Raw genomic sequence first — 53,992 nt, 5'->3', positions numbered from 1 at the left:
CCTCGTACCTGGCATGGATCTTCAGGCGGCGTTCTTGACGCGTCCGCGAACACGTCGGCGGCCGTCGCCGCTTGCTCATGGATGACGTGTCCTTTCCCTTCCAGTTCTCGCCGAGCTTGAGCTTGTCGGCGTCCTGGCGGACTCGATGGGCAGACACGAGTGAAGCCCCTTGCTAATTCATGGCGTCGCACCTCCTCGTGAACCGCGGTCAGAATGTGGCGATCGGGTTGACCGGGCTGCCGGACGTACCGGCGAAGCGGACCGGCGCGACTGCGAGGTGGAAGTCCCACTGGCCGAGCTCGGCAGCCGTCGTCGCGCACGCCTCCAGGTCGCAGTTGTCGAGCATCCACAGACCCATGGCGACGAGGCTCACGGCGTGAACCGGCATCAACACGCCTTCGTACCCCGATGGCTGAACGTCCTGGGGGGTGTCAGCGCCGATCAGCGCGACCTCCCGTTCATGCAGCCACGGCAGGCAGGACGCGTGCCACCCGGCCTGCGTGAAACCGCTGACCGCACCGGTCTCGTGCCGGACGCGGCCATAGCCGGTCCGCAGGAGTACCGCATCGCCGGATCGCACCCGCACACCCTGGCGACGCTCGGCCTCCTCGAGATCGTCGGGAAACACACCCTGCCCCGGTTCCAACCACGGCACATCCCGCACGCTCGCAATGTCCAGCAGGACACCACGCGTGATGATCCCGTTCGCCGCCGCCGTGACGGACGCCCACGCCGATCCCGTTGCGGCGTCGACCAGCGAGTGCGACCGCCCGTTGTACATCGTGCCGTCCCAGAAGATGTGGCACGGCGAGTCGAGGTGGGTGAGGGTGTTGCCGTGGAACGTGACGCCGAGCCGCTCGGACGAAAAGCCCCAGCGCCGGTCGTTGCGGAATCCGGGCACCGGCATGTCCTCGGCACCCGGCATGTCGGCGGCGCACGGGCACGTCGTCGTCGACCGCTCCATGTCTTCCGGTACGGCAACCTCCCATGCGCACGACACGCTCCTGCCGTGGCGCACGGCTCGCGCCGCCGCCAGCCGGACGTCGTCGGTGATGTGGTTCAGAGTGCCGAGCTCGTCGTCGTCGCCCCACCGTCCCCAGTTCGACAGCGTGTTGAAGTACCCGAGCACGTCGTCCTGTGTGGGCATCGGTCGCCCTGCCGTCATCCCAGCATCGACTCCTCCGGTCACGTGGTTCGAGGCACCGCAGGCAGGGTATCCCGCCCTCTCCTTGGATATGACCGTGAAAACAGCGTGCCGCTGCCGGCGTCCTACGCTGGGCGGTCGCTGACCGCGCTGCGGATCTTCGGCCGGTCGCGGCCGGCACCGCCCGCGCGCTGACCACCAAAGGCCGTCTCGCCACGAGGTGCCGGGGGGTTGTCGTTGCTTACTGACGGTGGCGCCAGAGATAACTTGCTACCTGCGCGTTGACCAGTTCGCTGGGTGGGATTCGCCCCATTTGGTCATGGAATGGCGAGATATTGGCCCTACGTGGACTTCGTGAGCGGCTGCTCCATTGATCTGATCTCCATTCCGTCCCCGAAGGCGAGGAATGCAGGCCGGCACTCCTCGGCGCCCTTCTCCCCGGAGCGCTCCAGGGTGCGATGCTCGGGATCGCGGTCCCCGTTCAGTCGCTCGTGGAAATCGTCCACCGTGATCTCTCCGTTGAGGGGTTGGACGGCGATCCAGTAGAGCGCGCTCTCCAGCCACTGGTGCCACTCGAAGAGCTGCGGTAGTGCTCCTTGGTGCGGAGGTAGCCGCGGATGCAACGCTCACCCTTGATCGCGTCCACGATCATTCTTCGGCGCGAATCCGGGCGCTCCTCACAGCCATGGTCCGCGTCCGATTCGTTGGGGTCGCCTGGAGCTCCTGGATCCCTGACAAAGATTTCCCGATATGCCAGTATCTGTCGGGTGACACTGGGGGATCTTCGGGACCACATTCCCGGTTACCGGCTCATCGAACCTGTGGGCCAGGGTGGTTTCGCGGTGGTTTACCGCGCCCTGCACGAGCGGGTCGGCCGCGTCGTCGCCGTGAAGATTCTTTCGGTGGCGGACCTGGACGAGCGTGCGCTGCGCAACTTCCGGCGGGAACTGGAGGTCATGGGTCGGCTGAGCGACCACCCCAACATCGTGGCGGCGCTGGACACCGGCACGACCACCAACGGCCGGCCGTACATCGTCATGGACTTTCAGGAAGGTGGGAGTCTCTACACCCAGCTGCGCGCGGCAGGAGCGCTCCCAGCGAACGAGGCGCTGCGGATCGGCGTGAAGGTCGCCGCCGCGCTGGCGGCCGTGCATGATGCCGGTGTCTTCCACGGCGACATCAAGCCGCAGAACATCCTCGTGTCCAAGTACGGCGAGCCGGCGCTGGCCGACTTCGGCGTGGCACGCATGCTGGACGTCGGACAGTTGTCGTCCAACACGCTCATCTTCACTCCGCATCACGCCGCTCCTGAGGTGCTCAACGGCTTACCCCAGAACGTCGTCTCCGACGTCTACGCGCTCGGGTCGACTCTCTACCAGCTGCTGACCGGGCGTCCCGCCTACTATGACGCCGCCGATGTCGGGGTCGCCCCGTTGCTGCTCAGGGTGCTCAGGCAGCCGCTGCCCCCGCTGCCGGAGCACAGCGTCCCCGCTCCGCTGCGCGCCCTCGTTGAGCGGGCGATGTCCAAGGAGCCGGACGCGCGGCCACAGAACGCCTGGGCCTTCGTCGAAGAGTTACAGAAGGTGCAGCGGGCTCTCGGGCTCCCGGTGACCGAACCGGCGACCGCCGTTCCGGCACCACTTCCCGCCGCCGTCCCACCCCCGGCACCGGCAGCGGTCCCTCCCCTTCGCACTGGGCCTGCCGTGACGGCGCCCACCGGCGCACGTCGCACGTCCCGCCGATGGATTCTCGCGACGGCTGCGGCGCTCACCGCGGTGGTCGCCACCGTTGCCGCGGTCAACCTGACCGGCGGACCCGCCGCGAAGGCGGTGCTCGCCACCACCACTTCCCCGCAGCCCGTGGCCACCGAGCGCGAGCCTGTCACCCCCTCGACGAGTTCGGCTGAACCCTCGGCGCCGTCCAAGAAGCCCACCCTCACCAAGGTGTTCGTGACAACGGACGCCAAAGCCCAGACTCCGGGTCAGACTCTCCAGCTGAAGGTGACCGGCCGTCTGTCCAACGGGCGCGCGGCCAGCCTGTCGAAAGCCGCCTTCGACTTTCACAGCGCCGATCCCCGCGTGGCCACCGTCAGCCCCGACGGCCAGGTCACCGTGCTTGCCGCCGGTCGGGTCCGCATCACCGTCAAGGTGACCATGAACGGCGCGTCGCGGGTCGCCGCCCTCCCCCTCAGCATCGCGGCCTCGGCGACACCCACCCCTTCCCCCTCGCCGAAGGCGGGTCCCCGGAGGCTGCGCGTGCCCGCCACGATGACCAATATGGTCCGGGCAGGCGGCTACTCCGGCGACGCGTTCCCCGCCTGCATGAAATGCAAGGTCAAGACCGGTAACCCGGGCTACTACCGCGAGACCTACTTCCGCTTCGACCTCGGCGCCGTCAAGGTCAAGCCTGCCCGGATCGCCTCCATCGTGCTGCACGCCCACATGCACGTCAACGACAGCGGAGACGTCCAGGGGAGGGCTATCGCGTACGCCATGGGGAACGACTGGACCTCCAGGGTCACCTTCGACACCCGCCCGCCGCTGAGCAACAAACTCGGCGAGTTCCCGCCGGTGGATGAGGCCGGCAGTTGGGTGAAGCTGGATCTCACCAGCTACCTCAAGCCGAAGCTGGGCGGACCGGCCAGCGTGGGGTTGGCCGAGAGCGCTGGAGTAGGCGTGGCCGTCGGCGGCCTCTCCTCCGAGACCGTCCCCTATCTCGAGATCACTACTCGCTGACGCCTCCGTGCAGGTCAGGCGGGTTGCGCGCGTGTCACGGCCGGCCCGCCGCCTGAGCCTGGTGCGCTCCTGTTGTGGCGACGGTGGGGAGGTACTGTGCGGGTCGCGTGCAAACGGTCGCCTGGGTGCGGCATCGCTCCTATCGTCGCAGGATATGCAGACAGTGGATGTACTGGTCGTGGGTGCGGGCCTGGCCGGTCTGCGCACAGCCCGCCTGCTGGCGCGACGGCATCTGAAGGTGATGGTGGTCGACCGCCGCAGGTCGCTGTCGGCGGGCATCCGCACGACCGGGATCTTCGTGCGTCGCACCCTGGACGACTTCGACCTGCCGGACCATCTGCTCGGGCCTGGTGTGCGGGACGTGCTGCTGTATCCGCCGTCGCGGCGGGCGCCGATCCGGCTCACCAGCGACCGGGACGAGTACCGCGTGGCCGACATGGCGGCCGTTTACGAGCACGCGCACCGCGCGGCGGAGTCGGCCGGGGCGCAGGTCCTCCTGGGCGTACGGTACGTCGGCGCGTCGAAGGGTCTTGTACGGTTCGCGGGTGCGGAACCGGTGAGGGCCCGGTTCGTCGTCGGCGCGGACGGCGCCCGCTCCAGGGTGGCCCGCGATCTCGGTCTTGATGTCAACCGGCGCTTCCTCGTCGGTGCCGAGATCGTCCATCCCATCGCGTCGGGCACGACCACCCCGGCGTTCCACTGCGTGCTGGACCCCCGGGTCGCTCCTGGGTACCTGGGGTGGGTCATCGACGACGGCCGGCATGCGCACGTCGGCGTCGCAGGCTATCCGGACGCGATGCGCAGCGGCATCCGTCACCTGCTGGACGATTTCGCCGCGGACGCGCCCGGCCGCGCGGCGCCGGCAGGTCCGGTCGAGCGTCGAGGTGGTCCGATCCCGGTCGGCGGTGTGCTGCGACGGTTGGCCTGCCCCGCCGGGCTGCTCGTCGGAGACGCGGCGGGCGCGGTGTCGCCGCTGACGGCCGGTGGGTTGGACCCCTGCTTCCGCATGTCCGATTGGGCCGCGGCGGTCGCCGCCGGCTACCTGCGTACCGGCGATCCGCGGATGTTGCGCCAGTACGACGGGAACGCGTTGCGGACCCGGTTCCGAGGCCGGCTGTTGCTGCGCCGCGTGTTCGCCGGCATTCGATCACCCGCCTTGGCAGAGGCGGCGGTGACCATGCTGCGCAGCCGTGCCGGTCGTGCCCTGGCGGCGCGGATCCTGTTCGGTGACGGCTCGTTCCCGGCTGTCCATCCACAGCTCGCGGACCCGGCGATCGACCGCCTACGCCAGTGACGTCGGGGGCCAGCGGCGGCTCATGGGTGGTGAGACAGCCGTTCGGCCAGGATCCGAGCGCGGGCGAGCTGGACCTTGCGCGCCTGGCCTGCGGCGAACCCGGCCAGGAGCCACGGTGCCGTCAGGTCGAGCCTGTCGCTCACCCGTGTGCCGGCGCCTTCAGGCTCGAGGTCGAAGCGGTAGGCCATGCGGATGCGTCCAGGGCTTCGCACCTCGCCGTGGACGGACAGACCGTCGGTGTGGAGGGCCACGTTGATCGGGTTGTCGTGCGTGAAGATCCAGAGGAATCGGAAGCGTTCGACGGCTGTGTACCGGATCACGCCAGGCTCCGAGCGGTCCACCTCTCTGACGGCGACCACGAGAGGAGACAGGCCGATGTAACTCTCCGGAGCGGTGAGGTGCTCGAACACCTTCTCCGGGGCGACGTCCACGTGGAACGCGTGGGTCAGCACCCTGTTCGACACCCCGGCCTCCCGTACCCGCGCGTTCTGTCGCGGAATTGTCGCAAGGTTCCTTGTCTCCGGGAAGCGCAGACTGATCACGAAAGTGAAGGGCTCGGATGACTGTGTCGTTGACGCCAGGTTTGGTTGAGGGTGGGTCCCGTGAGCTGAAATGATCACATTTGTCCCTGTCACCCCTCTGTATCGCAGGAGCACTCTTGTTCAAGCGCCGTGCTTTCACCTTGTCCGCAGCCCTCACCGCCCTGTTGGTCTGCGTCGCCGTTCCCGGTGCGGCGGCGGGCGAGGAGGTGGATGATCCGACAGCCCCTGGGCCGGTCTACCGCACGGTGACGGACAAGAGCGGGCTGCTGTCATTGCAGACCAACGGGCGTCCTGACGGGCGGGACATGGTCTTCAGGATCTCGGGAGCCGTCTACGCCAACATCGAGGGCAACGCTCACGACCCGCAGCTGCGCCATGGCCAGAAGCTGTTCAACATCGAGGGCTACAACATCCGGCGGCTGTACCGGGTACCCGGCACCACGCAGCTCTACCAGCTCTCCCGCGAGATCGTCTTCTACACCGACCCCGCCGACCCCACGAAGATCGTGCGGGAGTGGAAGAACCCGATCGACCTCCGGACCTATCCCGTGGTGCCCATCAACAACGACACGGTGAACTTCGGCCCGTTCAACGTCACGCCCTCCTACGCGGGCCCGCCCCTGCGGCAGATGCATGACGAGACCGTGTGGACCAGCGACATCCCGGTTCGCACCAACTTCGGGCTCACGCTGGGCGAGTCGTTCGGCCTGGTGAACGGCGTCTACGCGGCCCAGGAGATGTTCGACTTCTACGTCGACGACCGCGAGGTCGCGGCCCGCACGATCGCGGGCACCGTCCCCAGGGGCGCGATGAAGACCAAGATCAGCTGGTCCAGGACGAGCCCGTGGGCGCCGTTCATGTGCCTGCCGGAGACCGGCGTGCGCGGGCAGCTCACCTACCACGCCCGCAGCTGGTCGCTGCCGTCCTACCTTGACATCGAGCCGTGGCTGCGCGCGGAGGTCGACGCCGCCCACCCGCTCTACAAGGCCGCTCCCACCGCGCCTGGCCCGAGCGAGAACTCCTGGACCTCCTTCTACAACAAGCAGCTGGGCAAGGGCACCACCACGTGGGCCGACTGGTGCGCCGCCAACGGCACGGCATGACGACCTGCTCCCCGAAGGGACGCGGGGACTGCTAGGCCTCGACGCGGTAGCCGCTGGCCTGGGTTTCGAACAGCCGGGCGTAGCCGCTGCGCGCCGCGATGAGGTCGTCGTGGGTACCCTGCTCGGCGATCCTCCCTTCGCCGAGCACCACGATGAGGTCGGCGTCCCTGACCGCGCCGAGCCGGTGCGAGACGAGCAGGCTGGTGCGTCCCGCCCGGTGCTCGCGCAGCCGCCTGTGCACCTCGTACTCGGCCTCCGCGTCGAGCCCCGAGCTGGGTTCGTCGAGGATGAGCAGGTCGCGTTGCCCGCGCACCAGCGCGCGGGCCAGGGCCAGCCGCTGCCACTGGCCGCCGGAGAGCACCACTCCCGCGTCGTCCTCCGGTCCGAAGAAGATCCGGCTCAGCATCGTGTCGTACCCCTGGGGCAGGGCCCGCACGATCTGGTCGGCGCCGGACATCTCGGCGGCGGCCTGGATCCTGGTCCGGTCGGACATCGCCTCGAGTTCGCCGACGCCGATGTTCTCCGCCGCGGTGAGGTCGTAGCTCATGTAGTCCTGGAAGAGCACGCCCATCCTGGCGCGCAGCTCGGCCGGCGGTACGTCGCGGATGTCCACGCCGTCCCAGAGGATCGTCCCGCGGGACGGATCGTAGAAGCGGCACAGCAGTTTGATCAGCGTGCTCTTGCCGGCTCCGTTGAGCCCCACGAGCGCGACCGACGCGCCGTGGGGGATCGTCAGGTCGACGCCGCGCAGCACCCAGGGATGGCTCTCGTCGTACCGGAACCACACGTCGCGCAGTTCGATGCCGCGCCGCAGGGCCGGCAGCAGGGACGGCCTGCGCGGTGGTGAGAGGTCGTCGGAGAGCGACATCACCCGCTCGTGGTGGTCGAACAGGAGCAGCGCGTGGCTCGCGTTGGCCGCGTTCTCCACGGTCGCGATCAGGGCGGCCTGGGTGCCTGCCACGGCGGCGGCGAAGGCCGTGACGTCGCCCAGCGTCAGCCGCCCTGCCAGGGCGGAGTACACCGCCCAGACCAACCCCGCGCCGCTGACCACGGCGGACAGGCCGGCCAGCGCCGACTGAGTGAGCGCCTCCCGCCGGTCCAGCCGCCGCTCGGCCGCCTGCATCGTGCTGAGCTCGCCGATGACCCTGCGCCTGAGGAAGTCGCCGAGCCCGAAGAGCCGTACCTCCTTGGCGGCCTCCACGTCGGTGATCAGCGAGGAGTAGAAGATCTGCCGCCTGGCCGCCGCCGACTGCCCGGCGATCATCCTGGTCCGCCGCTTCTCCAGGGACATCCTGGCGGCGAGGGTGGGCAGCGCCGCGACGGCCACCAGCCCTGCCATCAGAGGGCTCAGTACGGCCAGCGCGCCGAGGAGCCCGGCCAGGGTGATGACGTTGCGGCAGAGGTCGAACAGGCCCGAGGTGATCGGGCCCATCGCGCCGCCCGTGGCCTGCGTGGCCATCCGCAGCTCGTCGAGGAAGGCCGGGTCCTCGAACCGTGACAGCCCCTGGAACCCGTTCACCCTCGTGTAGAGGCGGTCCTGCAGCAGCAGGTCAAGCCTGCGATCCGACTCGGCCCGCAGGTATCCCGTGACGTGGGGCAGCACCCCGGCGGCAAGCCCGAGCGCGACGAGGCCGACGACCGGCCCCAGCACCCGGTCCACGAGACCCGCCGCCAGCCCGTCGATGAGCAGCTTCGTCACCCACACGGTGCCCGTGGGCAGCAGCCCGGCCACGACGGTGACCACCAGTTGGGACACCGCCAGCACAGGTCCCGCCTGCCAGCACAGGAGCCCCAGGGTGGCGGCCCGTCGCAGGCGGCCCGAGGTCATCTGGCCGTCGCCACGACGGGCAGTTCGGACAGCTCCGTGTGCGCGGCGGCGACCGTGCCCTCCTGGTCGGCCCAGAGGAAGGTGGGGAAGGCCTCCACGCCGAGGTCGTGCGTGAGGCGTGCCGCCTCCTCGCCCGTGATCACGCTCGACACGCCGCCGACCATGGCGACGAGGTCGTCGACCTTCGCGCCGTCGCCGGTGATGACCGCCAGGGCAGGCTGCTTCCCTGCCGCCTCGGCGAACTGCGGTGCGCGCTCGTGACACGTGCTGCAGCCGACGTCGAAGAAGCCCACCAGCCGCGCGCCCGCCGCGGCCTCGGGCAGCGCGCGACCGACCAGCACGGCGGGGTCGTACGGCATGAACATCGAGCGTTCGTTGAGGCGCGCGAGCTCAGCGGTGTGCTCGCGCAGCCGGCGCAGCACCCCCAGACTGAGCACCAGGTTGAACAGGCACAGGAGGCCGACGAACACGACAGCGGCAACCAGGAAGGGCATCAGGCAACCTCACTTCAGACGGTGAACAGCTCCATCAGGTCGTCGAGGCGCACCACGAGCAGGGCGCCCACGCCGGCCGCGACGAGTGCGAGGACGACACCGGCCGGATGTGGCGTGGACGCGCCGGCGGTGACCCAGGCGATGAGCCCGACGCCGCCGAGGGTGACCAGGACGAGGTTGCGCACCACGTGCACCCGGCCGAGCGGTGTGACGGAAGCGCCGAAGCACCGGCACGGCGCCTGCCGTCCTCGGCGCAGGGCGGCCAGGATGCCGCCGGTCAGGACGGCGAGCGTCCCCACAGCTGCCACGAACCCCAGCGGTACGGTCCACGGCAGCGCCAGCAGCAGGACCGCCGCGGCCTCGGCGGCCAGCAGCGCGTGCGCGGCCGCCACGGACACGCGTCGGGGGAGGACCTCGAGAACCACGATGGAGGCCACGAACTCGTCGAACGCCGCGCGGCCACGGACCTTCCCCGCGAACGCGATCGCGAAGACGGCGGCCAGCAGGACTCGACACGCGATCATGAGATACAGCACAGTCTTCACCTCGCGCCGGGTCTGGCGGCGGGCACCGCCGCCAGACCTGCGTGCCTACCTAGCCCCCGCAGATTCTGAACGCGTAGCAGGACCCACAGCGGGTCACGCCACCTGCGGTGGTGCAGATCTTGCGGTAGTCGGAGCGCTCCCTGCAGTAGCAGTGGACGTACCACTCGGCGGCCGCCTTCGCGGACGCCTTGGGCACCAGCTTGTCGAGAATCCGGTCGCCGAGCCTGCCAAGAACAGCAGTCATGGATTCGCTCCTTTCATTGCGATGCGGTCAGCCGAAACCTATGCGGGGGGCATACAGCGCCTGATACAGCCGCGCTACAGCCGGGCGGTGAGCAGCCTTTCCAGCACCGGATCGCGCCGCGTCGCGAGATCGGCGAAGAGTCGCTCGGCCTTGCCTGCGTCAGCCGCGGCGCGCGGATCGCCGAGGGCCGCCCTTGCCCTGGCGAGCTGGCGGATGCCGGCGGCGTGGCCGTACGCATCGCCGATCTTGGCCGTCAGCTCCAGGACGCGGGCCAGGTCGGCCGCGGCCGCGGCCGGATCACCCTGCCGCAGACGGATTTCGGACCTGCTGAGCAGAACCTCCCACTGGTCCTCCCTGTTGCCGGTCTCCTCGCAGCGGGCCAGCGCCTCCGCCAGCACCACCAGAGCCTTCTCCCGCTGGTCGAGCAGGCAGTGGGAGCGGCCGAGCGCGGCCAGCGTGATGCTCTCGCCGTAGAGGTCGCGATCGGCCCGCCGGATGGACAGGCACCGTTCGAAGCGGTCCACCGCCTCGGTGTACCGGCCCAGCCGGAGCAGGACTTCACCCAGGTTGTGCGCGACCAGCCCGACGCGGTTCGACCCGTGCGCCTCGAGCAGCAGCAGGCCCTCGCTGATGTGGTCGAGGGCCGCGTCGAGATCTCCTGACTGCATGCACAACCAGCCGAGGTTGTGCAGCGCCAGCCCTTCCTCCCCGCGATCGCCCACGTCACGCCAGAGATCGAGCGCCCTGCGCAGGAGGTCGTGCGCCGCCTCGGCCTGCCCGGACTTCCACTCCACCAGCCCCAGCGTCGCCAGCGTGGACGCCTCCACGGTGCGGTCGCCGTCGCGCCGCGCGACCTCGATGGCGAGCCGCGCGATGGTCTCGAGCTCCCGCCAGTAGCCGTTCTTCATCGCGATGGCCTTGATCAGGGCCATCAGCTCGATGGCGAAGCCGCCCTGCCTCCCTTTCGCCGCCTGTACGGCTGCCGCCACCAGGCACGGCAGTTCCGTGTCCAGCCACCGCACCGCCGTGGGGAGATCGCTCAGGTCCACACCGGTTGCGCGGGCGCCCCCGCTGACGGGCACCAGGTGCGGTTGCAACAGCGCCTGCAGCCGGCGGCAGTGGTCCAGGTACCAGTCCAGGGCCCGTCCGACCGCCCGCGTGCGCTCCTCCGGCGCATGATGGGTGACGGCCAGCTCAGCGGCGAAGAGCCGCAGCAGGTCGTGCATGCGGAACCGGCCGTCGCCGACCGGCTCGAGCAGCCGTGCCTCGGTCAGCTCGTCGAGCGCGGCCTCCGCCGTCGCCGGGTCGAGGTCGGCCAGCTCGGCGGCGAGCTCGACGCCGACCTCGGGCACCTCCAGCACGCCGAACGCGCGGAAGGCCGCCTTCGCGGTGCTCGTCAGCGTCCCGTACCCGACCTCGAAGCAGGTGCGCACCCGCAGGTCGGCCGCCTGAAGCTCGTCCAGCCGCCGCTGCTGGTCGCCCAGCCGCCGGCCGAACCGGGCGAGCGACCAGTCAGGCCGGCCCGCCAGCCGAGCCCCGGCGATGCGCAGCGCCAGCGGATGGTAGCCGCACCAGCGCGCGATCTCCGCGGCCGCCTCCGCCTCGGCGCTCACCCGCTCCTGACTGGCCAGCAACGCCAGCAGGCGCACTGACTCCGCCTCGTCGAGCATGCCGACGGCGATGGGCACGGCGTCCACGGTGGTCAGCGCGGCGCGGCTGGTGACCAGCGCCGCGCAGCCGCCTCCCGCCGGCAGCAACGGCCCTACCTGGGCGGCGCCGACGGCGTTGTCGAGGACGATCAGGACTCGCCGGTCGGCCAGCAGCGACTGGTAGTGGGTGGCCGCCTCCGCCGGTGCCGCAGGGACGTCGCCGGGCGGAACCCCCAGCGCGCGCAGGAACCGGCCGAGTACCTCGGCCGGTTGCAACGGCGGCAGGCCGGGCGTGGATCCCTGGAGATCGACGTAGAGCTGACCGTCGGGATAGCGGTCGGCCACGCCGTGTGCCGCCTTCAGGGCGAGCGCCGACTTGCCCGCACCACCGGGGCCGTGCAGCGCGACCACCGAGGGGCCCGTCCCGCCGTACAGGACGGTGTGCAGGTGGGCGAGCTCGGCGGACCGGCCCACGAACACCATGGGAGCCCGCGGAAGCAGACGCGGACGCGGACGCCCGTCATCGACAGGTACGGCGGGGACGTCACGGTCGGGAGCCAGCAGAGCGGTGTCCCTGCGCAGGATCGCCTGCTGCAGCCGGCGCAGGTCAGGCCCGGGGTCGATGCCCAGTTCGTCGGCCAGGATCCGGCGGGCGGCCCCGAACGCGTCCAGTGCGCCGACCACGTCGCCACTGCGGTACAGGGCCACCATGAGCTGAGCGTGCAGCCGCTCACGCAGCGGGTACTGCCCGATCACCTCGCGCAACCGCGTGGCCGCCGTCGCGTTCTTGCCGAGAGCGAGTTGGACGTCCGCGTGCTCCTCCACCACGCCCAGATAGTGCTCGGTGAGGCGGGCGACCACCTCGCGCAGGGTGGGCCCCAGCGGCACGTCCTCCGCCGCGGTCCCGTCCCACAGCGCCAGGGCCCTGGTGAAGGCCTCCTCGGCGGCACCCAGGTCCCGCCTGGCCAGCGCCTGGCGGCCGCGCGCGGACAGCGCCTCGAACTCGAAGAGGTCGAACTCCTCAGGCCCGACCCTCAGCAGGTAGCCGACGTCCGAGGTGACCAGCCACTCCTCGTCCGGCAGCAGCTTGCGCAGCTGCATGAGGTAGGTGCGCAGGTTCGCCACCGCGGAGCGGGGTGGCCGCTCGTCCCACACCTCCGCCACCAACGACCTGATCGGGACGACGTGGCCGGCCCGGGCCAGCAGCATGGCCAGGACGGTCCGTTGCTTGGGTGCTGTGATCTTGACCGGCGACCCGTTGACCTGGATCCGCATCGGGCCGAGAAGTCGGAAACGCACGATATACCGGCTTACAGCGGTGGTCCGCCCAACCGGCGCAGGGCGACGCCGAGCAGGCGGTCGGCGTCGAAGAACCCGCGCTGCCGGGAGTCGACGCTGTCGGTGTTGTCACCCAGGACGACCAGTGCGCCGGGGGGCACCCGGGTCACGCTGTCGTGGATGCCGGGCGGCACCGGGTCTCCGGGTAACGCGACGGCGCGCTTGATGTTCCACTGCCGGCCGTCCGGGCCGGGCGGTCCGATCTCCGCGGGAGTGAGCGGCGGCTCGAGCACGACCACATCGCCCGTGCTGACCTGGTCGATGCGGCGCCTGCGCACCAGGACCCGATCGCCGTCGGACAGCGTCGGGGCCATGCTGGTCCCCTCGACCGTGACCACCACGTAGCGCCTTCGCGCCCACAGCGCGCCCGCCATCGCAGCCAGTACGAACCCACCGAAGATCAGCTTCATGGCGCTCTTCCCCGTCGATCCCCTGGAGGGGGGAGTCCTCCGCGAAACGATCTCCGCTGGGACGCGACCCTGTCAAGGCACCGCTCTGCCGTACGGCTGGGCGCAGCAGGGCGGCCGGGGCCCGCTCAGGCGGAGCGCCGGACCTCCGGGCTGAGGGCGTCCAGGCCGGCCGGTGCGGCCGGCCTGGACGTCATGATCAGACGAGGTCGAACCGGTCGAGGTTCATGACCTTGTCCCACGCCGCGACGAAGTCGTTCACGAACTTCTCCTTCGCGTCATCGCTCGCGTAGACCTCCGCGAGGGCACGCAGCTCGGAGTTCGACCCGAAGACGAGGTCGGCCCGGCTGCCGGTCCACTTGACCGCGCCCGTGGCGCTGTCGCGACCCTCGAAGGTGTTCGCGTCCTCGGACGTCGCCTTCCACGTCGTGCCCATGTCGAGCAGGTTGACGAAGAAGTCGTTGGTCAGAGAACCGGGGGTCGTCGTGAGGACGCCGAGCGACGACTGCTGGTGGTTCGCGCCCAGGACGCGGAGACCGCCGACGAGGACCGTCAGCTCGGGGGCGCTCAGGGTCAGCAGGTTCGCCCGGTCGAGCAGCAGGTACTCGGCCGGCAGCCGGTGGCCCTTGCCGAGGTAGTTGCGGAACCCGTCGGCGGTCGGCTCGAGCGCGGCGAACGACTCGACGTCGGTCTGCTCCTGCGACGCGTCCACACGGCCCGGCGTGAAGGGGACCTCGACGTCGAAGCCGGAGTCCTTGGCGGCCCGCTCGACCGCCGCACCGCCTGCGAGCACGATCAGGTCGGCGAGCGAGACCTGCTTGCCGCCGGTCTGGGCGGCGTTGAAGGACTGCTGGATGCCCTCAAGGGTGCGCAGCACCGTCGCCAGCTGGTCGGGGTCGTTGACCTCCCACCCGCTCTGCGGCTCGAGGCGGATGCGCGCCCCGTTGGCGCCACCGCGCTTGTCGCTGCCGCGGAAGGACGAGGCCGACGCCCACGCGGTGGACACGAGCTGGGACACCGACAGGCCCGAGGCGAGAACCTGGCCCTTGAGCACGGCGACGTCGGCGGCGTCGATGAGCTCGTGCGTCACCGCGGGCAGGGGGTCCTGCCACAGCAGCGTCTCTGCCGGGACCTCAGGGCCGAGGTAGCGCACGACCGGGCCCATGTCGCGGTGGGTCAGCTTGAACCACGCCTTGGCGAAGGCGTCCGCGAGCTCGTCGGGGTTCTCGAGCCAGCGTCGCGTGATCTGCTCGTAGATCGGGTCGACGCGGAGCGCGAGGTCGGTCGTCAGCATCGTCGGAGCGTGGCTCTTCGACGGGTCGTGGGCGTCGGGCACGGTGCCCGCCCCCGCGCCGTCCTTCGGCCGCCACTGGTGCGCGCCCGCGGGGCTCTTGAACAGCTCCCACTCGTAGCCATAAAGGATTTCGAGGAAGCTGTTGTCCCAGGTGATCGGGGTGTTCGTCCAGATACCCTCGAGACCGCTGGTGATCGTGTCGCCGCCCTTGCCGGTGCCGAAGGAGTTCCTCCAGCCGAGGCCCTGATCCTCGATCGAGGCGGCCTCGGGGTCGGCGCCGACGTGGTCGGCCGGGCCCGCGCCGTGGGTCTTGCCGAAGGTGTGACCGCCAACGATCAGGGCGGCCGTCTCCTCGTCGTTCATCGCCATCCGGCGGAACGTCTCACGGATGTCGCGGGCCGCGGCGAGCGGGTCCGGGTTGCCGTTCGGGCCCTCGGGGTTGACGTAGATGAGGCCCATCTGAACCGCGGCGAGAGGGGTCTCGAGCTCCCTGTCGCCGCTGTAGCGCTCGTCGCCGAGCCAGGTGGACTCGGGGCCCCAGTAGACGTCCTCGTCAGGCTCCCAGACGTCCGCGCGACCGCCGCCGAAGCCGAAGGTCTTGAAGCCCATCGACTCCAGGGCGACGTTGCCGGTGAGGATCATGAGGTCGGCCCAGGAGAGCTTCTGGCCGTACTTCTTCTTGACCGGCCACAGCAGGCGGCGTGCCTTGTCGAGGTTGCCGTTGTCCGGCCAGCTGTTGAGGGGGGCGAAGCGCTGCTGCCCGGCTCCCGCGCCGCCGCGGCCGTCGCTGATCCGGTAGGTGCCCGCGCTGTGCCAGGCCATCCGGATCATGAACGGGCCGTAGTGGCCGAAGTCGGCAGGCCACCAGTCCTGCGAGGTGGTCAGCACCTCCAGGATGTCCTGCTTCACGGCCGCGAGGTCGAGGGTCTTGAACGCCTCGGCGTAGTCGAACTCCTCGCCGAGAGGGTTGGCCACGGCGGGGTTCTTGGCGAGGATCCTCAGGTTGAGCCGATCCGGCCACCACCGGTGGTTTCCGCCACCCTGAGTCGGGTGGGAGGCGCGCTCGTGCGCGACCGGGCAGCCACCTCCACCCTCCGTCTTCGGGTCTGTGACGATTGCGTCGTGGTTCTCGGACATGGGAATCCTTCCGGACTGGCAGATCACGGTGCTCAGGAACTGCGGGTGGTGGAACAGCCGGGGCACAGGCCCCAGTAGATGACCTCGGCCTCGTCGATCGAGAAGCCGTGGTCGTCGGAGGCGGTCAGGCAGGGCGCATGGCCGACCGCGCAGTCGACGTCAGCGACGGCACCGCACGACCGGCACACGAGGTGGTGATGGTTGTCCCCGACGCGCCCCTCGAACAGGGCGGGGCTGCCGGGTGGCTCGATGCGGCGTACGAGCCCCGCGGCGTTGAGCGCGTGGAGGGCCTCGTACACGGCTTGCAGAGAGATATGACCTACGCGATCACGCACCCCGGAGGCGATCGCCTCGACGCCGAGATGGTCACCGTCCCGGACGGTCTCGAGCAGCGCGACGCGGGCGGCCGTCACCCGCAGGCCGGCACCGCGCAGCTCCTCGGCGATGGTCGGAGTCCTGGATGCGGTCATGTCGCAAACCTACCGTTATAAACACGAATGATACAAGAGAACGAATAATCCAAGTTTAGCCTCGTCCTCCGGGAGCGCACCATACGGAATGGTATGGTGCGCCTTGTCGAGCAGCGCCGAAGCGTGCCGTTTCAGCGTTCCCGGTGATCGGATACCTCTGAGGAGGCGAGCATGGCGCCGGAACCGGTACCACTCGAATACGACTGGCCAGGACTGGACGCGGAACGAGACGGCGTCGTCTACAACGACAGAGCGATCGCGGGATCGGCTCAGGCGCTGAGAGACGTGCTGGGCCGCCTGACCGGCGAAGGCGGGAGCGGCGAGGGGAGCGGCCTGACCGCCGGCCAGGGCTCCATCGACGATCTGACCCGCTACACCACGCTCGCGCAGCTCAAGACGCAGTTGCAGAGCATCGGCAGGTGGGAGGGCGGTCTCACCTTCGCCCAGATGCTGGAGACCAGCCACCAGGAGTTCGTCACGGTCTACCGGGAGGTCCAGAAGACATTGGACGCCGCCATCGCGCTCGTCGACGCCGGGGCCGGCAACTACAAGGCCGCGAGCGGCGCGAACCTGGGCGGTGTGTAGGGCCATGGCCGAGGAGAGCATCAAGAAGACTCATTGGCTCAAGCCCTCCCGCGGCGAGTGGACGGTCGACCACGACGATCGGAGCGTGGAGGAGGTCAAGGGCCTCATCGCGGGCATCAGGCGTGCCCTTCGGCAAACCGGCGTTCCCCGGTATCTCGAGCCCCTCCGCCTCCGACGCGGGCCCTGCCCCCACCGGCCTCTCGGGTGGCAGCCCTGCCGGTGAGGGGCCGACCTTCCCCGGCCCCCCGCATCACGAACGCCCCCCACCTTCCTGGTCATCCGGACGGCCGGAGCGGGCCGGATCCCGGTCGAGAGCCGGGCACCCCATCGCCCGACGCCGACCCGGACACCAAGGAGCCGGACGGTGACGCCCCGTCGCCGAGCCACTCCGCCCGCGGCCCGGACGATCCCGCACGTGCCTTCGGACGGCCCGCTGCCCCGCCAACCGAGCTCGCGGACTTCCAGCGCCCCATCGACCCGCCCGGCACCACGCTCCACTCGACCCCGGCGAGCCCGCTCTCGACCCCGGCGATTCTGAACCACTCCACCCCGGCGAGTCCGAACCACTCCCCGGCCACCGCCTTCGGCGTTCCCGGTGCCGGCACGAGCCTCGGACCGGGTCCGGTCAACGGCCGGGCCACCGCCTCGCACGGCATGGGCTCGCCCTTCATGCCAATGAGCGGGACGGGCGGTGCGAGCGGTCAGGAGGAGCAGGATCACGAATCCGGCACCTGGCTTCACGAGGACGACGACGTCTGGAGCGGCGACGTGGGCGGTGTGGTCGACAGCAGGATCGGCTGACCCGGGCGCGGGCCGTTCACGGCGGCGGTTCCCGCAGGACGCCGGCGATGACCGTGGTCACGACCTTGTGCACGGCCTCGGCCTCCGGCGGGGTGGCCTCGCGGTCGGCGAAGAGCAGGTGCCCGGCCCCGATCAGTGTGGGAGCGAGCGTGTCGACGTCGGCGTCGGCGGCGATGCGGCCCAGGTCGCGCTCGCCTGCGAGGTAGGAGGCGATCATGGCCGTGGCTTCGGTGAGTACCGGGACGCCGGTCGGGGTGGCCTGGCGAAGCCGGGCGCGCAGGTCGTCCCTGAAGGTGATGAGGCCGACGATCGCCACGGCGACCGACCCGAACAGCTCCATCAGCGCGCCGGTGAGGTGGTCGGCGACGGTGCCGGTGCCTGCGGACTCGCGCAGGGAGATGGCCTGGCTGCCGATCCGGCTGATGCGGTCCTGTACGAGTTCGGCGAGGAAGGCGTCGAAGTCGGCGAAGTGCCGGTGCAGGACGCCCTTGGCGCAGCCCGCCTCCGTGGTGACCGCCCGGCTGGTCAGCGCGTTCGGCCCGTCCCTGAGCAGGATGCGCTCGGCGGCGTCGAAGAGTTGGGCGCGCGCGTCGTGGATGGCCACCCCTGTCGGCACCGTGCTTCGCTCCTTCGCTCGCGAGGCCCGCCCGGTTGACGAGTGGGCGAGCGCCCATTCATAGTGGGCGCATGCCCACTATACCGCCGGAGCGAGTACGTCAGGCCGAGAGCGAGCCTCATTTGGAGCGAGCGCGTCTCGCCGAGAACGAACCTCATCGACACCGACAGGCAGCGGAGTCGTTCGGATCGGACGCCGAACGCTACGACCGCACCAGGCCCCGCTACCCCGAAGCCATGGTGGACCGGATCGTGGCCGCCGGCCCAGGGCCTGACGTCCTCGACGTCGGCATCGGCACCGGCATAGAGGCCCGGCAGTTCCAGGCCGCCGGCTGCAAGGTGCTCGGGGTCGAGCCCGACGCGCGGATGGCTGACTTCGCGCGGCGCGGCGGGGTCGAGGTCGAGGTGGCGACGTTCGAGGACTGGGATCCCGCCGGCCGGAACTTCGATGCGGTCATCGCCGGGCAGGCCTGGCACTGGGTCGACCCGGTCGTGGGAGCGGCGAAGGCGGCGCGGGTGCTGCGGCCAGGCGGACGGCTGGCGGCGTTCTGGAACGTGGGCCAGCCCCCGCCCGAAGCGACGGAGGCCTTCGCCGCGGTCTACGACCGGGTGGTGCCCGACTCGCTGGTGGCGCGGGGCCACCGGCAGGCGATGTCCGCCCTGGACGGGTACGCGGTGCTGTTCGGCAAGGCGGCCGACGGGATGGGGCGGGCGGGCGCGTTCGGCGACCCGGAGCAGTGGCGATTCGACTGGGAGCAGTCCTACACCACGGACGAGTGGCTGGACCAGCTGCCCACCCAAGGCGGCCTCAGCCAGGTCCCGCCGGCGAAGCTGGCGGAGGTGCTGGCGGGCATCGGGGCCGCTGTCGACGCCATGGGAGGCCGCTTCACGATGCGCTACACGGCTGTCGTGGTCACCGCGGCGCGAACCGGCCCCTCCTGAGCCGATTCACCTACATGCTGTTCGGCGCCGCCGCCGCGTTGATCGGACTCGCGATCGCCATCGGCTACAGCGATATGACCGAGCTCGAGCTCTACAGGGACCACCTGAGAATCCTCGGCAACGTGGCGTTCGTGGCCGCACTTCTCCTCAAGGGGGTGCACATCCCCGTGGTGCGGCGCAGCGGCAGGGCGGGAAGCGCACCGGGTTCGTAGGAGCCGTCGTCCGATCTCGCCCCGGCTCCTGACGGTGCGCGCTCCCATGCGCGGGGGCGGCTGTGGGTACATACGTGGTGGTGCGCTGTTCATCGCGACGGGTTCGAGGAGGGCGGGATGAAGGATGTGGCGGTGACCCTCTTCGATCTGAGTGAGCCTTTCGTGCGCGAACACGTGGTGCGGTGTGAAGCGTGCAAGCACACCCTTCGTACCCCCGAGTCGAGGGCCGCGGGGATCGGGCCCGAGTGCGCGGCCAGGTTGGGGCTGGCGCCTCGGAAGCCGCTGAGGATCACCGGGGTGCCGCGAGGCTGGAACTGCGAAGGGCAGATCGACCTACTGGAGGAGGAATGGTGACGCGGCGGCGGGTCGGGTTCGAGCGGATGGCGTGAGGAGCGCGCCTGCGCGCCATGGCCTTCCTCGAGCGAGAAGACGCGAAGACGGCTCGCGTAGCGTCCTGACGTGGGACAGTAGACGTACTGTGATCTCATCCCCCTCGCTACCACTTGACCTGGTCGCCCTTCCGAACGGCGACGTCCTCGTGCTGCCTGCGGTGTGGCCGGTACGGCTCACGCCGGAGCAGAGGCGACAGCTCGGCGAGCTCCTCCTCGACTCGGACACCCGAGGTCTGAGCGTGCAGATCGCGGAGACGTCCTCCGACACGCAGCAATAGGGCGGCGTCCTCGGCTCCCGAGGAACGCCGGATCGACCGAGGAGCCCGGGTGCCCGCCTCTCGCCGAGGTCTTCGGCGCGCCTGCTGAGGCCAGGCATCGGCGGACCTGACGACAAAAGCGAGGCCGTGTCCCCGCCGGCGAAGCTGGCGGAGGTGCTGGCCGGCATCTGGGCCGGCCCGCATGACGTCTGTCTGCGGACGTCACGCGGGCAGTCGATGAATGGGTGCTCGGCCCGGGCACGATGAGCACGGGGGCGATGAGCCGGGATCCGGAGAGGAACCCCGTGACCAGCTGTGGTTACGCGGGTCGACATCCCGTCAGGCGGCGTCGAGGGCTTCGGTGATCTTGCGGATCATGTCGGCCATGGTGGGGCTGGGCTGGCCCTTGTGGGTCTGGGCGGCTGCTTCGATGGCGACGATGACGGTGCGGCGGAAGTTGTCGGCCTCTGCCGGAGTCTGCTTCTTGAGCAGGCTCATGGCTGCCGTCAGGGCCGGCAGCACCTGGTCGGCGAGTTCGGCCACGGACTTGCCGTACTTCACGCCCTTGGGTGCCTTGGTGAGCACGTGCCCGGCCAGGCCGGTCGCGGAGGTCAGGGCGATGGAGCCGTGGGTGGCGGCCCTGTGGGGTGAGCCGGCGGCGCCGGCGGCGGCCATCAGCGAGATGGCGCCCCACGCGGCGAGGCGGAGGGTGGTCTTGTCCTGGTCGGTGAGGGTGATGGACATGGTGGTGTGCTCCTTCGGATCCGAGATTCAGGTGAACGGACGGCTCGCGGATGCGGTCCTGTGTGTGCCCGGGGTCTGGATCACTCAGGTCGGGTCGCCCGAGTGGATCTCGCCCGGTCTTGAGGCCGCGGTCGCTGAACCGTTCATGGCGTTAACTTTCGCCGACCGCTCTGATACCGGGCCGTTGCCGTCCTGACACGACCGCTGACGCGACACCGCATGGTCGACGGCCAGCGCGAGCGCTGGCCTGCTGGGTCGAGGACGTCCGTGAGGGGTTCGGTGGCAGGCGGTCGACGAAAGGCGCGCGCGTCTCCGGCCTTGCGTACGCCATGGCATTGTGCGTACAGTGTTCGCATGAAGGGAACGCCGTACGCAGGACGTGAAGGAGAGACCATGTCGACCACCGCCACCTGGGACACGCAGGGCAACTGGGCGATGAAGGACAACAACAGGGGGCTGTCGGAGGCGGGGCTGCGCCGGATGCGTGAGGTGCTGGCCCGGCACATGGAGTCCGGCAGGATCCCCGGACTGGTCGCCCTGGTCGGCAGGGGCGAGGACACGCACGTCGAGACGATGGGCACGCTGCACGCAGGCGGTGGCGCGCCGATGCGCAGGGACACGATCTTCCGGTTGGCGTCGCTGAGCAAGCCGATCACCGCCGCCGCCGTGATGCTCCTGGTCGAGGAGTGCCGCCTGCGGCTGGACGACCCGGTCGACGAGTGGCTGCCCGAGCTGGCCGACCGCCAGGTGCTCAGGAGCATCGACTCCCCGCTGGAGGACACGGTGCCGGCGCTGCGGCCGATCACCGTACGGGACCTGCTGACCTTCACCTTCGGCTTCGGGGCGGTGCTGGCGGCTCCTGACACCTACCCGATCCAGGTCGCCATGCGCGAGCTGGGCCTGGACGGCTCCGCGCCGGAGGCGGGGCCCGACGAATGGCTCGGCCGGCTGGGCCGGCTTCCGCTGATGCACCAGCCGGGGACGTTGTGGCAGTACCACACGGGATCCGACGTGCTCGGCGTGCTCGTCCAGCGGGTGGCGGGGCAGTCGTTCGAGGCGTTCCTGCGTGAGCGGCTCTTCGGCCCGCTCGGGATGAAGGACTCCGGGTTCCACGTGCCCGCCGAGAAGATCGACAGGCTGCCGGCCAGCTACGCCCACGACCCGCAGACCGGCGGGCTGGTCGTGTGGGACGAGGCGGCAGGCGGCAAGTACAGCTCGCCGCCGGTCTTCGAGAGGGGCGGTGACGGGCTGGTCTCGACCGTGGACGACTACCACGCCTTCTACCGGATGCTGCTGAACAAGGGCACGCATCACGGCGAGCGCATCCTGTCCCGTGCGGCGGTCGAGCTGATGACGACGGACCACCTGACTCCGGAGCAGAAGGTCGAGAAGGACGCCTTCGGCGACCACTTCGGCAGGCACGGCGGTTACGGCTTCGGGATGGCCGTCCGTACGCACCGACGCGACCTGGCGTCGGTGGGTCAGTTCGGCTGGGACGGCGGACTGGGGACCACGGCCTACGCCGATCCGGCCGAGGGGCTGACCGGGATCCTGTTCACCCAGGCGGCGATGGACTCCCTGGACACGCCCCGCCTCCACAAGGACTTCTGGACCACCGCCTACCAGGCCATCGCCGACTGACCCTCAGGGCGCAGGCCCGTCGCGGTCACTCTCGTTCCAGGCGCTCTTTCGCCCCGCGGATCTCCCTCTCCACGTCCGCGGGAAGGTGGCGGCGCAGGATCGGTTCGAGGAGCCAGCCGATCCAGGGGGCGAAGTCGATCGAGATCGTCCTGGTCACCTTGGTGCCCTCGGCGGCGGGCTCGGCGACGAAGCTGGCCGCGAACTTCGACAGCCGGTGGTTGAGCCGGTTCTGCGGCAGGGGCGCGTACCTGACGTCGACGCGCTCGCCCGGAGTGAGCCGCATCTGGGATACCAGCTTGGGTGCGGGCCCGGGGATGCCAGGGAGGGCAGGGCGGAACCTGAACTCGGTGACGTCGCCGGTGCGGCGCACCCAGTCGATGGCTCCGATCTTGTCGTCGATGTCCGCGTACCTCTCCGCGTCCATGACGAACGCGAGGAACCGTTCCGGGGTGCAGCGGATGACCTGTTCCACTGTTACTTGGACCATGGAAAGAGAGTAATCTCTTTCCATGGCGAGAACCACCCCCGGCGTGACGCGCGACCGTCTGCTCACCGAGGCCGTACGGCTGTTCGCGAGCAAGGGATACGACGCGACCTCGGTGGCCGACATCCAGGTCGCCTGCGGGCTGACCGCCGGCTCGGGCGCCCTCTACAAGCACTTCCCCTCCAAGGGGGCGCTGCTGGAGGCGGCCGTCCAGCGCAATCTGGAACTCATGACCCTGCGCAACAGGGAGACGGTCGCCGAGGCGCCTGCCGACCCGCGTGAGGCCCTCCGGCTGATGGCGAGCGTCGTCTGGTCGGTGATCGAGGGCGACAGGGACCTGATCCGGATCATGCTGCGGGAGTACCACGGCTTCTCCGAGCTCTTCGAGCGCATGTGGCAGAGCGTCATCGCGACCCTCTACCGCGAGGCCGCCCAGTGGATCAGGGCACAGGGAACCGACGTGGCCGACCCCGAGGCGACGGCGGCCGTGCTGATCTCGTCGCTGACCTACTATCCGCTGCTGAACATCCTCATCGGGCACACGCCTGGCGATCTCGAGGCGGACCGGTTCCTGGACGCCTGGGTCGAGCACGCCGTCCAGACCCTCGAGGCCGGTTCTGCCCGATGACAAATCGGTTGTTCGCCGAGGCGGCCGTCTGCTCTACTCGAGATGACCGCTCGCCGATCAAGGAGACGGAAATGCGCACGGCTTACATGTCCACCCAAAAGGTAAATGCCACCTATCTTGAGGACATGTCGCTCCGTGAGCACGTTGAACTTGGGGATTCTGGCGCATGTAGACGCCGGTAAGACGAGCCTGACCGAGCGGCTGCTCCACGCCGCCGGTGTCATCGACGAAGTCGGCAGCGTCGATGAGGGCAACACACAGACCGACTCCCTTGCGCTCGAACGACAGCGCGGGATCACCATCAAGTCCGCCGTCGTGTCGTTCGAGATCGGCGGCGTCACCGTCAACCTGATCGACACCCCCGGCCACCCCGACTTCATCGCCGAGGTGGAGCGGGTGCTCAGCGTGCTCGACGGCGCCGTTCTGGTCGTCTCCGCCGTCGAGGGCGTGCAGGCGCAGACCCGCGTGCTCATGCGGACCTTGCGGCGGTTGCGCATTCCCACGCTCGTCTTCGTGAACAAGACCGACCGTGGCGGCGCGCAGGACGAGCGCGTGCTGTGGGCGATCTCCGAGAAACTCACCCCTGCCGTCATCGCGATGGGATCGGTGCGCGAGGTGGGCACGCGGCGCTCGGATTTCCAGCCTTACGGCGCCGCCGACGCGGCGTTCACGGCGAGGCTCGCGGAGGTCCTCGCCGAGGGCGATGACGCGCTTCTCGCCGCCTTCGTCGACGACGGGGCGCGGGTGCCATACGGCGTGCTCCGCAAGGAGCTGGCGGCGCAGACCCGACGGGCACTGGTGCACCCGGTCTTCTTCGGCTCGGCGGTGACAGGGGCCGGGGTGGATTCGCTGATCTCCGGCATCGGGGAGCTGCTGCCCGCGATCGAGGGCGACGTGGACGGCCCCGCCTCGGGCACCGTCTTCAAGGTCGAGCGCGGTCCCGCGGGGGAGAAGATCGCCTACGTGCGGATGTTCTCCGGCGCCCTCCCCGTCAGGGAGCAGACGGAGGCCGGAAGGGTCACCGCGATCAGCGTGTTCGAGCGTGGCTCCGCCGTCCAGCGAGGGGAGGTCGTCGCCGGGCGGATCGCCAAGGTCCGGGGCCTGACCGACATCCGCATCGGAGACACGATAGGCACCCCCGCGAAGGAGGCGGAGGCTCACCACTTCGCCCCTCCCACGCTGGAGAGCGTGGTCGTGCCCGCGCGGCCCGAGGACAGGGGCGCGCTGCACCTCGCGCTCGCCCACCTCGCCGAGCAGGACCCGCTGATCAACGTGCGCCAGGACGAGATCAGGCGGGAGGTGTTCGTCTCCCTCTACGGCGAGGTGCAGAAGGAGGTCATCCAGGCCACGCTGGCCGAGGACTTCCACGTGGACGTCACCTTCCGCGAGACGACGACCATCTGCGTCGAACGGCTCAGCGGCACGGGCGCGGCCGTCGAGATCATGCACGCGGAGGACAACCCGTTCCTCGCGACCGTCGGGCTGCGCGTGGAGCCCGCTCCGGCCGGCACAGGGGTGGAGTTCGGGCTGGAGGTCGAGCCAGGGTCGATGCCGCCCACGTTCTTCAAGGCAGTCGAGGACACCGTGCGCCTGGCCCTGCTGCAGGGCGTCCACGGGTGGGAGATCTCCGACTGCACGGTCACCATGACGCACTCCGGCTACGCGGCGCGGCAGAGCCACTCCCATGCCGTCTTCGACAAGAGCATGTCGAGCACCGCGGGCGACTTCCGCAACCTGACGCCGCTGGTGCTGATGAGCGCGCTCAGGCAGGCGGGCACCAGGGTGTACGAGCCGATGCACCGCTTCAGGCTGGAGATCCCGGCCGACACGTTCGGCCAGGTGGTCGCCGCGCTGGCGCGGCTGCGGGCCGTACCGCAGAGCTCGGAGAGCAGGGGCTCGGCGTACGTGCTGGAAGGAGAGATCCCCGCGGCCATGGTGCACGGGCTGCAGCGGCAGCTGCCCGCGCTGACGCGCGGGGAGGGTGAGCTGGAGTGCGCCTTCGACCGCCACCAGCCGGTCTCCGGGCCGGTTCGGGGCAGGCGGAGGACCGACCACAACCCGCTCAACCGCAAGGAGTACCTGCTGCGCGTGAAGCGGCGGGTCTAGCTGATGGCCGCCTCCGCAGGCGACGTCCTGCGCCACCTCCGGCCCCGCCCCCGCTCCGCCGCCGCGCTCACCGCGGCCGTCGTCTGGCGCTGTTCACCAGCTACGTCGGCTGGCTGGCGGCGCTGCCGCGCACCATCGGGGTGATCCTCTACCGCCTGCCCCAAGCCGCGGTCTCGACCGAAAGGCTCACCAGGCTGATGGCTCCGCACGAAGACGCGGGCGACCTGTCGAGGAACACCGGCGTCCGGTTCCACACGGACCCACCCGCCTCCGTCGCGCCGCCGGATCGAGCTGAGGCGCTCCAGGTCGTCGAGGTCAGGGGGTTGACCGTCCGCCACGACGCGAGCGGTCGCGGCGTTCACGAGGTCGACCTGCGGGTCAGGCGGGGCTCGTTCACGGTGATCACGGGGGCCGTCGGCGCGGGCAAGACGACGCTGGTGCGCGCCCTGCTCGGTCTGCTGCCCGCGGACGAGGGGACGATCCTGTGGAACGGCGTGCGCGTCGACGATCCAGGGACGTTCATGGTTCCTGGCCGTGTGGCGTACGCGAGCCAGGTCCCGCGGCTGTTCTCCGAGTCGCTGAGGGAGAACCTGCTCCTCGGCAGTCGGGCGGGCGACGACGAAGTCGAGCGCGCGCTGGAGCTGGCGGCCTTCGAGGACGACCTCGCGGCGATGCCCGACGGCATGGACACGGTCGTCGGGCCCCGTGGCGTACGGCTGTCAGGAGGGCAGGTGCAGCGGGCGACGGCCGCGCGGGCGCTGGTCAGGCGGCCGGACCTGCTGGTCGTGGACGACCTGTCGTCCGCGCTCGACGTGGAGACGGAGAGGCTGCTGTGGGACAGGATCGCCCACGCGGCCCGCGAAGGGAGCGGGCCCGAGACGCTGCTCGTGGTCTCGCACAGGAAGGCGGCGCTCGAACGGGCCGACCAGGTCGTCGTGCTCGACCGCGGCAGGGTCGTCGGCCGCGGCCCGCTCGACGAGCTGCTGGACGGCTGCGCGGAGATGCGCAGGCTGTGGAGCGAGGAGCTCGTCGCCGAGGCGGAGGAGTCGAGCTGAGGAGTCGAGCTGAGGAGTCGAGCTGAGGTCGCCATCATGGTCAGCCCGCGCATGCCGGGGCGGGTCATGCGAGCAGGGCGGCGGCATCGGGAATCGGGTCGATGCCGCCGCCCTGCTCGGATCGGCGGGTCAGGAGGTGGACAGCGCCACCGTGGGTGACAGGCGGGCCGCGCGCATGGCCGGGTACAGCCCCGCCACCGTGCCGATGATCAGGGTGGCACCGACCGCGCCGCCGATCGACCACGGCGGGACGACGGGTGGCCAGCCCTGCGACAGCGCGTACCCGATGGTGGCCAGAGCGCCAAGGACGGCGCCCGCGACCCCGCCCAGCGCCGACAGCAGCAGCGACTCGGAGAGGAACTGGACCCGCACCTGCCCTCGCGTGGCGCCGAGCGAGCGCCGCAGCCCGATCTCCTTCCTGCGCTCCAGCACCGAGATGACCATGGTGTTGGCCACGCCCACCCCGCCGACCAGCAGCGCCACGGCGCCGAGGCCCAGCAGCAGGTTGGTGAAGGCGCCCGAGGCCGCGGCCTTGGCCGCCAGCGCGTCGGACGGGCGGCTGACCTCGACCTCGGAGGGGTTCTCCGGGTTGACCGTACGGGGCAGGACCTCCCGCACCGCCTCCACCGCCTCCTCGGCGGACCGCTCGTAGAGCGTCGTGGGGTGCCCGTCGAAGCCGAGCTCCTCCTCGGCGACGGGGAAGCCGATGAGCGCCGAGCGTTCGATCTCGGGGGCCAGCGGCATGGGGCCGAGGATCCCGATCACGGTGAACCACCGGCCGCCCATCCAGACGCGCACCCCGGTGCGGGTGATCCCCAGCCGCTCGGCGGCCCTGGCGCCGAGGACGACGGCGGGCTGGCGGGAGGTGGCGTCGTTCAGCCAGGTCCCCTTCGCCACGCCCCCCTCCAGCGTGGTGAGCAGGGAGGTGGTCGCGGCCTGGACGGTGATGCCTCCGGTGACCGCCTCGTCGATGTGAGCGGTCCTCCGCACGGTGGCCGAGACGCTCCCCGTGGCGGCGGCGGAGGTGACGGGGGCGATGCGGGAGACCATGTCGACCGCGCCGACGGGCAGCTTGGACGGCTCGCCGAAGACGGTGCTGCCCGCCGAGACCGTCAGCAGATTGGTGCCGAGCTTGTCGAGCTGGCGCAGCAGCTCCTCGCGTGACGACGACGAGATGCCGATCACCGCGATCATCGTGGCGATGCCGATCGCGATCCCGAGCGCCGAGAGGATCACCCTGGTCGGACGGGCGTGCAGCCCTGACGCGCCCACCCTGAAGACGTCGGACAGGCTCAGCCTCGCCGGCTTCATGACAGCACCAGCCCGTCCCTGACCCGTACCTGCCGGGGACACCATTCGGCGATCTCGTTGTCGTGCGTGATGATCGCGATCGTGGTGCCTCCCTCATGGAGCTCCTTGATGATCTTCAGGACCTCCGCGCCCGCCGCCGAGTCGAGGTTGCCCGTCGGCTCGTCGGCCAGCAGCAGCGGAGGATCGCCGACCACGGCCCTGGCCACGGCGACGCGCTGTTGCTCGCCGCCAGACATCTGGTTCGGCTTGTGGTCGAGCCGATGTCCGAGCCCCACGCGCTCCAGCGCCGACGCGGCCCGCTCGCGGCGGGTACGCAGCGGGGTGCCGGTGTAGAGGAGCCCGTCGGCCACGTTGTCCAGGGCGCTCACCCCCGGCGAGAGATGGAACTGCTGGAAGACGAAGCCGAGGTGGCGGGCTCGCAACGCGGACAGCTGCCGATCGGTCAGGTCGAGGACGGAGTGCCCCGCGATCCGCACGGACCCCGTGGTCGGCCGGTCGAGGGTGCCGATCATGTGGAGCATCGTGGACTTGCCCGACCCGGAGGGGCCGATGATCGCCAGCAGCTCCCCCGTGGAGACGGTCAGGTCCACCCCGCGCAGCGCGTGGACGTGCCCGTTGTAGGTCTTGGTGACCCCGCGCAGCTCGACGATGTTCATTCCGACGGCACCCCGACCTTCATGCCCTCGGTCAGGCCCTCGCCGGTGATCTCGACCATGCCGCCGCCGAACGCGCCGACCTTGACCGGGACCAGCCGGGCGCGCGTGCCCTCCACGACCTCGACTCCGAAGCCGCCCTCGCGCAGCGCGAGCAGCGCCTCCACCGGTACGGCGAGCACGTCCTCGCTGCGCTCGCTGACCAGTTCGACCTCGACGGGGGCCTGGTCGAGCCTGGTCTTCGGGGTCTTCGCCAGCGTGATGTCGACGTCGATGGTCGTGCCGTCCTGGGCGCTCTTGGCCACCGTGCCGACCGAGGTGATCTTCCCCGCCATCGTCTCGCCGCCGGGCAGCTCGACCTCGACCTTGGCGCCCTTCCTGGCCAGCGACTGGTCGCCGGTGTCGAGGTCCACGTGGACGAGCCGCCGCAGGCCGCTGACGGTCAGGGCCTGCTGGCCTGGAGCGGTTCTGGCGCCGACGGTGGCCTTGGCCTCGGTCACCCTGACGGCCGAGGGGAGGAACACCACCTGGGAGGCGTCCACCCGCCCCGTCTCCGGCAGGCCCCTGTCCTCCTGCCATTCGAGGACGGCCAGGTAGGTGGCGTAGGAGAAGTGGTCATCGACGGTGAAGTCGTCGTAGCCGAGCGCTCTCAGGTTGCGCTCCAGCTGCTCGACGTCAGGGCCGTCGTCGATGCCCTGCTCCAGGGTCCTGTAGAGGGGCAGCTTCCCGTACATCAGGACGACGGGCTCGCGGTCGATCTTGAGCAGCGAGCGGCCGCGCCTGATGATCGAGCCCTCCTCGGGAACCCAGGTGACGGTGCCCGCCTTGCCCGAGGAGACCTGGCGCTCGCCCGAGTAGGTGAGCGAGCCCTCCACGGTCTTGGTGTCCACCAGGTCCTGCTTGGTGATGGGCGCGGTGGCGGGCACCAGCGCGGCGCTCTGTGCGGCCACGCCGGTGCTGCCCCCCTCGGTGAGGACGACCAGCGCCGTCCCCGCCGCCGCGACCGCGAGAAGGCAGGCGCCCGCGAGAACGCCTTTTCTCACGATCCGCCCCCAGCCATGCCGGGCGCGAGCTCCTTGCACGCCTCCTGGGCGGCCTTGACCGTAGCCTCGCTGCTGCCCTTGGGCACGGTCATCTTCACCATGCCGTCGGCGCTGGGGTCGGGCATGTCGACGCCGTGCTCGCGCATGCACTGGGCGAACTTGAGCATCTGGTCGCGACGCTTGGGATCCTGGGCGGCCTTGTCGCCGATCGCGCCGTCGAGGTGCTCCTTGCAGGCCTTCATGGCCTTGTCCATGAGGCCCTGGTCGGCGCCGCCCTTCTTGGCCTCGATGCGGATGCCGCCGTTGGGGTCGGGGTCGGCCATGTCGACGCCGTTCTCACGCATGCACTGCGCGAACTTGAGCTGGGCCTCGGCCCTGTCGACCGTGGCGGATGGGCTGGGCTTGGCGCTGCCGGTCTTCCCCGTGCCCTCGGCGCTCGCCACCTCGGCGGTGGTGGGGGCGCTGCCGCAGGCGGTGAGGAGGAGCAGTGGCAGGGAGGCCAGCACTAGTCGTGTTCTCATGCGGCACACTTCACCGAACGGGGCGCTAAAGCCGGATAAGGCGCTTACTCGCGACTAACAGTCGGTGCTGCACTCTCTGAGACATGCGGGTGCTGATCGTCGAAGACGAGGAACAACTGGCCGACGCCGTCGCGAGGGGCCTCAGGCTGCACGCGATGGCCGTCGACGTGGCCTACGACGGCCAGGAGGCGCTGGACCGGGCCTCCTACACCGACTACGACGTCGTCGTCCTCGACCGTGACCTGCCGGAGGTGCACGGCGACGACGTCTGCGGGGAGCTGACGAGCAAGAGCAGAATCCTCATGCTCACCGCGGCGGGGCAGGTGCGCGACCGGGTCGACGGGCTCTCCCTCGGCGCGGACGACTACCTGGTCAAGCCGTTCGCCTTCGCCGAGCTGGTGGCCAGGATCAGGACGCTGGCCCGCCGTACCTCCGCGGTGGCCCAGCCGGTGCTGGAGCGGGCGGGGATCAGGCTCGACCCCGCCCGCCGTACGGTCACCAGGGACGGACGCGAGCTCGCGCTGAGCCGCAAGGAGTTCGACCTGCTGCGGGAGCTGATGCGCGCCGAAGGCCGGCTGGTCAGCTCGGCCCAGCTGCGCAGGGAGGTGTGGGACGAGTTCGCCGAGGGAGACACCAGCGTGCTGCGCGTCACCATGACCGCGCTGCGCAGGAAGCTGGGCGCGCCGCCGGTCCTGGAGAACGTGCCGGGCAAGGGGTACCGGCTGTGAGGCTCGGGCTGAGGACACGACTCACCGTGCTGTACGGCGTGCTGTTCTTCGTGGCCGGCTCGGTGCTGCTCTGGTTCACCTACATCCTGACGGCCAACGCCCTGGGCAAGCAGATGGTCATGGCGTACACGAAGACCGGTCCTGGCGGGGCGCTGCCGTCCAAGGAGCAGATCGACGTGGCGGTCAAGCGGGCGGTCGGCGACAGGGCGGCCGACGTGCTGGAGGAGATGCTGCGCTCCTCCCTGATGATCATGGTGCTCATCGGGATCACCGCGGTCGTGGTCGCCTACCTGGTGGCCGACCGCGCGCTGCGACCGCTCGACAGGGTCACCGAGACCGCGGAGCGGCTGTCGGAGAGCAACCTGCACGAGCGCATCGCTCTGGTGGGGCCGAAAGACGAGGTCAAACGGCTGGCCGACACCTTCGACGCGATGCTCGACAGGCTCCACAGGGTCTTCGACGCGCAGCGCAGGTTCATCGCCAACGCCTCGCACGAGCTGCGCACCCCGCTGGCGGTCAACCGTACGGTGCTGGAGGTGTCGCTGGAGGAGCCCGAGGCCTCGCCCGACCTCAAGGCGCTGGCCAGGGCGCTGCTCGGCACCAACTCCCGCCACGAGCGGCTGATCGAGGGGCTGCTCCTGCTCGCCCAGTCGGAGCAGGAGCTGTCGGCCCGCAAGCCCGTCGAGCTGCGTCACGTGGTGGCGACCGCGATGGAGCAGGCCGACCTGCACCCCCGCAGGCGGCGTGTCACGATCCACCAGGACCTCGGCTCCGCGATGGCCGAGGGGGACCCGCTCTTCCTGGAGAGGTGCGTCTTCAACCTCATCGAGAACGCGATCAAGTACAACGTGCGCGACGGAGAGATCTGGGTCAGGGTCTCCAGCGAGAACGAGTCGGCGGTGATCACCGTGGAGAACACCGGGCCCGTGGTGCCTCCGTACGACGTGGACGACCTGTTCGAGCCCTTCAGGCGGCTGTCGGGCGACAGGGTGAGGTCCGAACGCGGCTCGGGGCTCGGGCTGTCCATCGTCAGGGCCATCGTCGACGCGCACGGCGGCACCGTCACCGCGCTTCCCCGCCCCGAGGGCGGGCTGGTCGTCACCGTGGGCCTGCCCCGCCGCGCGGGGGCCGCGGCGAGGGCGGCCAGGGTGCAACGCGCCGTCTAGCAGGTGAAGTGGACGCCGGAGAAGCCGGCGCGCCAGGCCGTCACCTCGGGGGCCACCGACGCCGGATCCGTCGAAGGGTCGAGACCGCGGGCGATGAAGGAGGCCAGGACCGGCATGTCGTCCTCCTTCATGCCGAGCCTCGCCACCTCGGGCGTGCCCAGGCGCAGCCCGTTCACGTCGCCCGCCACGGGGGCGACGGGCAGGCCGATCCCACAGGCCAGCAGGTTCGCCTGACGCAGTCTGCGGGCCGCGGCCTGGCCGCCGCCAGGGGCCAGCAGGGCGAACTGGTGGGAGTTGGTGCCGCCGCCGAAGACCGGCAGGCCGAGCTCGGCCAGGCTGGTGGCCAGCTGGTGGGCGGTGCCCACCATCATCTCCGCGTACGCCTTGCCCGCGACCTTCCAGTCGAGCAGCGCCACGGCCAGCGCCGCCGTACGGCCCGCGTCGAAGTTGGCCGTCAGGCCCGGGTAGGCGATGGCGTCGAGCCGCTCGGCCAGGTCGGCCGAGTCGGTGACGACCAGACCGCCCGCGGGACCGCCGAGGCTCTTGTAGGTGCTCATCGTCATCAGGTGGGCGCCCGAGGCGAGCGGGTTGGGCCAGACGCCTCCCGCGATCATCCCGCACGCGTGGGCGGCGTCGAAGAGCACCCGCGCCCCCACCTCGTCGGCGACCTCGCGCACGGCGGCCACCGGGTGGGGGAAGGGGTTGAGGCTGCCGCCGATGGTGATCAGCTTGGGCCTGACCCGCGCGGCCAGCTCGCGCAGCGCGGCGACGTCCACGGTGTAGCCGTCGGCGGCGACGGGCGCGTCCACCGTGGTCAGGCCGTAGAGACCGGCCGCGCCCGCCGCGTGGTGGGTGACGTGGCCGCCGATGGAGGGCGGAGGGGCGATGATCGTGTCGCCTGGACGGCACGTCGCCATGAAGGCGTAGAGGTTGGCCAGCGCGCCGGAGCCGACGCGGACCTCGGCGTAGCGGGCGGAGAAGACCTCGGCGGCCAGCGCGGCGGCGATGATCTCGATCTGCTCGATCGCCTCGAGGCCCATCTCGTACTTGTCGCCCGGATAGCCGAGCGACGGGCGCGAGCCGAGGTTCGCCGACAGCAGCGCCTCCGCCCGCGGGTTCATGATGTTGGCCGCGGGGTTGAGGTTGACACACTCGACGTCGTGGATCTCGTGGTTGCGGGCGGCGAGCCTGTCGATCTCGGCCAGCGTGGACAGCGGGTTCTGGGCGGCGACCTCGGCCGCGCCGCGTCGGACGAGGTCCTCGGAGGCGGCGGGTACCCAGGAGCGAGGGGCGAGCATGGGGTCAGGTTAGGCAGGCCCTTCGCGCCGGCGCATGGTGTGGATGAAGGGACCCGCTCCTACACTTGTCGGATGCAGGCAAGGCTCGACGCGCTCGCGGCGGTCATCGAGCGCAGCGTCTCGGTCGACGACCCCGACGGCCACCTGCTCGCCTACAGCTCCATGCACGCCGACGCCGATCCCGTGCGCGTGGCCGCGATCCTGTCCAGGCAGATCGCTCCCGAGGTCAGCCGGTGGCAGGACAGGCACGGCATCGCCACCGCCACCTCCGCCGTGCGCCTGCCCGCCAACCCAGAGCTCGGGATGGGCGCGCGGGTCTGCGTGCCCATCAGGCACGGCGGGCGCTGCCTCGGCTACCTGTGGCTGCTCGACCCCGGCCAGTCGCTCGACGACGAGGCGCTGGCCCTGGCGGAGGAGGCCGCTCGCGATCTGGCGGCCGACTGGCGGGAGGACCCTGACACGCTGGTCCGCCGCCTGCTCACCACAGGACAGGGCTGGGAGAGGATGCCGCCCCAGCTCGTCCAGGTGTGCGTCGTCATCCCCGCCTCGGCGCGGAGGGAGCGTCACGCCATCGGCGGGTTCGTGACCGACACCCACGCGGCCTACCTTCTGCGCCATCCCGCGGAGAGCGCTCCGCTGGAAGAGGGCGTCTCCCGCGGCTACAGCGACCCCGCCGGGCTCGACGCGGCTCCGGAGAGCTACCGGCAGGCGCTGGCCGCCGCGCATCTCGCCGCGGCCGACCCCGCCCTGCCCGGGCACGTCTCGTGGTCGGAGCTGGGGGTCTACCGCGTGCTGCTCGGCGCGGCCGACGACCCGCTGGCCCCACTGGACGGCGAGCAGGCCCACACCCTGGAGACCTATCTCGACCTCGGCGGCAACGCCCAGCGCACGGCGGCCCGCCTGCACCTGCACAGGACCACGCTCTACTACCGGCTCGGCCGCATCGCCGGCGCGCTCGGCGCCGATCTCGACGACGGGCTGACCAGGCTCCACCTGCACCTGGCCCTGAAGAGGCGGCGCCTGCCGCCCGACCTGCGTTGAGCCCCCTGCTCCAGCTCCCCGGCCCCTGCCGGGGAGCTGGAGCCCGTTCACTCGGCGGCCAGCCGATCGGCCTCCTCATGCAGCGCGCTGACCAGCAGAAGCTCAAGCCTGAGCTCGGTCAGGTCGGTCGCCGCGAGGCCATCGAGAACCTGCATGGTGGGCCTCCCTGATCATGAGACGCCCCACTGATCACACCGGTTTACCTGAAGCGTTCCCAGGCCGACTGCCTGGTCATGTTGAGCGAGGCGCCGATGCGCTCCCAGCTCACGTCGCGGGTGCGCAGGTGGCGCACCCAGTCGTGGAGGTTGTCGTCGATCTGCACCTGCACGGCGGCGATCTTGGGGAGGTGGCCGAGGATCTGCTCGACGCTCATCTCCTCCCACATCGGGAGCCTGGGTTCGGGCGAGGCGTCGAGCCGCTCGGCCTCGAGGATCTCGTTGCACAGGCCGATGCACTGGTCACAGATGTGGACGCCAGGCCCCGCCACGAGCTTGGCGACCTCGGTGCTCTTCTTGTGACAGAACGAGCAGCGGAGTCTGTCCTTCCATGTGTCAGGCATATCCTGACGCTACGCCTGTCAGGCGACGCCTGACAATCCCTCGTTCATGGCGGTCCTGGTCTCCTTGACCTGCGCCATGATGATGGCGCTCCGCTCCTCGGCGATCTTCCTGCAGATCGTGGTGTAGGCCTGGAGAATTCTGCGGTAGGCCGCACGTGCCTCCTCGAGTTGGGCGTTGAGCGCGAGCACGCGGATGGGGTCTCCGTAGAGTTCGGCCTCCGCGAGCAGGGCCCGTGCCTCGTTCACGATCTCCTCGGCGCGCTGCCGTGTGCGGCGCAACAGCGCCGAGCACTCGTACAGCTCGCCCAGTCGTGCGGAGGAGACGATGCGCTCGGCAGAGCGCACGGCTGGATCCTCGGTCGTCTGACGGCTGAGTTCCGTTCCCATTCCTGCCACCTCCCCGGTCAAGGTTGCCTGAGTGTAGACGCGCGATCCGTACTTCCGGATCACGCGGGAGGGCCGGGGGTAGGGCACTGTTCCCTGCGGGGATGATTCTCTACGCCCGGGAGGAATTCAGCGCTCCCGCGACACCCCTTTTAATCTGCAAATACGCAGCTCTGGGGGATATGTCTGCTGGCCTAAAAGGACGGGCATGAACACGCCCGATCGGCCACGCCACGCCCTTCCCTAGTCACATACTGAAACGGGATGTAAGCGGAACGTGACGGCTGAGGGGCGCGGCTGTGGCTGAACAACCAACGGGGTCCGACGACGGGAGTGTCGACGTCAGCGTCATCATCCCTGTTCACAACTGCAGGGACTTTCTCGATCGCAGCCTGACCTCCGCTCTCGTGCAGCGGGTGAACAAGGAGATCGTCGTCGTCGACGACGGCTCCACCGACGGCAGCGCCGACCTGCTCGACCTCTACGCCCACTACCACCGGGGCGTGATCAGGGTGGTGCGCGCCGAGCACTCCGGCGGCGCGGGCGGCCCGCGCAACACCGGCATCGAGCACGCCAGGGGCCGCTACGTCTTCTTCTGCGACGCCGACGACCACCTCGGACCCGAGGCCATGGAGCGCATGCTCGCCGTCGCCGACCGCAACGGCTCCGACATCGTCCTCGGCAAGATCGTCGGCCACGGCCGCAGGGCGCCGGTCTCGATGTTCCAGGCCAGCGCCGACCGGGCCGAGCTGGGCACCAGCGCCGTCTACAACAGCCTGAGCTGCTTCAAGCTCTTCCGCAGGGAGCTGCTCGACAGGCACCGCATCAGGTTCGCCGAGGGCCAGCTGGTCGGCGAGGACATCTACTTCAGCGTCCACGCCTACTGCCACGCGAAGGTCATCTCCGTCGTGGCCGACTACGACTGCTACCACCTGGTCGCCAGGCCCGACGGCAGCAGCATCATGCAGCAGCCCTCCAGCCGCGACCCGCTCGGCTGGCTCGCCATGATCAGGAGACCGATCGCGCTGATGGCCCAGCACGTCGAGCCGGGCCCGCTGCGGGACCACCTGCTGCGCCGCCACTTCAGGCTCGACATCTTCGCCCAGCTCGGCGTGCCCTTCCTGGCGGCCGACGAGGTGCGGCGCAAGGAGATCGTGCACGAGGTCGCCGCGCTGTGCGACGAGTGGATGACCCCCGGCGTCATGGCCAGGCTGACCACGACCGACAGGCAGCGCCTGTCGGCACTCGGCGACATCGACAGGCTCGTACGGCTGGCCGACATCGAGGCGGCGACCGTGTGGCGCCGCCTGACCGGGCTGCGGTGGGAGGGCGACAGGCTGGTGGTGGAGGGCGAGGCCACCCTCGACGGCCTGGACGGCCAGGGCGGCGTCGCGCTGGTGCTGCGGTCGAGGAACGAGGAGGCGGGCGAGGTGGCAGTGCCCGCCGAGACCGACGGGCACGCCTTCTCCGCCAGGATCGACCTGGCCGAGCTGACCTCAGGCGTGTGGGACCTGCACGTCGCCGTCGAGTGCGAGGGCGTGGTCCGCCTGGGCAGGCTGGGCGCCGACAGGGAGAGCGGCATCACCAGGCCCGCCCCCCGGCTGGTCGGCAACGTGGTCGCGCTGCCGTACTTCACCAGGTCCAACGGCAACCTGAGCCTCGACGTCGGCGGGCACGTGCTCAGCGTGCCCGGCTCCGTGCGGCTCACCCGCACGAGGTGGGCGCTCGGGCACAGGCTGGTGATCGACGGGGCCATCACGGTCGGGGGAGACGGCATCCCCGAGGCGGGGGCCGTCCGCCAGCTGGTCTGGCGCGAGCGGCACACCGGGAGGGAGCGCACCGAACGGGTGGTGTCGCTGCCCGGCGGGATGTTCGCCTCCAGGCCCGCGGTGGGCAGGTTCGCGCCCGGCACCTGGGACGCCTACCTGGAGCTTGAGCTCGGCGGCCCGCCCGCGCGCTTCAGGATCGAGGCCGACGCGGACACGGTGGCCGAGCCGCGCAGCTGGTGGCGCGGCCCCGTGCGCAGCAGCGTCAGGCCCTACGCGACGGCGGGCAAGGGCAGGTTGAGCACCGTCGTGCGCAAGATCACACCCCGCGCCCTCCTTCGTAGGCTCCTCGACTAATTGCCACATATATGCAGGTGCAAGGCCATCACTTAAAGTAGGGACGTTTGATCCCCCTCCATGGAGGCTTGGCTGTGCACGTACCCGATGGCTTCTTCAACGCCGCTACCTCCGTCTCCGCCGGTGTCGTCGCGGCGGCGGGCGTGGCGGTATGCCTGCGCGGCGCGAAGAGGGAGCTCGACGACCGCACCGCGCCCATGGCCGGTCTGGTCGCCGCCTTCATCTTCGCCGTCCAGATGCTCAACTTCCCCGTCGCGGCGGGCACCAGCGGACACCTGCTCGGCGGCGCGCTGGCCGCGATACTCGTCGGGCCCTACACAGGTGTGCTGTGCATGGCCGTGGTGCTGCTCGTGCAGTGCGTCTTCTTCGCCGACGGCGGCGTCACCGCGCTCGGCATCAACGTGCTGATCATGGGCGTGGTCACCGTACTGGTCGGCTGGGGCGTCTTCCGCCTGGTCACCAGGGCCGTCAGGAGCAAGGCGGGGGTGAGCGCCGGCGCCTTCCTCGCCGCGCTGGTCTCGGTGCCGGTCTCCGCGCTGGCCTTCTCCGCGCTGTTCGCGGTCGGCGGCACCGCCCCGGTCGACGCCGCCGCCGTGGCGGCCGCCATGGGCGGCGTCCACGTGCTCATCGGCATCGGCGAGGCGCTCATCACCACCGCCACCGTCGGCGCGGTGCTGGCCGTACGGCCCGACCTGGTGTACGGCGCGCGCGGCCTGAGCGCGCCGCTCGTGCTGAAGGGCGCGGACGGCGCGACCTCCACCGTCGCGGCGGCCGCCGCCGCCGACAGGCAGGTCGCGGGCGGTGTCAGGCCGTTCCTGGTCGGGGGCATCGGCGTGACGCTCCTGCTCGCGGGCGTGGTCTCCTTCTTCGCCTCCTCCGACCCCGACGGTCTGGAGGCGGTCGCCGAGAACAAGGGCTTCCTCGGCCAGGCCACCGACCACCCGCTCGGCTCGTGGGCGCTGGCCGACTACGGCGACGTCGGCGGGGTACCCGTCGGCGTCGCGGGCCTCGTCGGCGTGGGCATCACTCTGGTGGTGGCCGGGGCCATCGCCTACGCCGCCCGCCGCAGGGGCAGCAGGACCGAGGTCTGAGCATGGGCGCGGGGCACCACCACCAGCTCTACCGTCCGGGTGACTCGCCGGCCCACCGGCTGCCGCCGCACTGCAAGCTGGTGGCGGTGCTCGCGTTCGCGGTCGTCGTCGTGGCCACGCCGCGGGAGTCCTTCTGGGCGTTCGGCTGCTACGCGCTGCTGCTGGCCGCCGTGGCGGTGGTGGCGCGCGTGCCGCTCGGCCACGTCGCGCGGCGGATGGTGATCGAGGTGCCGTTCGTGGCGTTCGCGGTGGCGATCCCGTTCATCGGGATGGGGGAGAGGACCGAGGTGCTCGGCCTCTCGCTGAGCGTGGAGGGGCTGTGGGCGGCGTGGAACATCCTGGCCAAGGCCTCGCTCGGCGTCGTGGCCTCCATCCTGCTGGCGGCCACGACCGAGCCCAGGATGATCCTCCTGGGCGCGCAGCGGCTGAGGCTGCCCTCGCTGCTGGTGCAGATCGCGATGTTCATGCTCCGCTACCTGGACGTGATCATGGAGGAGATGCGGCGGATGCGGGTGGCCAGGGAGTCGCGCGGCTTCGTGGCGCGCGACGTGCGGCAGATCCCGGTGATCGCGCGCTCGGCTGGAGCGCTGTTCATCCGCTCCTACGAGCGGGGCGAGCGGGTCCACCTGGCTATGCTCAGCAGGGGATACAACGGATCCCTCCCCGTCATTCACGAAATTTCGGGATCAGGGCGGCAGTGGGTGGTCGCGCTGGCCCTGCCGGTCACCGCACTGGCCGTCCTTGGAGCGTCATGGTGGTGAATTCCCTGGAGGTGCGCGAGCTCGCCTACGCCTACCCGGACGGCACGCAGGCGCTGTTCGGCGTCGACCTGACGATCGGCAGGGGCGAGCGCGTCGCGCTGCTCGGGCCGAACGGCGCGGGCAAGACCACGCTCGTCATGCACCTCAACGGCATCCTCACCGCCGGGCACGGCCTGGTCAGGGTGGCGGGCACGGAGGTGCGCCCCGGCACGCTGAAGGAGATCAGGCAGCGGGTCGGGCTGGTCTTCCAGGACCCCGACGACCAGCTGTTCATGCCGACCGTCCGCGACGACGTGGCCTTCGGCCCCGCCAACATGGGCGTCAAGGGCGAGGAGCTGGAGCGCAGGGTCAAGAACGCCCTCGACAGGGTGGGCATGGCCGACCACGCCGACAGGCCGCCGCACCACCTGTCCTTCGGGCAGCGGCGGCGGGTGGCGGTGGCCACCGTCCTCGTCATGGAGCCCGAGATCCTCGTGCTGGACGAGCCCTCGTCCAACCTCGACCCCGCCGCCCGCAGGGAGCTGGCCGAGATCCTCCGCTCGCTCGACGTGACCGTGCTGATGGTCACCCACGACCTGCCGTACGCGCTGGAGCTGTGCGAGCGCTCGCTGATCCTGTCAGGAGGGGTGATCGCCGCCGACGGGCCCACCCGTTCGCTGCTGGCCGACCCCGCGCTGCTGGCCGTCCACCGCCTCGAGCTGCCGTACGGCTTCGCTATTCCTGAGGGGCGTTGACGACCACCACGCGGTCGCCCTCCATGATCGAGGAGACCTCCTCGTCGGCGTAGGTCATGATCCTGCCGCCGCGCACGACCGCGACGACCACGCCCTCGCACTGGGAGGGCGACCTGCCGATCTCGTGCGGCTTGACGGGGCGCTCCTCCAGGTCGAGGCCCTTGCCGTAGGCCAGGAAGTCCTCGATCAGCGCGCTGACGGCGGGGCTCTGGGTGGCCACGCCGAGCATCCTGCCCGCCGCTTCGGAGGAGGTGATGACGACGTCGGCGCCGCTCTGCCGTACGAGGGGGTCGTTCTCCGCCTCCCGCACCGCGGCCACGATCGTGGCGCGCTTGTTGAGCTGGCGCGCGGTCAGCGTGACGAGCGCCGTGGTGTCGTCGCGCTGGGTGGCGACGATGATCTCCTTCGCCCTGCTGACGCCCGCCCTGTTCTGCACGTCGCTGCGGGTGGCGTCGCCGACCACGCCGGCGAAGCCGTCGCTGTTGGCCTCCTCGATCGCGTCGCCGCGCGGGTCGATGACCACGATCGACTCCTTGGCCCGCTCGTTCTCGAGCAGCGTGCGGATCGCGGCCCTGCCCTTGGTGCCGTAGCCGATGATCACGGTGTGGTCACGCAACCTGGACCTCCAGCGGTCGATCAGGAAGTTGTCGCGGGTGCGCTGGGTGAGGACCTCGAGCGTCGTGCCCACGAGGATGACGAGGAAGACGATGCGCAGCGGGGTGACGGCCAGGATGTTCACCGTCCTGGCGAGGGGCGTCACAGGGGTGATGTCCCCGTACCCTGTGGTCGACACCGTCACTGTCGCGTAGTAGAGCGCGTCGAGCAGCGAGACCTTGCCGTCGTAGCTGTCCTTGTACCCGTCCAGATCCAGCGCTACCAGCAGGAACACCACGCCCAGAGCGGCGCAGGCGTACGCGATCCTCCGCAGAACAGCCCGGATCGGGCTGATCGCGAGGGCCGGCAGGCGTACGCGGGTTCCTGAAAGGTCGTCCTGCATAGTGGTGATCGTAGTTTGTCCATGAGGCCCCCCTGGGGATGTGGAAGTACAGTGGCTCATCGAGGAGGGCAGATGAAGCTGCGGCTGGCGCGTCATGCCATGGGCGATGCCGTGGTGGTGGCCGTGGAGGGAGAGCTCGACCTCTTCACCGCTCCCTTCCTTCGCGACGAGGTGCGCGACGCCATCAAACAGGACGGCGCGCGGCTCGTCCTCGATCTCCAGGCGCTGTCGTTCATGGACTCCAGCGGGCTGTCGGTGCTCATCGAGGCCTGGCGGCTGGCCACGGGCGAAGGCGGCGGCGTCTCGCTCGCCGCGCCCCAGGCTCCGGTCGCCCGCATCCTGCGCACCACCGGCCTCGACCGGCGGATAAAGGTCTATTCGGACGTCGACACGGCCGTGGGCGAGATCTGAAGAGAAACTGGGGCACCCCGAGTAGAACTTCATTCGGTTCTCGCGTTAGGGTCCGTGGCATGGACGTCAACGGAGCAGTAGCAATCATCTCGGGCGGGGCCAGCGGGCTGGGCGAGGCCACGGCCCGCGAGCTCGCCCGCCAGGGCGCGACCGTGGTCATCGCCGACCTCAACGAGGAGCGCGGCAAGTCGATCGCCGACGAACTCGGCGGAGTCTTCGTCAGGACGGACGTCTCGGACGAGGGCGACGTGCAGGCGGCCGTCGACGCGGCCGTGGCCACGGGCAAGCCGGTTCGCGTGATCGTCAACAGCGCGGGCATCGGCTGGGCCGAGCGCACCGTCAACCGCGAGGGCGCTCCGCACAACCTCGCCAGCTACCGCAAGGTCATCGAGGTCAACCTGATCGGCACCTTCAACCTCATGCGCATCGGCGCGGCCGCCATCGCCAAGACCGACCCCGTCTCCGAGGACGGGCACCGCGGCGTGGTCGTCAACACCGCCTCCGTGGCCGCGCTCGAGGGGCAGACGGGGCAGCTGGCCTACTCCGCGTCCAAGGGCGGCATCGTGGGCATGACCGTGCCCGCGGCCCGCGACCTGGCCGCGATCGGCGTGCGCGTCAACACGATCTGCCCCGGCATCATCGACACGCCCATCTACGGCTTCTCGGGCAACGCCGACGAGTTCAAGGCCAAGCTCGTCGCCCCCGTCGTCTTCCCCAAGCGCATGGGTCGCGCCGACGAGTTCGCCCACCTGGTGCGCTCCCTCGTCGAGAACGACTACATGAACGCCGAGGTCATCCGCTTCGACGGCGGCATCCGCTTCCAGCCCAAGTAATGAGGTGCGCGTGTCCGCAGAAGAGGTTCTGATCGAGGAGTCCGACGGCGTCGCGGTGATCACGATCAACCGCCCGTCGGCTCGCAACGCCGTCAACGGCGCCGTCGCGCGAGGCATCGTCGCGGCGCTGGACTCCCTGGACTCCCGCACCGACGTGTCGGCCTACGTCCTGACAGGGGCGGGCGGCACGTTCTCCGCCGGCATGGACCTGAAGGCCTTCCTCGCGGGCGACTTCCCCGTCATCGAGGGCAGGGGCTTCGGCGGCATCGCGGAGGCTCCGCCCAAGAAGCCGCTGATCGCGGCGGTGGAGGGCTACGCGCTCGCGGGCGGCTTCGAGCTGGCGCTGTCGTGCGACCTGATCGTGGCGTCGTCGGAGTCGAAGTTCGGCCTTCCCGAGCCCAAGCGCGGCCTGGTGGCGGGGGCGGGCGGCATCATGCGCCTGCCGCGCAGGATCCCCTACCACGTGGCCATGGAGATCGCCCTGACCGGTGACCACTACCCGGCCTCCAGGCTGTACGAGCTGGGCCTGGTCAACCGGATCACCGAACCGGGCGGGGCGCTCGAGGGCGCGCTCGAACTGGCTCGGAAGATCGCGGCCAACGCCCCGCTGGCGCTCGCGGCGACCAAGAAGGTGATCATCGAGTCCGCCGACTGGTCGATCGAGGAGATGTTCAAGAAGCAGGGGCCGATCATCAACCCCGTCTTCGGCTCCAAGGACGCGATGGAGGGCGCGGCGGCCTTCGCCGAGAAGCGCGCCCCGCAGTGGAGGGGCGAGTAGCCCTGCTTGTCAGGCTCCTCCCGTTCTCGGGAGGAGCCTGTTTCTTTATGCCGATGAGGGGAAACCCCGCATTACCGTAAAGGGAGACGATCCACCTTCGGCGGCAGGAGAGCGCATGAGTTCCCCCTACGAGTCGGTCAAGCGTGGCGCGGGCGGCCTGCTGCAGGGTGCGCTCGGCGCGCTGCTCCTGGTGGGGGGCATGGTGGTCGTCATGTGGGCCGTCGAGATCTTCGACTACGTCACACCGGGCGACCTCGACGCCGAACTCGGCATCATCGCCTGGTCGCCGGACGGGCTGATCGGGGTCCTGTTCGCGCCCTTCCTGCACGTCGGTTTCGCGCACCTGATGGCCAACTCGCTGCCGCTGCTGGTCCTCGGCTTCCTCGCCGCCTTCCGCGGGCTCGGCAAGTTCCTGTGGGCGACACTGATCATCATGGTGGTCGGCGGCGTCGGCACCTGGGTCGCCACGCCTCCCGGCGTCGCCACCGTGGGCGCGAGCGGCCTCGTCTTCGGCTACTTCGGGTTCGTGGTCGCGCGAGGGCTCTTCGACAGGCGTGCCCTCGACATCCTCGTGGGCATCGGGGTGGCCGTGGCCTACTACTCGCTGATGTGGGGCCTGGACCCCACCCAGGTGGGCATCTCGTGGCAGGGCCACCTGTTCGGCCTCGTCGGCGGAGTGGCGGCCGCCTGGGTGCTGCGCCGCAAGCGGCTGGCCACGCCGACGTACCCGGCCTACTGAGCCTCGGGGTCGCGGCAGGGCCCGCAGGCCCTCAGCGGACGGCTCAGCGGCGCGCAGGGGTCAGTGGACGGATGCTCGAGGCGCTCGCCGCCGGCACCGACAGGCTGCCGGTGCCGGCCAGGTTCGCGCGGAGCGTCGAGCCGGAGGACGCGCCCGCGTTGCTCGACGAGCTGTCCCGCCGGGCGAAGGACGGCTAGAGGCGCTCGACCACGTAGTCGACGCAGGTGGTCAGGGCCTCGATGTCGGAGGGCTCGATCGCGGGGAACATCGCGACGCGCAGCTGGTTGCGGCCGAGCTTGCGGTAGGGCTCGGTGTCGACGATGCCGTTGGCGCGCAGCACCTTGGCCACCGCCGCCGCGTCGACGGAGTCGCTGAAGTCGATCGTGCCGACCACCTGCGAGCGGAACTCGGGGGCCGCGAACGGCGTGGCGAACGACGACTTCTCCGCCCACGTGTAGAGGCGCTGCGAGGAGTCGGCGGTGCGCGAGGTCGTCCAGGCCAGGCCGCCGTTGCCGTTCATCCAGTCGAGCTGCTCGGCCAGCAGGAACAGCGTCGCCACCGACGGGGTGTTGTAGGTCTGGTCCTTGCCCGAGTTGTCGATCGCGACGGGCAGGCTGAAGAACTCGGGCACGTAACGGCCTGAGGCGGCGATCTCCTCGACACGGGCCAGCGCGCGCGGCGACATGATCGCGATCCAGAGCCCGCCGTCGGAGGCGAAGCTCTTCTGCGGCGCGAAGTAGTAGACGTCGGTCTCGGAGATGTCGACGGGCAGGCCGCCCGCGCCCGAGGTCGCGTCGACCAGGACCAGGGCGCCGTCGCCGCCGACCCGCCTGATCGGCATCGCGACACCGGTGGAGGTCTCGTTGTGGGTGAGGGCGTAGACGTCGACGCCCTCCTCGGCCACGGCCTCGGGGTAGGTGCCGACCTCCGACTTGATGATCGTCGGCTCGCCGAGCCACGGCGCCTTGCTGACGACCGCGCCGAACTTGGAGGAGAACTCGCCGAAGGACAGGTGCTGCGACTTCTCGCGCACCAGCCCGAAGGCGGCGATGTCCCAGAAGGCGGTGGTGCCGCCGTTGCCGAGCACCACCTGGTAGCCCTCGGGCAGCGAGAACAGGTCGGCCAGGCCGGAGCGGACTCTGCCGACCAGGTTCTTGACCGGCTTCTGTCGATGGGAGGTGCCCATCACGCTCGCGCCTGAGGAGGCGAGCGCGGACAGCTGCTCGGGTCGGACCTTCGAGGGCCCGCAGCCGAAGCGGCCGTCGGCGGGCTTGATGTCAGCGGGAATCACGATGTCAGCCACCTGCCCAAGCCTACTGAGCCGTCTCGCATGGCTTGTCCTGGGTCCGGGATATGAGATTCGCACCTTGTGGGGGGAACGAGAAACGGCCCGCTGGAGGAATCAGCGGGCCGTTACCGAGGAAGAGGTGTCAGATGATGCCGACGACCTCGTCGGCGCCCGGCACGTCGCTCAGCGGACGCGTGGCGGGGCCCACGTAGTTCGCGCTTGGGCGGACCAGCCTGCCCGTGCGCTTCTGCTCCAGGATGTGCGCGGCCCAACCGGCCGTGCGGGCGCAGGTGAACATCGAGGTGAACATGTGGGAGGGAACCTCGGCGAAGTCGAGGACCACGGCGGCCCAGTACTCCACGTTGGTGGCCAGCACCCGGTCGGGCTTGCGCGCGTGCAGCTCCTCGAGAGCGGCCTTCTCCAGCGCTGCGGCCACCTCGTACCGAGGAGCGTCGAGCTCCTTGGCGGTGCGGCGCAGCACGCGGGCGCGCGGGTCCTCGGCGCGGTAGACGCGGTGGCCGAACCCCATGAGGCGGTTACCGGCGTCGAGCTCGCTCTGGACGTACTTCTTGGCGTCGCCCAGCTTCTCGACGCCCTCGATCATGTGCAGCACGCGGGCGGGGGCGCCACCGTGCAGCGGGCCGGACATCGCACCGACCGCACCCGACAGCGCGGCGGCCACGTCGGCGCCGGTGGAGGCGATGACGCGGGCGGTGAACGTGGAGGCGTTCATGCCGTGCTCGGCGGCGGAGGTCCAGTAGGCGTCGATGGCCTTGACGTGCTTGGGGTCGGGCTCGCCGCGCCAGCGGACCATGAACCGCTCGGTGATGGTCGCCGCCTCGTCGACCCTGCTCTGCGGCACCATCGGCAGGCCGAGGCCACGCGCGGACTGCGCCACGAACGACAGGGCCATGACCGACGCGCGCGCGAGGTCGTCGCGGGCCTGCGCGTCGTCGATGTCGAGCAGAGCCTTGAAGCCGTAGGCCGGAGCCAGCATGGCCAGCGCGCTCTGCACGTCTACGCGGATGTCACCGGAGTGGACAGGGATGGGGTACGGCTCAGCCGGCGGAAGGCCGGGCTGGAACTTGTTGTCGACCAGCAGACCCCAGACGTGCCCGAACGGGACACGGCCGACCAGATCTTCGATGTCGACGCCCCGGTAGCGAAGGGCGCCCCCCTCTTTGTCCGGTTCCGCGATCTCGGTCTCGAAAGCCACAACGCCTTCGAGGCCGGGTTTGAAGTCGGACATTCTCGGCCGCCTCCCTTTCTTGCCGTGTGGGCAATCCGTACTCATGGTCGCGGCCCGCTTCGGAGTGTTCGCATCCCCGGAGCCCGTCCGCTTCTGTTGATGTCGAGATACCGGCGGGTCAATTTAACCCCCTACGTGAGCGTGCTTCGTCTTCGGGCACGCCGAAACGTCATCACTGCTGGTAGGGGGCAATGCGTGGGATCGCCACCAAGCGCGCAAGAATACCTTCTCGTGGATGCCACTTCGCTGGCGGGGCTCCGCCGTACCTATGAGGGCAGGCCGTTGCTCGAGACCGACGTAGCGGCCGATCCGATCACGCAATTCACCCGTTGGTTCGAGGAGGCGCTGGAGGCCGGACTGCCGGAACCGAACGCGATGGTGGTCGCCACCGCCTCGGCGGGCGGCAGGCCGAGCGCGCGCACCGTGCTGCTCAAGGGCTACGACGAGCACGGGTTCGTCTTCTTCACCAACTACGAGTCCCGCAAGGGCCGTGACCTGGCCGAGAACGCCCGCGCCTCGCTGCTGTTCCCCTGGCATCCGATCCGCCGTCAGGTCCGCGTCGAGGGCAGCGTGGCCCGCCTCGCCCACGAGGAGTCGGCCGCCTACTTCAACTCCAGGCCGTACGGCTCCCGCATCGCCGCGTGGGCCTCACGCCAGTCGGCGGTCGTCCGGTCGAGGGAGGAGCTCGACGCGCGCTACGCCGAGCTGGCCGAGCGCTGGCCGGAGGAGCCGCCCGTTCCCGACTTCTGGGGCGGCTTCCGCGTGGTGCCCACGGAGGTGGAGTTCTGGCAGGGCCAGCTGGAGCGGATGCACGACAGGTTGCGCTACCGGCGGGTTCACCCTGGTTGGGTCCTGGAGCGGCTTGCCCCCTAATGTGCCGTGAATGGCTTTCGGGGATTTCGTTGTCGACACGCGACCGCTCCGCGTGCCGGCCTACCGGCGCCTGTGGGCGGGGCAGGCCGTCTCGCACGTAGGCGTCGCGGTGACCGTGGTCGCGGTCAGCCAGCAGGTGTGGGAGCTCACTCACTCCTCGTTCTGGGTGGGCATGCTCGGCCTGTCCAACCTGATCCCGCTGGTGGTCTTCGGGCTGTGGGGCGGCGCGGTCGCCGACGCCATGGACAGGCGCAAGCTGCTGATCATCGGCTGCGTGGTCGCGTGGGCGAGCACGATCCTCCTCGTGGCCCAGGCGATGCTCGGGCTCGGCAACGTCCACGTGCTCCTGGTCGCCGTGGCGCTGGGCGCAGCGGGGTTCGCGATCAGCTCCTCCACCAGAGGGGCCGTCATCCCCAGGCTGCTCCCTCCTGACCTGGTGCCCGCCGCCAACGCGCTCAACTCGCTGGTCTTCAGCCTCGGCGCGGTCTTCGGCCCGATGATCGGCGGCGTCGTGCTCGCCACCGGCGGCTTCGGCGCCGCCTACGCCATCGACGCGGTGCTCTTCAGCGCGAGCCTCTACGCCGCGCTGCGGCTGCCGACGCTCCAGCCGCTCGGCGAGGTGGTCCGCCCGGGGGCGAAGGCCGTGCTGGAGGGGCTGCGCTTCATCATGGGCAGCCCGGTCCTGCTGATGTCGTTCGTCGTGGACATCATCGCCATGGTCTTCGCGCTGCCCAGGGCGCTCTTCCCCGAGCTGGTCGCCGAGCGCTTCGGCGGCTCGATGATCGCCCTGGGCTGGCTGACGGCCGCCATGGCGATCGGGTCGGTGGCGGGCGCGCTGTTCTCCGGATGGGTCGGCAGGGTCAGGCGGCAGGGCGTCGCGCTGGTGATCGTCATCGCGGTGTGGGGTCTCGCCGTGGCCGCCGCGGGAATGGTGCACGAGCTGTGGCTGGTGGTGGCGTTCATGGCCGTCGGCGGCGTGGCCGACGTGGTCTCCTCGGTATGGCGGCAGTCGATCCTGCAGCTGCACGCGCCCGACGAGATGCGGGGCCGCATGCAGGGCGTCTTCATGGTGGTGGTCGCGGGCGGGCCGCGCCTCGGCGACCTGCGGGCGGGAGCCACCGCCACGGCCGTCGGGATGACGGGGGCGTGGGTGGGCGGCGGTCTCGCCTGCGCGGTCGCCGTCCTCCTGGTGGGTCTCGCCGTACCGGCCTTCAGGAACTACAGGAGCGGCGAGCGAGCCTGAGGTCCGACAGGAACCCCTGGTAGGCCTCGTCGCGGTCGGGGGCGCGCAGGACCGCCGACGGGTGGATGGTCGCCACGGCCAGCGCCTCGCCCAGCTCCAGCACCTCCCCCCGGTGCTGGGTGACCTTGAAGGCCGCGCCCAGCAGGGCGCGCGCCGCCGTCGCGCCGAGCACCACCACCATCTCCGGCTTCAGCAGGGCCAGCTCGGCGTTCAGCCACGGGCCGCACGCCTCGATCTCGGCGACGGTCGGCTTCTGGTGGATCCTGCGCTTCCCCCTGAGCGTGAAGGAGAAGTGCTTCACGGCGTTGGTCAGGTAGGCATCCTGACGGTCGATGCCCGCCTCCTCCAGCCCCTTGTCGAGGATGCGGCCGGCGGGCCCCACGAAAGGTGCGCCCTTGCGGTCCTCCTGGTCGCCGGGCTGCTCGCCGACGATCAGGAAGCGGGCCTGCGAAGGGCCCTCGCCGAACACGGTCTGGGTGGCGTCGCGATAGAGATCGCAACCCTCGCAGTGGGCCGCGGCGCGCCGCAGCTCGGGCAGGGTGAGCCGCTCGGGAAGGAACCGGGCCGCTCCGGTGTTTCCGTCCTTTGCCATCGTTGGTCGTTCTCCCACTAGGGTTTCTGTGGCTTCTGTGCCCCATGACCGACGTAGCATTCAGGACGGGAGGAGCCTTGACCGCACACGGCTTGATCGACACGACGGAGATGTATCTCCGTACGATCTACGAACTCGAGGAAGAGGGGATCGTTCCCCTTCGTGCGCGCATCGCGGAGCGGCTCCAGCAGAGTGGTCCCACCGTCAGCCAGACCGTGGCGCGCATGGAGCGCGACGGGCTGGTCAGGGTGGAGGGCGACCGCCATCTGGCCATGACCGACCTCGGCCGCACCCTCGCCACGCGCGTCATGCGCAAACATCGCCTCGCCGAGTGCCTGCTGACCCAGGTCATCGGTCTGCCGTGGGAGGAGGTGCACATCGAGGCCTGCCGCTGGGAGCACGTGATGTCGGAGTCGGTCGAGGAGCGGCTGGTGAAGCTGCTCGACAATCCGACGGTCGACCCCCACGGCAACCCCATCCCGGGTCTCGAGGAGCTCGGCGCGCAGGGGCCACAGGGCGACGCGTGGCAGACCTTCCCTTGCATGGCTGACCTCGCAGGACCCAGAGAAGTACCTGTAGTCGTGCGTCGAATTAGCGAACAAGTGCAAAGCGATCCCGCTGTGATGCTTAAACTCAAGCAAGTTGGGATACAACCCGGACGCGAGGTGACGCTCGCGGCGAGCGACGACGGTGTGCGGGTGACAGGTGATAACGACGCGACAGAGACTCCCGCGGAGCTTCCGCGTGAGATCGCCGCGCACGTATTCGTCTCGATGCGCTGACGACGGCGCTGCTGCTTGGTTGAATCCCAGATGGGAGTCCCTCCACTCCCCGGACACGACTGTTGCAGGAGCGCCCGTGGTTCGCTTTGCGCACATGCCTCCCCGAGGAGTGGTCTCCGGATGAAACGCTGGGGGGATTTGTCTCAGGAAGCGGTCGACTTCTTGTCGGCGTCGGCGGTCCTCGACCACGCGGAGATGGCCGTCGTGGTGACGGATCGTTTCAGCAACCTCCTGTACTGGAATCCGTTCGCGGAGAAGTTGTTCGGGCGCCAGGGCAAGGGGTCGGTGCGGGAGGGCTCCGTCCTCTCGCTCGGCATCATGGAGAAGGATCACCCGCTCGCCGTCGAGCTCGCCAAGCACGTGCTTAAGGGCGGCGTGTGGGAGGGCACCTTCGACGTCAAGCGCGGCGACGGCACCATGATCTACGTCAGGGCCCAGGCGGTGCCGCTGCGCCACGACTCCGGGTCGGTGACGGGCATCGTGATCACCGCCCGCGAGGCCATGCGCAGCAACGAGCGCGAGAAGGACCGCTTCGGCCTGCTCGAACGCATCGGTGAGCGGCTGGCGGGCTCCCTCTACGTCGAGGAGACGCTCAAGCGGGTCGCCGAGATGCTGGTGCCGCAGTTCGCCGACCACTGCTTCATCGAGCTGATGGAGGGTGAGCGGCTGGTGCGCAGGGTCTCCCAGCACGTACAGGGCTGGAACCCGCCGCCCGACACCTGGAAGCCGGTGGGCTCGGAGATCCGCTATCCGGCGGGCCACTACGCCGACACCGCGATGCGCCGCCAGGAGACGATCCTGGTCGAAGACTTCGCCTCCAGCAATTTCCCCAGCCCCCACGAGGGCAGCGCCCGGCTGTGCGGCGAGATCGGCATGACCTCCGCGGTGGTCGCCCCGCTGTGCGTGCGCGGTGAGACGCTCGGCCTGATGTACCTCGGCCTGTCCAACCTCACCGACCGGCGCAGCCCCCACTACGACGCCTTCGACCGTGACTTCGTCGGCGCCATCGCCACCCGCGTCGCGCTCGCCGTCGACAACGCGCTGCTGTTCGAGGAGGAGCGGCACACCGCCGAGTCCTTCCAGAAGCACCTGCTGCCCAGGGCCCTGCCCGCGCTCGACGGCCTCGACATAGCCGTCCGCTACTACCCGGCGGCCCCGCTCGCCTCTCACGGCCAGGGCATCCAGACCCAGGTCGGCGGCGACTGGTACGACGTGATCCCGCTGTCGGCCGGCAGGGTCGGCATCGTCATCGGCGACGTGGAGGGCCGCGGCGCCAAGGCGGCGGCCATCATGGGCCAGCTGCGCGCCGCTCTGCGCGCCTTCGCCCAGGACGACAAGCCGCCCGCCGACATCCTGGCCAGGCTCGACGAGTGGACCCGCATCATCGCCACCCCGGAGCAGGACGAGTCGGGCGCCGACATCAGCGTGCCGCCCATCGTCACCTGCCAGTACCTCGTCTACGACGCCTGGTCGCGCCAGCTGTCCTTCGCCAACGCCGGCCACGCGCCCCCTTTGCTGCTGCACGACGGCCAGTGCCTGGAGATGAGCATCGAGGAGGTCGGCCAGCCCCTCGGCGTGCGCGCCAAGGGCATGCACGCCGATCTGGTCTACAAGGAGGAGACCCGCACGCTGCCGCCGGGCGCCGCGCTGGTCCTCTACACCGACGGCCTCGTCGACCGGCGTCCCAGCCGCGACTTCGGCGGCAGGATGCCCTCCGACGAGGAGACGCTGGGCATCCTGCAGGAGAAGCTCGCCGCCTGCACCAAGGAGAACGTCGAGCGCATCGCCGACACCGCCACCCGCGCGGTGCCCGGCGAGATCGACGACGACATGGCGATCCTCGTGCTGCGCGCCAGCCCCATCGACCTCGACGTCGAGGAGCGGACCTTCCCCGCCCAGCCGATCATGGTCGGCGAGGCCAGGCGCATGGCGGCCGAGGCCTTCTCCGGGTGGAACGTGCCCGACGAACGCGCCGAGCTGGCCTGCCTGCTGGTCTCTGAGGTGGTCACCAACGTCGTCCTGCACGCCGCCACCGCGAGCATCCCGCGCAGGGAGCTGGTGGTCGAGGGGCCGCCGCTGCCGTTCGAGGAGTCATGGGACGTGCCGGGCTTCGAGGAGGAGCTCGTCAGCGACAAGGAGTTCACCCTCAGGCTGCGCAGGGGCGAGGAGTCGGTCTGGGTCGAGGTCTTCGACCAGGACCTGCGCCTGCCGCGCATCCGCAGCGCCGGCGAGAACGACGAGGGCGGCCGCGGGCTCTACCTTGTCGACCAGCTCGCCAAGCGCTGGGGCTCCAGACCCACGAAGGAAGGCAAAGCGGTCTGGTTCGAGATTCCCACGCGTAGCAGGTAGTGATTGACTCGGTGCCATGGAGCTGGCCTTCGAGCGGCGCGGTCACGGCCCGCCGCTGATCCTCGTCCACGGCATCGGCCACCACTGGCAGGCGTGGCTTCCGGTCATGGACCGCCTCGCCGCCTCGCGTGATGTGATCGCGGTGGACCTGCCGGGGTTCGGGAGGTCGCGGGGGCTGCCGCCCGGCACGCCGTACACGGCCGAGTCGCTGGCCGACGCGGTGGAGTCGTTCTGCGCGATGCTCGACGTGCGCGAGCCACATGTGGCGGGCAACTCCCTCGGCGGCTACATCGCGCTGGAGCTGGCCTCCCGCGGAGTGGTCCGCACCGCCACCGCGATCTCCCCTGCCGGGTTCTGGTCGAGGGCGGAGCTGCTGTGGTGCCAGAGCGTGCTGCGCGCCATGCGAGCCTCGGCGGAGGGCGGCGTCGCCGAAGGGGCCGAGGCCCCGGGCTCTGGGGCGCTGTCGCGGCTGCTGGGCTCCGAGCCCCTGGGCTTTCTCGGCGCGGGCCTGCTCGTCGCCCATCCCTCGCGGCTCGGACGTGTCGCCCTGGCCGCCGGCACCGAGGCGCTCGCCTCGGCTCCAGGCTTCAACGAGACGCTCGACTCCTTCACGGGCATGATGCCGCCCGCGCCGCCGAAGTCGCCGATCACGATCGCGTGGGGCGAGCATGACCGGCTGCTGCTCCGGCGGCAGGCCGTACGAGCGGCCCGCTGGTCGAACCAGCGGGTGAAGCTGCTCAAGGGCTGCGGGCACGTGCCGATGAGCGACGACCCCGAGCTGGTCGCCAGGGTCATCCTCGAAGCGTCTGACCCCAGATCGCCAGCATGACGATGATGAAGACGACGACCACGCCGACGTAGCCGACAGGACCGAGGCGCAGCGCTCTGCGCACGCGGTTGAGCGCCCAGGCGAACAGCAACGCCAGAAAGACCAGGAGGATCAGGCCGCCGTCCATATGAACCAGTATGGTCTAGAAGCCGAAGGAGCGGCCGATAATCTCCTTCATGATCTCCGTGGTGCCGCCGTAGATCGTCTGCACCCTGCTGTCCACCCAGGCCTTGGCGACCGGGTACTCCATCATGTAGCCGTAGCCGCCGTGCAGCTGCAGGCAGCGGTCGATCACCTTGTTCTGCAGCTCCGTGGTCCACCATTTCGCCTTGGCCGCGTCGACGACCGACAGCTGCCCCGCGTTGAGCGCGACGACGCACTTGTCGACGAAGTGGCGGGCGATCTCGGTCTCGGTGGCGAGCTCGGCGAGCACGAACCTGGTGTTCTGGAAGCTGCCGATAGTGCGGCCGAAGGCCTGCCGGGTCTTGCAGTACTCGATCGTCTGCTCCAGCACCGCCTCGGCCGCCGCCACGGCCGCGACGGCGATCGACATGCGCTCCTGGGGCAGGTTGTTCATGAGCTGGAAGAAGCCCTGGCCGTCTTCCTCACCCAGCCTGTTGGCCACGGGCACCCGTACGTTCTCGAAGAACAGCTCGGCGGTGTCCTGCGCCTTCATGCCGATCTTGTCGAGGTTCCTGCCGCGGCCGAAGCCCTCCATGCCGCGCTCGACGACGAGCAGCGTCGTTCCCCTCGCCCCTGCCGAGGGGTCGGTCTTGGCCACCACCACGACGAGGTCGGCGTTGATGCCGTTGGTGATGAACGTCTTCTGCCCGTTGACCACGTAGTGGTCGCCCTCGCGCACCGCCGTGGTCCTGATGCCCTGCAGGTCGCTGCCCGCTCCCGGCTCGGTCATCGCGATCGCGGTGATCA

The 53,992-nt window shown here is 70.2% G+C and carries 57 protein-coding genes and 1 pseudogene (1 of these 58 running past the window's edge); 31 read left to right on the top strand and 27 right to left on the bottom strand.

The features are described 5' to 3' along the window. Positions 1 to 208: 208 nt before the first annotated feature. Together ABFX55_RS32020 and ABFX55_RS32015 are read right to left on the bottom strand one after the other, a co-directional pair. Positions 209 to 1,147: a cyclase family protein gene (locus tag ABFX55_RS32020; RefSeq protein WP_346126400.1), complete on the bottom strand. Its 939-nt coding sequence runs from the start codon at positions 1,145 to 1,147 to the stop codon at positions 209 to 211. Positions 1,148 to 1,485: 338 nt separating this feature from the next. Then, the gene (locus ABFX55_RS32015) at positions 1,486 to 1,767 is read right to left on the bottom strand and encodes a hypothetical protein (protein WP_346126399.1); all 282 of its coding nucleotides are present in this window, start codon (positions 1,765 to 1,767) and stop codon (positions 1,486 to 1,488) included. 9 nt (positions 1,768 to 1,776) lie between these two features. Here ABFX55_RS32015 and ABFX55_RS32010 point away from each other — a divergent pair, with 9 nt between their 5' ends. Both ABFX55_RS32010 and ABFX55_RS32005 read left to right on the top strand, forming a co-directional pair. Further along, complete coding sequence (locus tag ABFX55_RS32010; protein ID WP_346126398.1) at positions 1,777 to 3,879, top strand: protein kinase domain-containing protein; 2,103 nt, start codon at positions 1,777 to 1,779, stop codon at positions 3,877 to 3,879. A 154-nt stretch (positions 3,880 to 4,033) separates the two neighbouring features. Then, positions 4,034 to 5,173, top strand: a complete 1,140-nt coding sequence (locus ABFX55_RS32005) for an FAD-dependent oxidoreductase (RefSeq protein WP_346126397.1) — start codon at positions 4,034 to 4,036, stop codon at positions 5,171 to 5,173. Positions 5,174 to 5,193: 20 nt separating this feature from the next. Here the strand turns inward: ABFX55_RS32005 and ABFX55_RS32000 are convergent, their stop codons facing one another. Further along, positions 5,194 to 5,637: an SRPBCC family protein gene (locus tag ABFX55_RS32000; protein ID WP_346126396.1), complete on the bottom strand. Its 444-nt coding sequence runs from the start codon at positions 5,635 to 5,637 to the stop codon at positions 5,194 to 5,196. A 194-nt stretch (positions 5,638 to 5,831) separates the two neighbouring features. Between ABFX55_RS32000 and ABFX55_RS31995 the strand changes: the two genes are divergently transcribed. Continuing rightward, on the top strand, positions 5,832 to 6,818 hold the full coding sequence (locus ABFX55_RS31995) for a DUF1838 family protein (protein ID WP_346126395.1): 987 nt from the start codon (positions 5,832 to 5,834) through the stop codon (positions 6,816 to 6,818). 31 nt (positions 6,819 to 6,849) lie between these two features. On the opposite strand, the gene ABFX55_RS31990 is transcribed toward ABFX55_RS31995, so the two are convergent. The 8 genes from ABFX55_RS31990 to ABFX55_RS31955 all read right to left on the bottom strand — a co-directional run bounded on the left by ABFX55_RS31990 (position 6,850) and on the right by ABFX55_RS31955 (position 16,224). Then, positions 6,850 to 8,646: an ABC transporter ATP-binding protein gene (locus tag ABFX55_RS31990; RefSeq protein ID WP_346126394.1), complete on the bottom strand. Its 1,797-nt coding sequence runs from the start codon at positions 8,644 to 8,646 to the stop codon at positions 6,850 to 6,852. Further along, positions 8,643 to 9,140, bottom strand: coding sequence for a TlpA family protein disulfide reductase (locus ABFX55_RS31985; RefSeq protein WP_346126393.1), 498 nt, complete (start codon positions 9,138 to 9,140; stop codon positions 8,643 to 8,645). The genes ABFX55_RS31990 and ABFX55_RS31985 overlap by 4 nt, the downstream gene beginning before the upstream one ends. A 14-nt stretch (positions 9,141 to 9,154) precedes the next feature. After that, entirely contained in the window at positions 9,155 to 9,664 is a 510-nt protein-coding gene (locus ABFX55_RS31980; protein WP_346126392.1) for a MauE/DoxX family redox-associated membrane protein, read from the bottom strand. A 70-nt stretch (positions 9,665 to 9,734) separates the two neighbouring features. Beyond that, positions 9,735 to 9,929, bottom strand: a complete 195-nt coding sequence (locus ABFX55_RS31975; protein WP_346126391.1) for a hypothetical protein — start codon at positions 9,927 to 9,929, stop codon at positions 9,735 to 9,737. Between the two features lie 74 nt (positions 9,930 to 10,003). Further along, positions 10,004 to 12,877: an AfsR/SARP family transcriptional regulator gene (locus ABFX55_RS31970; RefSeq protein WP_346126390.1), complete on the bottom strand. Its 2,874-nt coding sequence runs from the start codon at positions 12,875 to 12,877 to the stop codon at positions 10,004 to 10,006. A gap of 11 nt (positions 12,878 to 12,888) precedes the next feature. Next, the gene (locus ABFX55_RS31965) at positions 12,889 to 13,326 is read right to left on the bottom strand and encodes a S26 family signal peptidase (protein ID WP_346126389.1); all 438 of its coding nucleotides are present in this window, start codon (positions 13,324 to 13,326) and stop codon (positions 12,889 to 12,891) included. 196 nt (positions 13,327 to 13,522) lie between these two features. Further along, on the bottom strand, positions 13,523 to 15,754 hold the full coding sequence (gene katG, locus ABFX55_RS31960) for a catalase/peroxidase HPI (RefSeq protein ID WP_346126388.1): 2,232 nt from the start codon (positions 15,752 to 15,754) through the stop codon (positions 13,523 to 13,525). 32 nt (positions 15,755 to 15,786) lie between these two features. Beyond that, complete coding sequence (locus ABFX55_RS31955; RefSeq protein ID WP_346126387.1) at positions 15,787 to 16,224, bottom strand: Fur family transcriptional regulator; 438 nt, start codon at positions 16,222 to 16,224, stop codon at positions 15,787 to 15,789. Positions 16,225 to 16,395: 171 nt separating this feature from the next. Between ABFX55_RS31955 and ABFX55_RS31950 the strand changes: the two genes are divergently transcribed. Continuing rightward, positions 16,396 to 16,809: a hypothetical protein gene (locus ABFX55_RS31950; RefSeq protein ID WP_346126386.1), complete on the top strand. Its 414-nt coding sequence runs from the start codon at positions 16,396 to 16,398 to the stop codon at positions 16,807 to 16,809. A gap of 669 nt (positions 16,810 to 17,478) precedes the next feature. After that, complete coding sequence (locus tag ABFX55_RS31945; protein ID WP_346126385.1) at positions 17,479 to 17,610, top strand: hypothetical protein; 132 nt, start codon at positions 17,479 to 17,481, stop codon at positions 17,608 to 17,610. 16 nt (positions 17,611 to 17,626) lie between these two features. Here the strand turns inward: ABFX55_RS31945 and ABFX55_RS31940 are convergent, their stop codons facing one another. Beyond that, entirely contained in the window at positions 17,627 to 18,226 is a 600-nt protein-coding gene (locus tag ABFX55_RS31940; RefSeq protein WP_346126384.1) for a TetR/AcrR family transcriptional regulator, read from the bottom strand. Positions 18,227 to 18,297: 71 nt separating this feature from the next. On the opposite strand from ABFX55_RS31940, the gene ABFX55_RS31935 reads away from it, so the two are divergent. From ABFX55_RS31935 to ABFX55_RS31920, 4 genes are all read left to right on the top strand, one after another. Beyond that, positions 18,298 to 19,167, top strand: a complete 870-nt coding sequence (locus ABFX55_RS31935; RefSeq protein WP_346126383.1) for a class I SAM-dependent methyltransferase — start codon at positions 18,298 to 18,300, stop codon at positions 19,165 to 19,167. A 14-nt stretch (positions 19,168 to 19,181) separates the two neighbouring features. Beyond that, entirely contained in the window at positions 19,182 to 19,379 is a 198-nt protein-coding gene (locus tag ABFX55_RS31930; RefSeq protein ID WP_346126382.1) for a hypothetical protein, read from the top strand. Positions 19,380 to 19,496: 117 nt separating this feature from the next. Continuing rightward, positions 19,497 to 19,733, top strand: a complete 237-nt coding sequence (locus ABFX55_RS31925) for a DUF6011 domain-containing protein (protein ID WP_346126381.1) — start codon at positions 19,497 to 19,499, stop codon at positions 19,731 to 19,733. 124 nt (positions 19,734 to 19,857) lie between these two features. Then, entirely contained in the window at positions 19,858 to 20,049 is a 192-nt protein-coding gene (locus ABFX55_RS31920) for a hypothetical protein (protein WP_346126380.1), read from the top strand. A gap of 318 nt (positions 20,050 to 20,367) precedes the next feature. On the opposite strand, the gene ABFX55_RS31915 is transcribed toward ABFX55_RS31920, so the two are convergent. Beyond that, positions 20,368 to 20,772, bottom strand: coding sequence for a hypothetical protein (locus ABFX55_RS31915; RefSeq protein ID WP_346118568.1), 405 nt, complete (start codon positions 20,770 to 20,772; stop codon positions 20,368 to 20,370). Between ABFX55_RS31915 and ABFX55_RS31910 the strand changes: the two genes are divergently transcribed. After that, the gene (locus ABFX55_RS31910) at positions 20,765 to 20,968 is read left to right on the top strand and encodes a hypothetical protein (protein WP_346126379.1); all 204 of its coding nucleotides are present in this window, start codon (positions 20,765 to 20,767) and stop codon (positions 20,966 to 20,968) included. The genes ABFX55_RS31915 and ABFX55_RS31910 overlap by 8 nt on opposite strands. 197 nt (positions 20,969 to 21,165) lie before the next feature. Beyond that, positions 21,166 to 22,413, top strand: coding sequence for a serine hydrolase domain-containing protein (locus ABFX55_RS31905; protein WP_346126378.1), 1,248 nt, complete (start codon positions 21,166 to 21,168; stop codon positions 22,411 to 22,413). A 25-nt stretch (positions 22,414 to 22,438) separates the two neighbouring features. Here ABFX55_RS31905 and ABFX55_RS31900 read toward each other — a convergent pair whose 3' ends face one another. Continuing rightward, complete coding sequence (locus ABFX55_RS31900; RefSeq protein ID WP_346126377.1) at positions 22,439 to 22,900, bottom strand: SRPBCC family protein; 462 nt, start codon at positions 22,898 to 22,900, stop codon at positions 22,439 to 22,441. 22 nt (positions 22,901 to 22,922) lie between these two features. Here ABFX55_RS31900 and ABFX55_RS31895 point away from each other — a divergent pair, with 22 nt between their 5' ends. The 3 genes from ABFX55_RS31895 (at position 22,923) to ABFX55_RS31885 (ending at position 26,686) form a co-directional block, all read left to right on the top strand. After that, a complete protein-coding gene (locus ABFX55_RS31895) occupies positions 22,923 to 23,525 on the top strand; it encodes a TetR/AcrR family transcriptional regulator (RefSeq protein WP_346126376.1) in 603 nt (200 codons plus the stop codon). Between the two features lie 135 nt (positions 23,526 to 23,660). Then, on the top strand, positions 23,661 to 25,631 hold the full coding sequence (locus ABFX55_RS31890; protein ID WP_346126375.1) for a GTP-binding protein: 1,971 nt from the start codon (positions 23,661 to 23,663) through the stop codon (positions 25,629 to 25,631). A gap of 140 nt (positions 25,632 to 25,771) precedes the next feature. Then, positions 25,772 to 26,686 (top strand): ATP-binding cassette domain-containing protein, encoded by a 915-nt coding sequence (locus tag ABFX55_RS31885; RefSeq protein ID WP_346126374.1) that lies wholly within the window; start codon positions 25,772 to 25,774, stop codon positions 26,684 to 26,686. 129 nt (positions 26,687 to 26,815) lie between these two features. On the opposite strand, the gene ABFX55_RS31880 is transcribed toward ABFX55_RS31885, so the two are convergent. From ABFX55_RS31880 to ABFX55_RS31865, 4 genes are read right to left on the bottom strand one after another with little or no spacing between them, the layout of a single operon-like run. Beyond that, positions 26,816 to 27,997 carry an ABC transporter permease gene (locus ABFX55_RS31880; protein ID WP_346126373.1) on the bottom strand — a complete coding sequence of 394 codons (1,182 nt, stop codon included), beginning with the start codon at positions 27,995 to 27,997 and terminating at the stop codon, positions 26,816 to 26,818. Further along, positions 27,994 to 28,653: an ABC transporter ATP-binding protein gene (locus tag ABFX55_RS31875; RefSeq protein WP_183651057.1), complete on the bottom strand. Its 660-nt coding sequence runs from the start codon at positions 28,651 to 28,653 to the stop codon at positions 27,994 to 27,996. Before ABFX55_RS31875 ends, ABFX55_RS31880 begins: the two co-directional genes overlap by 4 nt. Next, on the bottom strand, positions 28,650 to 29,693 hold the full coding sequence (locus ABFX55_RS31870; RefSeq protein ID WP_346126372.1) for an efflux RND transporter periplasmic adaptor subunit: 1,044 nt from the start codon (positions 29,691 to 29,693) through the stop codon (positions 28,650 to 28,652). Before ABFX55_RS31870 ends, ABFX55_RS31875 begins: the two co-directional genes overlap by 4 nt. Further along, positions 29,690 to 30,214, bottom strand: coding sequence for a hypothetical protein (locus ABFX55_RS31865; RefSeq protein ID WP_346126371.1), 525 nt, complete (start codon positions 30,212 to 30,214; stop codon positions 29,690 to 29,692). The genes ABFX55_RS31870 and ABFX55_RS31865 overlap by 4 nt, the downstream gene beginning before the upstream one ends. A gap of 83 nt (positions 30,215 to 30,297) precedes the next feature. On the opposite strand from ABFX55_RS31865, the gene ABFX55_RS31860 reads away from it, so the two are divergent. Both ABFX55_RS31860 and ABFX55_RS31855 read left to right on the top strand, forming a co-directional pair. Continuing rightward, positions 30,298 to 30,942: a response regulator transcription factor gene (locus tag ABFX55_RS31860; RefSeq protein WP_346126370.1), complete on the top strand. Its 645-nt coding sequence runs from the start codon at positions 30,298 to 30,300 to the stop codon at positions 30,940 to 30,942. Continuing rightward, positions 30,939 to 32,108, top strand: coding sequence for a sensor histidine kinase (locus ABFX55_RS31855; protein WP_346126369.1), 1,170 nt, complete (start codon positions 30,939 to 30,941; stop codon positions 32,106 to 32,108). Before ABFX55_RS31860 ends, ABFX55_RS31855 begins: the two co-directional genes overlap by 4 nt. On the opposite strand, the gene ABFX55_RS31850 is transcribed toward ABFX55_RS31855, so the two are convergent. Further along, positions 32,105 to 33,406 (bottom strand): serine hydroxymethyltransferase, encoded by a 1,302-nt coding sequence (locus ABFX55_RS31850; protein ID WP_346126368.1) that lies wholly within the window; start codon positions 33,404 to 33,406, stop codon positions 32,105 to 32,107. The genes ABFX55_RS31855 and ABFX55_RS31850 overlap by 4 nt on opposite strands. A 72-nt stretch (positions 33,407 to 33,478) precedes the next feature. Between ABFX55_RS31850 and ABFX55_RS31845 the strand changes: the two genes are divergently transcribed. Continuing rightward, positions 33,479 to 34,447: a PucR family transcriptional regulator gene (locus tag ABFX55_RS31845; RefSeq protein ID WP_346126367.1), complete on the top strand. Its 969-nt coding sequence runs from the start codon at positions 33,479 to 33,481 to the stop codon at positions 34,445 to 34,447. Positions 34,448 to 34,838: 391 nt separating this feature from the next. Here the strand turns inward: ABFX55_RS31845 and ABFX55_RS31840 are convergent. Continuing rightward, positions 34,839 to 35,006, bottom strand: a pseudogene (locus ABFX55_RS31840) (ClpX C4-type zinc finger protein); the annotation flags it as partial. 18 nt (positions 35,007 to 35,024) lie between these two features. Next, positions 35,025 to 35,351, bottom strand: coding sequence for a hypothetical protein (locus tag ABFX55_RS31835; protein WP_346126366.1), 327 nt, complete (start codon positions 35,349 to 35,351; stop codon positions 35,025 to 35,027). 338 nt (positions 35,352 to 35,689) lie between these two features. Here ABFX55_RS31835 and ABFX55_RS31830 point away from each other — a divergent pair, with 338 nt between their 5' ends. The 4 genes from ABFX55_RS31830 to ABFX55_RS31815 all read left to right on the top strand — a co-directional run bounded on the left by ABFX55_RS31830 (position 35,690) and on the right by ABFX55_RS31815 (position 40,099). Further along, positions 35,690 to 37,513 (top strand): glycosyltransferase family 2 protein, encoded by a 1,824-nt coding sequence (locus ABFX55_RS31830; RefSeq protein WP_346126365.1) that lies wholly within the window; start codon positions 35,690 to 35,692, stop codon positions 37,511 to 37,513. A 74-nt stretch (positions 37,514 to 37,587) separates the two neighbouring features. Next, a complete protein-coding gene (locus tag ABFX55_RS31825; RefSeq protein ID WP_346126364.1) occupies positions 37,588 to 38,604 on the top strand; it encodes an energy-coupling factor ABC transporter permease in 1,017 nt (338 codons plus the stop codon). Positions 38,605 to 38,606: 2 nt separating this feature from the next. Beyond that, complete coding sequence (gene cbiQ, locus ABFX55_RS31820; RefSeq protein ID WP_346126363.1) at positions 38,607 to 39,365, top strand: cobalt ECF transporter T component CbiQ; 759 nt, start codon at positions 38,607 to 38,609, stop codon at positions 39,363 to 39,365. Then, positions 39,356 to 40,099, top strand: coding sequence for an energy-coupling factor ABC transporter ATP-binding protein (locus ABFX55_RS31815; RefSeq protein ID WP_346126362.1), 744 nt, complete (start codon positions 39,356 to 39,358; stop codon positions 40,097 to 40,099). Before cbiQ ends, ABFX55_RS31815 begins: the two co-directional genes overlap by 10 nt. Here ABFX55_RS31815 and ABFX55_RS31810 read toward each other — a convergent pair. Beyond that, the gene (locus tag ABFX55_RS31810) at positions 40,080 to 41,096 is read right to left on the bottom strand and encodes a potassium channel family protein (protein WP_346126361.1); all 1,017 of its coding nucleotides are present in this window, start codon (positions 41,094 to 41,096) and stop codon (positions 40,080 to 40,082) included. The genes ABFX55_RS31815 and ABFX55_RS31810 overlap by 20 nt on opposite strands. Before the next feature lie 72 nt (positions 41,097 to 41,168). Between ABFX55_RS31810 and ABFX55_RS31805 the strand changes: the two genes are divergently transcribed. The 5 genes from ABFX55_RS31805 (at position 41,169) to ABFX55_RS31785 (ending at position 44,054) form a co-directional block, all read left to right on the top strand. Continuing rightward, entirely contained in the window at positions 41,169 to 41,507 is a 339-nt protein-coding gene (locus ABFX55_RS31805) for an STAS domain-containing protein (RefSeq protein ID WP_183651030.1), read from the top strand. Positions 41,508 to 41,566: 59 nt separating this feature from the next. Then, on the top strand, positions 41,567 to 42,340 hold the full coding sequence (locus ABFX55_RS31800) for an SDR family NAD(P)-dependent oxidoreductase (protein WP_344839377.1): 774 nt from the start codon (positions 41,567 to 41,569) through the stop codon (positions 42,338 to 42,340). A gap of 10 nt (positions 42,341 to 42,350) precedes the next feature. Further along, complete coding sequence (locus tag ABFX55_RS31795) at positions 42,351 to 43,118, top strand: crotonase/enoyl-CoA hydratase family protein (RefSeq protein ID WP_183651027.1); 768 nt, start codon at positions 42,351 to 42,353, stop codon at positions 43,116 to 43,118. A 115-nt stretch (positions 43,119 to 43,233) separates the two neighbouring features. Next, the gene (locus ABFX55_RS31790) at positions 43,234 to 43,857 is read left to right on the top strand and encodes a rhomboid family intramembrane serine protease (RefSeq protein ID WP_346126360.1); all 624 of its coding nucleotides are present in this window, start codon (positions 43,234 to 43,236) and stop codon (positions 43,855 to 43,857) included. Between the two features lie 71 nt (positions 43,858 to 43,928). Beyond that, complete coding sequence (locus tag ABFX55_RS31785) at positions 43,929 to 44,054, top strand: hypothetical protein (protein ID WP_346126359.1); 126 nt, start codon at positions 43,929 to 43,931, stop codon at positions 44,052 to 44,054. Here the strand turns inward: ABFX55_RS31785 and serC are convergent. Further along, positions 44,051 to 45,160 carry a phosphoserine transaminase gene (gene serC / locus ABFX55_RS31780; protein ID WP_346126358.1) on the bottom strand — a complete coding sequence of 370 codons (1,110 nt, stop codon included), beginning with the start codon at positions 45,158 to 45,160 and terminating at the stop codon, positions 44,051 to 44,053. The two genes, ABFX55_RS31785 and serC, sit on opposite strands and share 4 nt — an antisense overlap. 127 nt (positions 45,161 to 45,287) lie before the next feature. Next, positions 45,288 to 46,394 carry a citrate synthase 2 gene (locus ABFX55_RS31775; protein ID WP_183651022.1) on the bottom strand — a complete coding sequence of 369 codons (1,107 nt, stop codon included), beginning with the start codon at positions 46,392 to 46,394 and terminating at the stop codon, positions 45,288 to 45,290. Between the two features lie 231 nt (positions 46,395 to 46,625). Here ABFX55_RS31775 and pdxH point away from each other — a divergent pair, with 231 nt between their 5' ends. Then, positions 46,626 to 47,267, top strand: a complete 642-nt coding sequence (gene pdxH, locus ABFX55_RS31770; protein ID WP_346126357.1) for a pyridoxamine 5'-phosphate oxidase — start codon at positions 46,626 to 46,628, stop codon at positions 47,265 to 47,267. A 10-nt stretch (positions 47,268 to 47,277) separates the two neighbouring features. Next, complete coding sequence (locus ABFX55_RS31765; RefSeq protein WP_346126356.1) at positions 47,278 to 48,510, top strand: MFS transporter; 1,233 nt, start codon at positions 47,278 to 47,280, stop codon at positions 48,508 to 48,510. Here ABFX55_RS31765 and ABFX55_RS31760 read toward each other — a convergent pair. Next, positions 48,479 to 49,102, bottom strand: a complete 624-nt coding sequence (locus tag ABFX55_RS31760; RefSeq protein ID WP_346126355.1) for a UdgX family uracil-DNA binding protein — start codon at positions 49,100 to 49,102, stop codon at positions 48,479 to 48,481. The two genes, ABFX55_RS31765 and ABFX55_RS31760, sit on opposite strands and share 32 nt — an antisense overlap. Positions 49,103 to 49,179: 77 nt before the next feature. On the opposite strand from ABFX55_RS31760, the gene ABFX55_RS31755 reads away from it, so the two are divergent. The 3 genes from ABFX55_RS31755 (at position 49,180) to ABFX55_RS31745 (ending at position 53,062) form a co-directional block, all read left to right on the top strand. Continuing rightward, entirely contained in the window at positions 49,180 to 49,884 is a 705-nt protein-coding gene (locus tag ABFX55_RS31755) for an iron-dependent transcriptional repressor DtxR (RefSeq protein ID WP_281388171.1), read from the top strand. Between the two features lie 120 nt (positions 49,885 to 50,004). Beyond that, entirely contained in the window at positions 50,005 to 52,233 is a 2,229-nt protein-coding gene (locus ABFX55_RS31750; RefSeq protein WP_346126354.1) for an ATP-binding SpoIIE family protein phosphatase, read from the top strand. Between the two features lie 16 nt (positions 52,234 to 52,249). Next, positions 52,250 to 53,062: an alpha/beta fold hydrolase gene (locus tag ABFX55_RS31745; RefSeq protein ID WP_346126353.1), complete on the top strand. Its 813-nt coding sequence runs from the start codon at positions 52,250 to 52,252 to the stop codon at positions 53,060 to 53,062. Here the strand turns inward: ABFX55_RS31745 and ABFX55_RS31740 are convergent. Both ABFX55_RS31740 and ABFX55_RS31735 read right to left on the bottom strand, forming a co-directional pair. After that, on the bottom strand, positions 53,025 to 53,189 hold the full coding sequence (locus ABFX55_RS31740) for a hypothetical protein (RefSeq protein ID WP_346126352.1): 165 nt from the start codon (positions 53,187 to 53,189) through the stop codon (positions 53,025 to 53,027). The two genes, ABFX55_RS31745 and ABFX55_RS31740, sit on opposite strands and share 38 nt — an antisense overlap. A 15-nt stretch (positions 53,190 to 53,204) precedes the next feature. Further along, a protein-coding gene (locus ABFX55_RS31735; RefSeq protein WP_346126351.1) for an acyl-CoA dehydrogenase family protein crosses the window boundary here: on the bottom strand, positions 53,205 to 53,992 show its 3' portion. Its footprint extends 358 nt past the window's final position; 788 of the gene's 1,146 nt are visible here — the last part of the coding sequence; the start codon falls outside the window, past its right edge; its stop codon occupies positions 53,205 to 53,207.

The organism is Nonomuraea roseola (assembly GCF_039535395.1).
In the GTDB taxonomy this organism is placed as follows: Bacteria; Actinomycetota; Actinomycetes; order Streptosporangiales; family Streptosporangiaceae; genus Nonomuraea; species Nonomuraea roseola.
The sequence above is the reverse complement of the archived record's forward strand: the minus strand, read 5'-3'. Positions and strand labels throughout refer to the sequence as shown.

Coding starts and splice junctions, on each gene's coding strand:
- ABFX55_RS32020 (WP_346126400.1), bottom strand. CDS start 1,147: ATGCCCACACAGGACGACGTGCTCGGGTACTTCAACACGCTGTCGAAC.
- ABFX55_RS32005 (WP_346126397.1), top strand. CDS start 4,034: ATGCAGACAGTGGATGTACTGGTCGTGGGTGCGGGCCTGGCCGGTCTG.
- ABFX55_RS31990 (WP_346126394.1), bottom strand. CDS start 8,646: ATGACCTCGGGCCGCCTGCGACGGGCCGCCACCCTGGGGCTCCTGTGC.
- ABFX55_RS31985 (WP_346126393.1), bottom strand. CDS start 9,140: ATGCCCTTCCTGGTTGCCGCTGTCGTGTTCGTCGGCCTCCTGTGCCTG.
- ABFX55_RS31980 (WP_346126392.1), bottom strand. CDS start 9,664: ATGATCGCGTGTCGAGTCCTGCTGGCCGCCGTCTTCGCGATCGCGTTC.
- ABFX55_RS31975 (WP_346126391.1), bottom strand. CDS start 9,929: ATGACTGCTGTTCTTGGCAGGCTCGGCGACCGGATTCTCGACAAGCTG.
- ABFX55_RS31965 (WP_346126389.1), bottom strand. CDS start 13,326: ATGAAGCTGATCTTCGGTGGGTTCGTACTGGCTGCGATGGCGGGCGCG.
- katG (WP_346126388.1), bottom strand. CDS start 15,754: ATGTCCGAGAACCACGACGCAATCGTCACAGACCCGAAGACGGAGGGT.
- ABFX55_RS31955 (WP_346126387.1), bottom strand. CDS start 16,224: ATGACCGCATCCAGGACTCCGACCATCGCCGAGGAGCTGCGCGGTGCC.
- ABFX55_RS31950 (WP_346126386.1), top strand. CDS start 16,396: ATGGCGCCGGAACCGGTACCACTCGAATACGACTGGCCAGGACTGGAC.
- ABFX55_RS31945 (WP_346126385.1), top strand. CDS start 17,479: ATGCCAATGAGCGGGACGGGCGGTGCGAGCGGTCAGGAGGAGCAGGAT.
- ABFX55_RS31935 (WP_346126383.1), top strand. CDS start 18,298: ATGCCCACTATACCGCCGGAGCGAGTACGTCAGGCCGAGAGCGAGCCT.
- ABFX55_RS31930 (WP_346126382.1), top strand. CDS start 19,182: ATGCTGTTCGGCGCCGCCGCCGCGTTGATCGGACTCGCGATCGCCATC.
- ABFX55_RS31925 (WP_346126381.1), top strand. CDS start 19,497: ATGAAGGATGTGGCGGTGACCCTCTTCGATCTGAGTGAGCCTTTCGTG.
- ABFX55_RS31910 (WP_346126379.1), top strand. CDS start 20,765: ATGGACATGGTGGTGTGCTCCTTCGGATCCGAGATTCAGGTGAACGGA.
- ABFX55_RS31915 (WP_346118568.1), bottom strand. CDS start 20,772: ATGTCCATCACCCTCACCGACCAGGACAAGACCACCCTCCGCCTCGCC.
- ABFX55_RS31905 (WP_346126378.1), top strand. CDS start 21,166: ATGTCGACCACCGCCACCTGGGACACGCAGGGCAACTGGGCGATGAAG.
- ABFX55_RS31900 (WP_346126377.1), bottom strand. CDS start 22,900: ATGGTCCAAGTAACAGTGGAACAGGTCATCCGCTGCACCCCGGAACGG.
- ABFX55_RS31895 (WP_346126376.1), top strand. CDS start 22,923: ATGGCGAGAACCACCCCCGGCGTGACGCGCGACCGTCTGCTCACCGAG.
- ABFX55_RS31880 (WP_346126373.1), bottom strand. CDS start 27,997: ATGAAGCCGGCGAGGCTGAGCCTGTCCGACGTCTTCAGGGTGGGCGCG.
- ABFX55_RS31875 (WP_183651057.1), bottom strand. CDS start 28,653: ATGAACATCGTCGAGCTGCGCGGGGTCACCAAGACCTACAACGGGCAC.
- ABFX55_RS31865 (WP_346126371.1), bottom strand. CDS start 30,214: ATGAGAACACGACTAGTGCTGGCCTCCCTGCCACTGCTCCTCCTCACC.
- ABFX55_RS31860 (WP_346126370.1), top strand. CDS start 30,298: ATGCGGGTGCTGATCGTCGAAGACGAGGAACAACTGGCCGACGCCGTC.
- ABFX55_RS31850 (WP_346126368.1), bottom strand. CDS start 33,406: ATGCTCGCCCCTCGCTCCTGGGTACCCGCCGCCTCCGAGGACCTCGTC.
- ABFX55_RS31845 (WP_346126367.1), top strand. CDS start 33,479: ATGCAGGCAAGGCTCGACGCGCTCGCGGCGGTCATCGAGCGCAGCGTC.
- cbiQ (WP_346126363.1), top strand. CDS start 38,607: ATGGGCGCGGGGCACCACCACCAGCTCTACCGTCCGGGTGACTCGCCG.
- ABFX55_RS31815 (WP_346126362.1), top strand. CDS start 39,356: ATGGTGGTGAATTCCCTGGAGGTGCGCGAGCTCGCCTACGCCTACCCG.
- ABFX55_RS31810 (WP_346126361.1), bottom strand. CDS start 41,096: ATGCAGGACGACCTTTCAGGAACCCGCGTACGCCTGCCGGCCCTCGCG.
- ABFX55_RS31805 (WP_183651030.1), top strand. CDS start 41,169: ATGAAGCTGCGGCTGGCGCGTCATGCCATGGGCGATGCCGTGGTGGTG.
- ABFX55_RS31800 (WP_344839377.1), top strand. CDS start 41,567: ATGGACGTCAACGGAGCAGTAGCAATCATCTCGGGCGGGGCCAGCGGG.
- ABFX55_RS31790 (WP_346126360.1), top strand. CDS start 43,234: ATGAGTTCCCCCTACGAGTCGGTCAAGCGTGGCGCGGGCGGCCTGCTG.
- ABFX55_RS31785 (WP_346126359.1), top strand. CDS start 43,929: ATGCTCGAGGCGCTCGCCGCCGGCACCGACAGGCTGCCGGTGCCGGCC.
- ABFX55_RS31775 (WP_183651022.1), bottom strand. CDS start 46,394: ATGTCCGACTTCAAACCCGGCCTCGAAGGCGTTGTGGCTTTCGAGACC.
- ABFX55_RS31765 (WP_346126356.1), top strand. CDS start 47,278: ATGGCTTTCGGGGATTTCGTTGTCGACACGCGACCGCTCCGCGTGCCG.
- ABFX55_RS31760 (WP_346126355.1), bottom strand. CDS start 49,102: ATGGCAAAGGACGGAAACACCGGAGCGGCCCGGTTCCTTCCCGAGCGG.
- ABFX55_RS31750 (WP_346126354.1), top strand. CDS start 50,005: ATGAAACGCTGGGGGGATTTGTCTCAGGAAGCGGTCGACTTCTTGTCG.
- ABFX55_RS31745 (WP_346126353.1), top strand. CDS start 52,250: ATGGAGCTGGCCTTCGAGCGGCGCGGTCACGGCCCGCCGCTGATCCTC.
- ABFX55_RS31740 (WP_346126352.1), bottom strand. CDS start 53,189: ATGGACGGCGGCCTGATCCTCCTGGTCTTTCTGGCGTTGCTGTTCGCC.